The sequence below is a fragment of the Pseudarthrobacter sp. GQ63 genome (genome assembly GCF_059758765.1).
Genome location: NZ_JCAXEF010000011.1, coordinates 1 through 57671, shown reverse-complemented (window position 1 = coordinate 57671; position 57671 = coordinate 1). Strand labels below are relative to the sequence as shown.

General features: G+C 61.1%; 46 protein-coding genes, 1 tRNA gene and 1 pseudogene (1 of these 48 running past the window's edge). 37 read left to right on the top strand and 11 right to left on the bottom strand.

Translation table 11 applies throughout. The features are described 5' to 3' along the window. From gltB to pyk, 3 genes are all read left to right on the top strand, one after another. Positions 1-3356: the 3' portion of a glutamate synthase large subunit gene (gltB, locus tag AC6CHP_RS16345; protein WP_188729985.1), read on the top strand. The gene continues 1258 nt to the left of window position 1, outside the view; only the last 3356 of its 4614 coding nucleotides appear in the window; the start codon falls outside the window, past its left edge; it ends in the stop codon at positions 3354-3356. Continuing rightward, positions 3349-4806, top strand: a complete 1458-nt coding sequence (locus AC6CHP_RS16340) for a glutamate synthase subunit beta (protein WP_498231043.1) — start codon at positions 3349-3351, stop codon at positions 4804-4806. Before gltB ends, AC6CHP_RS16340 begins: the two co-directional genes overlap by 8 nt. 64 nt (positions 4807-4870) lie before the next feature. Beyond that, positions 4871-6361: a pyruvate kinase gene (pyk, locus tag AC6CHP_RS16335; RefSeq protein ID WP_188729981.1), complete on the top strand. Its 1491-nt coding sequence runs from the start codon at positions 4871-4873 to the stop codon at positions 6359-6361. Between the two features lie 108 nt (positions 6362-6469). On the opposite strand, the gene AC6CHP_RS16330 is transcribed toward pyk, so the two are convergent. Further along, entirely contained in the window at positions 6470-7075 is a 606-nt protein-coding gene (locus tag AC6CHP_RS16330) for an ANTAR domain-containing response regulator (protein ID WP_009358190.1), read from the bottom strand. 203 nt (positions 7076-7278) lie between these two features. On the opposite strand from AC6CHP_RS16330, the gene AC6CHP_RS16325 reads away from it, so the two are divergent. The 11 genes from AC6CHP_RS16325 to AC6CHP_RS16275 all read left to right on the top strand — a co-directional run bounded on the left by AC6CHP_RS16325 (position 7279) and on the right by AC6CHP_RS16275 (position 18350). Beyond that, positions 7279-7360: transfer RNA gene (locus AC6CHP_RS16325), tRNA-Leu, on the top strand. An 86-nt stretch (positions 7361-7446) separates the two neighbouring features. After that, the gene (locus tag AC6CHP_RS16320; RefSeq protein ID WP_498231040.1) at positions 7447-8577 is read left to right on the top strand and encodes a tyrosine-type recombinase/integrase; all 1131 of its coding nucleotides are present in this window, start codon (positions 7447-7449) and stop codon (positions 8575-8577) included. A 134-nt stretch (positions 8578-8711) separates the two neighbouring features. Then, entirely contained in the window at positions 8712-8984 is a 273-nt protein-coding gene (locus AC6CHP_RS16315; RefSeq protein WP_498231038.1) for a hypothetical protein, read from the top strand. Positions 8985-9163: 179 nt separating this feature from the next. Next, entirely contained in the window at positions 9164-9877 is a 714-nt protein-coding gene (locus tag AC6CHP_RS16310) for an HNH endonuclease family protein (RefSeq protein ID WP_498231036.1), read from the top strand. A 236-nt stretch (positions 9878-10113) separates the two neighbouring features. Beyond that, positions 10114-11778 carry a hypothetical protein gene (locus AC6CHP_RS16305; RefSeq protein ID WP_498231034.1) on the top strand — a complete coding sequence of 555 codons (1665 nt, stop codon included), beginning with the start codon at positions 10114-10116 and terminating at the stop codon, positions 11776-11778. 353 nt (positions 11779-12131) lie between these two features. Continuing rightward, on the top strand, positions 12132-13184 hold the full coding sequence (locus AC6CHP_RS16300; protein WP_498231032.1) for a hypothetical protein: 1053 nt from the start codon (positions 12132-12134) through the stop codon (positions 13182-13184). A gap of 674 nt (positions 13185-13858) precedes the next feature. After that, positions 13859-14620: a hypothetical protein gene (locus AC6CHP_RS16295; protein ID WP_498231030.1), complete on the top strand. Its 762-nt coding sequence runs from the start codon at positions 13859-13861 to the stop codon at positions 14618-14620. 612 nt (positions 14621-15232) lie between these two features. Further along, a complete protein-coding gene (locus AC6CHP_RS16290; RefSeq protein ID WP_498231028.1) occupies positions 15233-15721 on the top strand; it encodes a hypothetical protein in 489 nt (162 codons plus the stop codon). A gap of 62 nt (positions 15722-15783) precedes the next feature. Beyond that, positions 15784-16755: a hypothetical protein gene (locus tag AC6CHP_RS16285; RefSeq protein WP_498231026.1), complete on the top strand. Its 972-nt coding sequence runs from the start codon at positions 15784-15786 to the stop codon at positions 16753-16755. Positions 16756-16918: 163 nt separating this feature from the next. Beyond that, on the top strand, positions 16919-17188 hold the full coding sequence (locus AC6CHP_RS16280) for a hypothetical protein (RefSeq protein ID WP_498231024.1): 270 nt from the start codon (positions 16919-16921) through the stop codon (positions 17186-17188). After that, the gene (locus AC6CHP_RS16275; RefSeq protein ID WP_498231022.1) at positions 17160-18350 is read left to right on the top strand and encodes an alpha/beta hydrolase family protein; all 1191 of its coding nucleotides are present in this window, start codon (positions 17160-17162) and stop codon (positions 18348-18350) included. The genes AC6CHP_RS16280 and AC6CHP_RS16275 overlap by 29 nt, the downstream gene beginning before the upstream one ends. On the opposite strand, the gene AC6CHP_RS16270 is transcribed toward AC6CHP_RS16275, so the two are convergent. Beyond that, positions 18242-18565 carry a helix-turn-helix domain-containing protein gene (locus AC6CHP_RS16270; protein ID WP_498231108.1) on the bottom strand — a complete coding sequence of 108 codons (324 nt, stop codon included), beginning with the start codon at positions 18563-18565 and terminating at the stop codon, positions 18242-18244. The genes AC6CHP_RS16275 and AC6CHP_RS16270 overlap by 109 nt on opposite strands. Positions 18566-18770: 205 nt before the next feature. On the opposite strand from AC6CHP_RS16270, the gene AC6CHP_RS16265 reads away from it, so the two are divergent. Further along, positions 18771-19280 carry a hypothetical protein gene (locus AC6CHP_RS16265; protein ID WP_498231020.1) on the top strand — a complete coding sequence of 170 codons (510 nt, stop codon included), beginning with the start codon at positions 18771-18773 and terminating at the stop codon, positions 19278-19280. A gap of 31 nt (positions 19281-19311) precedes the next feature. On the opposite strand, the gene AC6CHP_RS16260 is transcribed toward AC6CHP_RS16265, so the two are convergent. Next, positions 19312-19635: an ArsR/SmtB family transcription factor gene (locus tag AC6CHP_RS16260; RefSeq protein ID WP_498231018.1), complete on the bottom strand. Its 324-nt coding sequence runs from the start codon at positions 19633-19635 to the stop codon at positions 19312-19314. A 186-nt stretch (positions 19636-19821) separates the two neighbouring features. Here AC6CHP_RS16260 and AC6CHP_RS16255 point away from each other — a divergent pair, with 186 nt between their 5' ends. The 3 genes from AC6CHP_RS16255 (at position 19822) to AC6CHP_RS16245 (ending at position 25258) form a co-directional block, all read left to right on the top strand. Beyond that, positions 19822-20721: a hypothetical protein gene (locus AC6CHP_RS16255; protein WP_498231016.1), complete on the top strand. Its 900-nt coding sequence runs from the start codon at positions 19822-19824 to the stop codon at positions 20719-20721. 743 nt (positions 20722-21464) lie between these two features. Next, complete coding sequence (locus AC6CHP_RS16250) at positions 21465-22586, top strand: C40 family peptidase (RefSeq protein WP_498231014.1); 1122 nt, start codon at positions 21465-21467, stop codon at positions 22584-22586. 923 nt (positions 22587-23509) lie between these two features. After that, positions 23510-25258 (top strand): hypothetical protein, encoded by a 1749-nt coding sequence (locus AC6CHP_RS16245; RefSeq protein ID WP_498231012.1) that lies wholly within the window; start codon positions 23510-23512, stop codon positions 25256-25258. Positions 25259-25461: 203 nt separating this feature from the next. On the opposite strand, the gene AC6CHP_RS16240 is transcribed toward AC6CHP_RS16245, so the two are convergent. The 4 genes from AC6CHP_RS16240 to AC6CHP_RS16225 form a co-directional block, all read right to left on the bottom strand. Beyond that, positions 25462-26439, bottom strand: a complete 978-nt coding sequence (locus tag AC6CHP_RS16240) for a DUF6615 family protein (protein ID WP_498231010.1) — start codon at positions 26437-26439, stop codon at positions 25462-25464. 136 nt (positions 26440-26575) lie between these two features. Further along, complete coding sequence (locus AC6CHP_RS16235; protein WP_498231008.1) at positions 26576-27673, bottom strand: HigA family addiction module antitoxin; 1098 nt, start codon at positions 27671-27673, stop codon at positions 26576-26578. A gap of 13 nt (positions 27674-27686) precedes the next feature. Continuing rightward, the gene (locus AC6CHP_RS16230) at positions 27687-27959 is read right to left on the bottom strand and encodes a type II toxin-antitoxin system RelE/ParE family toxin (RefSeq protein WP_498231006.1); all 273 of its coding nucleotides are present in this window, start codon (positions 27957-27959) and stop codon (positions 27687-27689) included. A 243-nt stretch (positions 27960-28202) separates the two neighbouring features. Beyond that, positions 28203-28967, bottom strand: coding sequence for a YfbU family protein (locus AC6CHP_RS16225; protein WP_498231004.1), 765 nt, complete (start codon positions 28965-28967; stop codon positions 28203-28205). Positions 28968-29498: 531 nt separating this feature from the next. Here AC6CHP_RS16225 and AC6CHP_RS16220 point away from each other — a divergent pair. From AC6CHP_RS16220 to AC6CHP_RS16185, 8 genes are all read left to right on the top strand, one after another. Continuing rightward, entirely contained in the window at positions 29499-29786 is a 288-nt protein-coding gene (locus tag AC6CHP_RS16220) for a hypothetical protein (protein WP_476869107.1), read from the top strand. A gap of 3 nt (positions 29787-29789) precedes the next feature. Beyond that, a complete protein-coding gene (locus AC6CHP_RS16215) occupies positions 29790-31163 on the top strand; it encodes a type IV secretion system protein (RefSeq protein ID WP_498231002.1) in 1374 nt (457 codons plus the stop codon). Next, on the top strand, positions 31156-32652 hold the full coding sequence (locus tag AC6CHP_RS16210; RefSeq protein ID WP_498231000.1) for an SCO6880 family protein: 1497 nt from the start codon (positions 31156-31158) through the stop codon (positions 32650-32652). The genes AC6CHP_RS16215 and AC6CHP_RS16210 overlap by 8 nt, the downstream gene beginning before the upstream one ends. A 227-nt stretch (positions 32653-32879) precedes the next feature. After that, positions 32880-34094: a putative type IV secretion/conjugal transfer ATPase gene (locus AC6CHP_RS16205; protein WP_498230998.1), complete on the top strand. Its 1215-nt coding sequence runs from the start codon at positions 32880-32882 to the stop codon at positions 34092-34094. Positions 34095-34285: 191 nt separating this feature from the next. Continuing rightward, on the top strand, positions 34286-35914 hold the full coding sequence (locus AC6CHP_RS16200; RefSeq protein WP_498230996.1) for a type IV secretory system conjugative DNA transfer family protein: 1629 nt from the start codon (positions 34286-34288) through the stop codon (positions 35912-35914). Then, a complete protein-coding gene (locus AC6CHP_RS16195; RefSeq protein ID WP_498230994.1) occupies positions 35901-36413 on the top strand; it encodes a hypothetical protein in 513 nt (170 codons plus the stop codon). Before AC6CHP_RS16200 ends, AC6CHP_RS16195 begins: the two co-directional genes overlap by 14 nt. A gap of 117 nt (positions 36414-36530) precedes the next feature. Then, positions 36531-37658 (top strand): ArdC-like ssDNA-binding domain-containing protein, encoded by a 1128-nt coding sequence (locus tag AC6CHP_RS16190; protein WP_498230992.1) that lies wholly within the window; start codon positions 36531-36533, stop codon positions 37656-37658. A gap of 57 nt (positions 37659-37715) precedes the next feature. Then, the gene (locus tag AC6CHP_RS16185; RefSeq protein ID WP_498230990.1) at positions 37716-38219 is read left to right on the top strand and encodes a single-stranded DNA-binding protein; all 504 of its coding nucleotides are present in this window, start codon (positions 37716-37718) and stop codon (positions 38217-38219) included. A gap of 99 nt (positions 38220-38318) precedes the next feature. On the opposite strand, the gene AC6CHP_RS16180 is transcribed toward AC6CHP_RS16185, so the two are convergent. The 4 genes from AC6CHP_RS16180 to mobF form a co-directional block, all read right to left on the bottom strand. Next, complete coding sequence (locus AC6CHP_RS16180) at positions 38319-38462, bottom strand: hypothetical protein (RefSeq protein ID WP_498230988.1); 144 nt, start codon at positions 38460-38462, stop codon at positions 38319-38321. A 95-nt stretch (positions 38463-38557) separates the two neighbouring features. Further along, entirely contained in the window at positions 38558-38842 is a 285-nt protein-coding gene (locus tag AC6CHP_RS16175; RefSeq protein ID WP_498230986.1) for a hypothetical protein, read from the bottom strand. Between the two features lie 65 nt (positions 38843-38907). Continuing rightward, positions 38908-39438 carry a hypothetical protein gene (locus AC6CHP_RS16170; RefSeq protein WP_498230984.1) on the bottom strand — a complete coding sequence of 177 codons (531 nt, stop codon included), beginning with the start codon at positions 39436-39438 and terminating at the stop codon, positions 38908-38910. A 21-nt stretch (positions 39439-39459) separates the two neighbouring features. After that, positions 39460-43023 (bottom strand): MobF family relaxase, encoded by a 3564-nt coding sequence (gene mobF, locus AC6CHP_RS16165; protein ID WP_498230982.1) that lies wholly within the window; start codon positions 43021-43023, stop codon positions 39460-39462. Positions 43024-43145: 122 nt separating this feature from the next. On the opposite strand from mobF, the gene AC6CHP_RS16160 reads away from it, so the two are divergent. The 11 genes and pseudogenes from AC6CHP_RS16160 to AC6CHP_RS16110 form a co-directional block, all read left to right on the top strand. Beyond that, positions 43146-43355 carry a hypothetical protein gene (locus AC6CHP_RS16160; protein ID WP_498230980.1) on the top strand — a complete coding sequence of 70 codons (210 nt, stop codon included), beginning with the start codon at positions 43146-43148 and terminating at the stop codon, positions 43353-43355. An 885-nt stretch (positions 43356-44240) separates the two neighbouring features. Then, complete coding sequence (locus tag AC6CHP_RS16155) at positions 44241-44846, top strand: TetR/AcrR family transcriptional regulator (protein WP_498230978.1); 606 nt, start codon at positions 44241-44243, stop codon at positions 44844-44846. A gap of 122 nt (positions 44847-44968) precedes the next feature. Further along, a complete protein-coding gene (locus tag AC6CHP_RS16150) occupies positions 44969-46621 on the top strand; it encodes a sulfatase family protein (protein WP_498230976.1) in 1653 nt (550 codons plus the stop codon). A gap of 87 nt (positions 46622-46708) precedes the next feature. Next, positions 46709-48265, top strand: coding sequence for an ABC transporter substrate-binding protein (locus AC6CHP_RS16145; protein ID WP_498230974.1), 1557 nt, complete (start codon positions 46709-46711; stop codon positions 48263-48265). A gap of 62 nt (positions 48266-48327) precedes the next feature. Then, a complete protein-coding gene (locus AC6CHP_RS16140) occupies positions 48328-49269 on the top strand; it encodes an ABC transporter permease (protein ID WP_498230972.1) in 942 nt (313 codons plus the stop codon). Beyond that, a complete protein-coding gene (locus AC6CHP_RS16135) occupies positions 49266-51098 on the top strand; it encodes a dipeptide/oligopeptide/nickel ABC transporter permease/ATP-binding protein (protein WP_498230970.1) in 1833 nt (610 codons plus the stop codon). Before AC6CHP_RS16140 ends, AC6CHP_RS16135 begins: the two co-directional genes overlap by 4 nt. Next, complete coding sequence (locus AC6CHP_RS16130; RefSeq protein ID WP_498230968.1) at positions 51095-51937, top strand: ATP-binding cassette domain-containing protein; 843 nt, start codon at positions 51095-51097, stop codon at positions 51935-51937. Before AC6CHP_RS16135 ends, AC6CHP_RS16130 begins: the two co-directional genes overlap by 4 nt. Beyond that, positions 51934-52944 (top strand): formylglycine-generating enzyme family protein, encoded by a 1011-nt coding sequence (locus tag AC6CHP_RS16125; RefSeq protein ID WP_498230966.1) that lies wholly within the window; start codon positions 51934-51936, stop codon positions 52942-52944. The genes AC6CHP_RS16130 and AC6CHP_RS16125 overlap by 4 nt, the downstream gene beginning before the upstream one ends. A gap of 77 nt (positions 52945-53021) precedes the next feature. After that, positions 53022-55490 (top strand): beta-glucosidase family protein, encoded by a 2469-nt coding sequence (locus AC6CHP_RS16120; RefSeq protein WP_498230964.1) that lies wholly within the window; start codon positions 53022-53024, stop codon positions 55488-55490. Between the two features lie 47 nt (positions 55491-55537). Further along, positions 55538-57313 carry a sulfatase gene (locus AC6CHP_RS16115; RefSeq protein WP_498230962.1) on the top strand — a complete coding sequence of 592 codons (1776 nt, stop codon included), beginning with the start codon at positions 55538-55540 and terminating at the stop codon, positions 57311-57313. Between the two features lie 156 nt (positions 57314-57469). Next, a pseudogene (locus AC6CHP_RS16110) lies at positions 57470-57671 on the top strand (integrase core domain-containing protein); the annotation flags it as partial.

Sequence of the window (57671 nt, the reverse complement as noted above, 5' to 3'; positions counted from 1 at the left end):
GCCGCGTGTCCCCGGGCAAGATGTTCCTGGTGGACACCGAGGCCGGCCGCGTCATCGACGATGAAGAGGTCAAGGCCGAGGTCGCCGCCGCCAACCCGTGGGCGGAGTGGGTCAAGGACAACCTGATCGACCTCAACGAGCTCCCCGAACGCGAGCACGTGGTCCACACGGCCGCGTCCGTGAACATCCGCCAGCGCACCTTCGGCTACACCACCGAGGAACTGAAGATCCTGCTCGGCCCGATGGCCCGCACCGGCGCCGAGCCGCTGGGCGCCATGGGCTCGGATACGCCCGTGGCGGTGCTGTCCAAGCGCCCCCGCCTGCTCTTCGACTACTTTGTGCAGTCCTTCGCTCAGGTGACCAACCCGCCGCTGGACGCCATCCGCGAGGAACTGGTCACCTCCCTGACCTGTGCCATTGGCCCCAACGGCAACCTCCTGGACACCAAGCAGGTCCGCCAGCCCCAGGTCCAGCTGCCGTTCCCGGTGATCAACAACGACCAACTCGCCAAGATCGCCAACATTGAAAACGCCGACGGCGACAAGGTGGCCATGAAGGTCCGCGGGCTTTACCGCCCCGAGGGCGGCGAGAACGCACTCCGCGCACGGCTCACCGAGATCTGCGAGCAGGTGTCCGGTGCCATCAACCGCGGCGTGCAGTACGTGGTGCTCTCCGACCGTGACTCCAACGCCCAGTGGGCGCCCATCCCGTCGCTGCTGCTGGTCAGCGCCGTGCACCACCACCTGCTGCGCAGCGCCAACCGCACCAAGACTGCCCTGGTGGTGGAAGCCGGCGACGTCCGCGAGACGCACCATGTGGCTGTCCTGATCGGCTACGGCGCCTCCGCCGTCAACCCGTACCTGGCCATGGAATCGGTGGAGCAGCTGATTGCCGCCGGCGACGTCACCGGGGTCACCCCGCAGGACGGCGTGTACAACCTGATCAAGGGCCTCGGCAAGGGCGTCCTGAAGATCATGTCCAAGATGGGCATCTCCACGGTGGCGTCCTACACCGGCGCCCAGACGTTCGAGGCGCTCGGCCTGGGCCAAGAACTGGTGGACGAATTCTTCGCCGGCACCCACTCGCAGCTTGGCGGCGTGGGGCTGGACGTCATCGCCGCGGAGGTTTCCGCGCGCCACCAGATGGCCTACCCCGAGGGCGGCATCGAGCAGCCCCACCGCCCGCTGCTGGGCGGCGGCGAGTACCAGTGGCGCCGTGACGGCGAGCCCCACCTGTTCAACCCGGAGACAGTGTTCCGGCTGCAGCACGCCACGCGTGAGCGCCGCTACGACATCTTCAAGGCGTACACCAGGGGAGTGGACGACCAGTCCGAGAACCTGATGACCCTGCGCGGCCTCCTCAAGTTCAAGAACGAGCGCCCGCCCGTTCCGCTCGAGGAAGTGGAGCCCGTCTCCAGCATCGTCAAGCGGTTCTCCACGGGTGCCATGAGTTACGGCTCCATCTCCCAGGAAGCCCACGAGACGCTGGCCATCGCCATGAACCAGCTGGGCGGCAAGTCCAACACCGGTGAAGGCGGCGAGGACGTTGACCGCCTGCTCGACCCCAAGCGCCGCTCGGCCGTCAAACAGATCGCGTCCGGCCGGTTCGGCGTGACCAGCCTGTACCTGACCAACGCGGACGACATCCAGATCAAGATGGCCCAGGGTGCCAAGCCCGGCGAGGGCGGCCAGCTCATGGCGCAGAAGGTCTACCCGTGGGTGGCCCGGACGCGGCACTCGACGCCCGGCGTCGGGCTCATTTCCCCGCCCCCGCACCACGACATCTACTCCATCGAGGACCTCGCGCAACTGATCTACGATGCCAAGCGCGCCAACCCCTCGGCACGGGTGCACGTCAAGCTCGTCTCCGAGGTGGGCATCGGCACGGTTGCCGCCGGTGTCACCAAGGCGAAGGCCGACGTCGTACTGGTCTCCGGCCATGACGGCGGAACGGGCGCCTCGCCGCTGAACTCGCTCAAGCACGCAGGTGTTCCGTGGGAGCTCGGCCTGGCCGAGACCCAGCAGACCCTGATGCTCAACGGCCTGCGCGACCGTGTGGTGGTGCAGGTTGACGGTCAGCTCAAGACCGGCCGCGACGTGGTGATCGCCGCGCTGCTCGGCGGCGAGGAATTCGGCTTCGCCACTGCCCCACTGGTGGTGGAAGGCTGCATCATGATGCGCGTCTGCCACCTGGACACCTGCCCGGTGGGCGTGGCAACGCAGAACCCGGAACTCCGCGCACGCTTCAGCGGCAAGCCCGAATTCGTGGTCAACTTCTTCGAGTTCCTTGCCGAGGAAGTCCGCGAAATCCTGGCGGAGCTTGGCTTCCGCAGCCTGGAGGAGGCAATCGGCCACGCCGAGGTCCTCGACGCCCGGGAGGCCGTCAACCACTGGAAGGCTGACGGCCTGGACCTGGACCCGATCCTGCACGGGCTGGAGTTCGACGACGACGCCCCGCTGCGGAACATGACCGGCCAGAACCACGAGCTGGACAAGCACTTCGACCAGCGCCTGATCACCATGTCCACCGAGGCGCTGACGGACCGCAGCCCGGTCAAGATTGCCGTGGACGTCATCAACACGGACCGTTCGGTGGGCACCATGCTGGGGCACGTCGTCACCAAGACGTTTGGCACCGATGTCCTGGCCACGGACACCATCGACATCACCCTGAGCGGCACCGCCGGCCAGTCCCTGGGCGCGTTCCTGCCCGCGGGCATCACCCTGCGGCTGTTCGGCGACTCCAATGACTACGTGGGCAAGGGCCTCTCCGGCGGCCGCATCATCGTCCGCCCGGACCGCACCAACGTGTTCAAGGCGGAGACCAACGTCATCGCCGGCAACGTGATCGGCTACGGGGCGACCAGCGGCGAGATGTTCCTGCGCGGCCAGGTGGGCGAACGCTTCCTGGTCCGCAACTCGGGCGCCACCGCCGTGGTCGAAGGCATCGGTGACCACGGCTGTGAGTACATGACGGGCGGCCAGACGCTGATCATCGGCCGCACCGGACGCAACTTCGGCGCCGGCATGTCCGGCGGTACCGCGTACGTCCTTGACCTGGACGCTGCCCGCGTCAACAAGGACGCCCTGCAGTCCGGCGAACTCCAGCTCCGCGAGCTGGACGCCGAGGACCGCGACATCGTGCACGGCCTGCTGGTCAAGCACGTTGAAGAAACTGATTCCCAGCTGGCGGCGCGCCTCCTCGAGAACTTCGATGACACCGCCGCCCGCATTACCAAGGTGCTGCCGCGCGACTATGCAGCCGTACTGCAGACCCGTCTCGACGCCATCGAAGAGGGCCTGGACCCCGACGGCGAAGAAGTGTGGTCCCGAATCCTGGAGGTAACCGGTGGCTGATCCACGCGGATTTTTGAAAGTACGCCAGCGTGAAACCCAGCCGCGCCGTCCCGTTCCCGTCCGCATCATGGACTGGAAGGAAGTGTATGAGGCGCAGGAGAAGGGCACCCTGAAGGCCCAGGCCGGCCGCTGCATGGACTGCGGCGTGCCGTTCTGCCACCAGGGCTGCCCGCTGGGCAACCTCATTCCCGAGTGGAACGACCTCACGTGGCGGGACAAGGGCGAGGAAGCCATCGAGCGGCTGCACGCCACGAACAACTTCCCGGAGTTCACCGGCCGGCTCTGCCCGGCACCGTGTGAAGCCTCCTGCGTCCTGGGGATCAACCAGCCTGCGGTGACCATCAAGCAGGTGGAAGTCTCCATCATTGACGAGGCCTGGGACAACGGTTGGGTGGAGCCCCTGCCTCCCGCACGCCTGACCGGCAAGACGGTTGCCGTCGTCGGCTCCGGCCCCGCAGGGCTGGCAGTGGCGCAGCAGCTGACCCGCGTGGGCCACACCGTTGCGGTGTACGAGCGCGACGACAAGATCGGCGGCCTGCTCCGCTACGGCATCCCCGACTTCAAGATGGAAAAGGATCAGGTGGACCGCCGCGTTGAGCAGATGAAGGCGGAAGGCACCCGCTTCCGTACCGGCGTCGCCGTGGGCACCGACGTCACCTGGGAGCAGCTGCGGCGGCGTTACGACGCTGTTGTTGTCTGCACCGGCGCCACCGTCCCGAGGAACCTGCCCATCCCGGGCCGCGACCTGGACGGCGTCCACTTCGCCATGGACTACCTGGTCCCGGCCAACCGTGCCGTGGCAGGGGAGGCAATCGAGAACCAGATCCACGCCCAGGGCAAGCACGTGGTGATCCTCGGCGGCGGCGACACCGGCGCGGACTGCCTCGGCACCGCACACCGGCACGGTGCCGCCTCGGTGACCACCCTGGCAATCGGCAAGCAGCCGCCGGCGGAGCGCGCCGGCCACCAGCCGTGGCCGACGTTCCCCACGCTGTTCGAGGTTGCCAGCGCCCACGAGGAAGGCGGTGAGCGCACGTACCTTGCCTCCACCGTGGAGTTCGTGGGCGAGGACGGCAAGCTGACGGGCGTCAAGGTTGCCGAGACGGAATTCGTTGACGGCAAGCGCCTGCCCAAGGCCGGCACGGAACGGATCATTCCCGCGGACCTGGTGTTCCTGTCACTCGGCTTCACCGGAGCGGAGCCCGCAGGCATCACCGAGCAGGTCAAGGCGGAGTTCGACGGCCGCGGCAACGTGTCCCGCGACGGCTACTACATGACCAACACTGAGGGCGTCTTCGTGGCCGGTGACGCCGGCCGCGGCCAGTCCCTCATTGTGTGGGCCATCGCCGAAGGGCGCGCCGCCGCCGCAGCCGTGGACAAGTACCTGATGGGCAGCACCATCCTGCCCGCTCCCGTGGCCCCGACGGACCGCGCCATCGCCGTCCTCTAGCGATGCACCGGAGGTTCACCTCCGCGACAACTTAACCAATGCAAGAGACCAATAGGGTAGGTATATGAGACGCGCAAAAATTGTGGCTACGTTCGGCCCGGCCATCGCCAGCTACGAAAACACACTCGCGGTACTGGAAGCCGGTGTTGACGTTGCCCGCATGAACATGAGCCACGGCGACTACTCCGTGCACGACAACACCTACGAGAACGTCCGCAAGGCAGCGGCGGACCTGGGTAAGGCCGTAGCCATCATGGCCGACCTGCAGGGTCCCAAAATCCGCCTGGGCCGCTTCGTTGACGGCCCGCACGAACTCGCCGTTGGCGACACGTTCACCATCACCACCGAGGACGTTCCCGGCACCAAGGACATCTGCTCCACCACGCTGAAGAGCCTCACCGATGACGTCAACGTAGGCGACGCCCTGCTGATCGACGACGGCAAGGTGGCCCTGCGTGCCACGGCTGTTGACGACGTCAAGGTGGTCGCCGAGGTCACCGTGGGCGGCATGGTTTCCAACAACAAGGGCATCAACCTTCCCGGCGTGGCCGTCAACGTGCCGGCGCTGAGCGAAAAGGATGAGGACGACCTCCGCTGGGCCATGCGCCGCGGCGTAGACCTGGTGGCCCTGTCCTTCGTCCGGGACGCGTCGGACATTGTCCGCGTGCACGAGATCATGGACGAGGAAGGCCGCCGCGTGCCGGTCATCGCCAAGATCGAGAAGCCCCAGGCCGTGGAGCAGCTGTCCGAGATCATCGACGCATTCGATGCCATCATGGTGGCCCGTGGCGACCTGGGCGTTGAACTTCCCCTGGAGGAAGTGCCGATCGTCCAGAAGCGCGCCATCGAGCTGGCCCGCCGCTGGGCCAAGCCGGTCATCGTGGCCACCCAGGTCCTGGAATCCATGATCGACAACCCGCGCCCCACCCGCGCGGAGGCCTCGGACTGCGCCAACGCCGTCCTCGACGGTGCAGACGCTGTGATGCTCTCCGGCGAGACCAGCGTGGGCAAGTACCCCATCGAGACCGTCAAGGTCATGGCCCGGATCATCGAGTCCACCGAGGTCCACGGCCTTGAGCGCGTCCCCCCGCTGGGTACCAAGCCCAAGACCCGTGGCGGCGCCATCACGCGTGCCGCCGTCGAAATTGCCGATCAGCTGGACGCAAAGTACATCTGTGCTTTCACCCAGTCCGGCGACTCCGCACGCCGCCTGTCCCGCCTGCGCCCCATCAAGCCCGTCTTCGCGTTCACCCCGGTGGAGCAGGTCTGGAACCAGCTGGCACTGACCTGGGGCATCCAGCCGGTCCTGGTCCAGATGGTGGACCACACCGACGAGATGACCGCGCAGGTTGACCGCAGCCTCATGGAGATGAACCTGGTGGACGACGGCGACCTGGTGGTTATCGCCGCCGGTTCCCCTCCCGGAAAGGCCGGCTCCACCAACTCGCTGAAGGTGCACAAGGTGGGCGACCTCGCCGACTCCACCCGCGTTGGCGAAGCAACCAGCAACAAGGAAAAGCTCGGCCCTTGGCCGGAAAAGAAGAAGAAGGCCTAAGGCTTTCGGACTGACGAAAAGGACCCCTGCCAACCGGCGGGGGTCCTTCTCGTTTGTGGTCTTATTGGTTGGGCCTGCCGGAATTTTGGCAGACCCAACCGGGCGGAACTAGTTGACTTGGTTGATGATGGTCTCGGCGACTTCGCGCATGCTCAGGCGGCGGTCCATGGAGGTCTTCTGGATCCAGCGGAAGGCTTCCGGCTCCGTGAGGCCCATCTTGGTGGTGAGCAGGCTCTTGGCGCGTTCCACGAGCTTGCGGGTGGCGAACTGCTCCTGGAGGTCGGAGACCTCGCTTTCGAGGGCCTTGATTTCCTCGTGGCGGGAGAGGGCGATCTCCAGCGCGGGGATGAGGTCTGCGGGGGTGAACGGCTTCACCACGTACGCCATGGCGCCGGCGTCGCGGGCACGTTCCACGAGTTCCTTCTGGCTGAACGCGGTCAGCAGCACCACCGGGGCGATGCGGGCCTTGACGATCTTCTCTGCCGCGGAGATGCCGTCCATCACGGGCATCTTGACGTCCATCAGGACGAGGTCCGGCTTCAGTTCCTCGGCGAGCTGGACGGCCTTCTCGCCGTTGTCCGCCTCTCCCACAACGTCATAGCCTTCGCCGCGCAGGATTTCGATGATGTCGAGGCGGATGAGGGTTTCATCCTCGGCCACAATGACGCGGCGCGCCGGCTGGGACGTGGGCTTTGACTCCGTCTGTTCAGTCACGGGATCTCCTTGGAAAGGTACGGCGGGGACATCACTATCTTAGGTGCGCCCGGTCCTGTACATGATCTGCATGGTCGGTTGCGGCGTCGGCGGCGCGATTCTGGAATTCAGCCTATCTGGCTGTAGAGTAATTCCGCGTACGTGAAGCGATCGCGTTGCTCACAATCAGCTGTGGGCGTACCGGTTTGCTTTGCGTATTCCGCGCCCGAGTGGCGGAATTGGCAGACGCGCCGCACTCAAAATGCGGTATCGAAAGGTGTGTGGGTTCGAGTCCCACCTCGGGCACAGTGTTTCCGCAGGTCAGATGCCTGTTGGGCGGTTGAGTGTGTACAAAAACACCAAAAGTGTGTACACGAGCGTAACGTTTTTCTATGGCCAGCATCGCTACACGCACCAAAAAGGACGGGTCCAAGTCCTACATGGTGCGTTGGCGGGATCCGAAAACCCGAGCATCGCAAGGCCTCACCGTTGGCACCCTTGTTGAAGCTGAGACGCTGAAGCGGCTGCTAGACGCCAATGGTCAGTCCTTCGAAATCGCACAGCATGCCATCCTGTCGAACGAGAAGCGCACACCGACAGTGGCTGAGGTCATTCAGGAACACATCGACCTGCTGATCCGCCCATCCAGTGGAACCACCAAGACCTACCAGACCATGCTGGACCTGCATATCCGGAACATCATCGGCCATGTTCCGGTGGACAAGCTGGACTACCGGCTGATCGCGCACTGGGTGAAGTCCATGATGGCCAAGGGCAAGGCGCCGAAGACCATCCACAACGTTCACGGCCTGATCTCGGCCGCCATGAATACTGCAGAGATGCTCGGATACATACCGCGGAACCCTTGCCGTGGCGTGCAGCTTCCCGGTATTGAAAAGGCCGAGGACGAGGCCATGTTCCTCACCCATGCGGAGTTCAGCCTCATCATGGAAGGGATGGGGGAGCGCTACAAGGCGTTCACCAACTTCCTGGTCATGACCGGCACCCGTTTCGGTGAGGCAACCGCCCTTACCGTGGCCGACGTCGACCTGCTCTCAAGACCGCCCACCGCCCGGATCAACAAGGCCTGGAAACGGGACGGCCAGAACCAGTTCTACATTGGGGCGACGAAGACAGGTGCCGGCAAGCGGACCATAGGTTTGAACCCTGCGCTTGTGGAATTGCTGATCCCGTTGGTAGCGAGCCGACCCGGCAAGGAGCTTGTGTTCACGACGCCCAAGGGCGAACGCATCATCCACAAGCTGTACTGGCACCACTACTGGGTGCCTGCCGTTCGCACCGCTCAAGCGATAGGGCTCACGAAAAATCCACGAATTCACGACCTCCGCCACACGCACGCATCCTGGCTGATCCAGGACGGCGTGCCCTTGTTCACCATCTCGCGCCGACTCGGGCATGCCTCCACGCGGACTACAGAGCAGGTGTACGGGCACTTGATGCCGGAGGCGCTTCAGGCTGGTGCTGACGCGACTGAGCGGTCGATAACGGCCTTCCTCCGCTGACTGCGTCTACAGTGCGTCGGCCTGGATGTCCAGGCAAAAATGCGAGGGATTGCTCCATCAGGCCTTCGGTCATGTCGGTAAATCCGCTGGAGTGCATGAATCTGAGAAACCTGCACCATTCCTGGGGAGTTGCCGTGGACATCGAATTCTTTGAGCCCGCAGAAGCCGCGGCGCTGATGCGCTGCACAGAGTCCTGGTTGCGTGATGGCGCAACTAGTGGACGTTTCCCTCACGCTTGCTGGGGAAAGGGCAAGATCATCTTCACCTCGGAACACATTCTGGAAATCGCCAAGTTGAGTGAGATCCTCCCCGGCAGCACTGGTTCCTCGCTCTCCGGCACAGGGCCCGTGACGAAGGAAAGGCTCATCGGTACTCGGACCAAGGTCAGACTGGCTACGGCGCGTTGAGTAAGCCTGACGTTTCCCGTGAGGGCGATGGTTCGAACAGTTGAGGCAACCAGTGCACCCGTAGCGGGCCTCTCAGAGTACTAATGGCGCGGACGTGTGGAAGGCACCACGGACCCGGTTACCTGCGGCAGGTGGTGGTCAAAGCTAGCGTGGAACAACGCCCTGTAACGAGAAGGACCATGAAGACCACCTGTTCTCCCGCCAAAGCCCTGGCCGCTGCCATCGCAATAATGCTGGGTGGGTCATTAGTAGGTTGTGACGCCGCAGCCAACGCTTACGAAATCATCGAGGCTGCTCCAGGCGCCGCCGCCGATGCGCCGGCCGCTGTCGGTGACGCCGCCAACGCCCTCGTCCAATTGGAGAACATTCCGGTGAAGGGGCGCGCCCCGAAGACTGGTTATACCCGGGAGGAGTTTGGACCGGCTTGGGCTGACGTTGACCGCAACGGCTGTGACACCCGCAACGACATCCTGGCCCGCGACCTGGCGAACGCAACATTCAAGCCCGGCACCAAAGACTGTGTCGTCGCCGCAGGAACGTTGGTAGATAAGTACACCGCCACCACAATCACCTTTACGCGCGGCCAGGACACCAGCTCCCATGTCCAGATTGACCATATCGTTCCCCTCAGCGATGCCTGGCAAAAGGGCGCACAACAACTCAACGCTGACCAGCGCAAGGAACTCGCCAACGACCCGCTGAATCTCATGGCCGCCGACGGCCCCACCAACAGTGCCAAAGGCGATAGAGACGCGGCCACGTGGCTGCCGCCGAACAAAGCTTTCCGATGCGAGTACGTCGCCCGCCAAACCGCCGTCAAGGCCAAATACCGTCTCTGGGTCACACAAGCCGAGCATGACGCCATCGCCGGGATTCTCGAAGGCTGCACGTAGACCCTTTTAGCGCTCGGTAGTTCAGCTACAACAGGTGCTGTTAGAGCGGTCGGGGGCGCAGCCAGCTTGCCTGACTGAAGATGCTGATGACAGAAGAATTGTGGGGGCGGAGTGGGTAGACGAGACGCTTGTCGTGCCAATAAAGGAGTTTGTGGCGGCAAGTTTACGAATAGGTTGAGGAAGGAGTTACGTCACCCCTCGGTCGTCTCGCCTAAGATCGGTTCGTGCATAGAGTTGTGACTGAATCCAAGGCGTGGCTCACCAAGCTAGGCGCCCTGAGCAAAAAGCTGGCCGTGGCGACTGGAGCAGCTTTTCCATTAAGAGGTGGGCTACGCTTTTTTAGGCACGTAATAGTTGTGGTACTTGTATGGTGGTCAACCTCCTTTGCCTTGCTACCTTCGTTGAGCGAATCCGGTTACTCAGGGCTCGCCCCGATGAGCCAGGCGGTTGCGGCATGCCTTTCTATAATTTTTGTCACCGGCCTGATTTTTTCGTTCCCTATATATAGGTATGGGCTGGAAGCGGAGTCTCGTGGCGTAACGGTTTCAATTACGCTGATCGTCGCGTCAATAGCGGTTATTGGAACGAGTCTTATATCTCTCAGCGCTGCGAGTTCCGCTCCCTGGGAATCTGTTCCTGCGAGCGTAAGGCCCAATTTTTTCGAGGTCTTAGTGATCTCGACGTTGTGTTGCGCCGCTGTCATTAAGACTTGTTCTGTTCTACGAAGGCGGCGAAAGCAGTCCGATCGGGCTGCCCTTATCATTCCTCTTGTGATGACGGCCGCGAGTGTTGCACTCGCCTCTCATTTCTTCGGAACCGCCGTATCAGCAGAAGTATCGCCCGTTTCTCGCCAACGGGACGAAATATTCCTTTACTCAGGCCAAGGGCTGCGGAACATCTCGGTAAGCTTCAACGTCGGCTACGGTAACAGGCAGGAAACCCCGACCGATGGGTTACTGGTAAACGGGGTTGATGTTGTAAGTCCAGAGGGTCCGGCTGCTTTATCCGTTACCGGGACCGGAGTGCCAGGGTCCAAGGTGCAGTTCGCAGCTGTCGTTGTCGGTAAATTGGCCCAGACCGCACCCTCAGTTGCACAGGGAGAACCGGAGAAATTTACTGCCAGCGGAGGCTCCGCCACGACTCGCACAGGCAACACAGTGAACGGCCAGTGCGAGGAGACAGGGCCCAGGGGAGGTGTTTTCATTGGTGAAGAAGGTTATGTCAGGGTTCTGCGTTGGGAGGTAACAGTCGACGCCAACGGCCAGCTCGGTTCAACCACCCTATTATTCGGCGAGAATTTCCAGTGGCATACACCGGCCGGTTCTAAGAACTTGGTCGAACTGCCGAGTGTAACCATCGCCAACACCTTGCCCTCGACGTGCTCGATCGGCCAGGACAGCTTGGAGGGCAGTTGGTTTGCTGCCTCGGGTAATACAACTATGGACCTAAAGGTCTCTGGTTTTATTCCGGCCGACGCAGTCATCGATAAGAGGCCCGCCTTCGATGAAGCGAGGCCAACACTGCGCTGGGTAAAGTCCAATGGGAATCTTACTCTCGAGAGCGGAGTGCCCGCGATATCTATGAATGACAGCCCTAGCTCACTGGAAGCTACATATTTGATAGCATCGAGCGCCACCGAGAATAGATCGAGTCGATCAATCTTCTTTGCCGGCGTTTTAGCGGGCGGTGCTATCGCGGGAATATTCGAATTTACTAAAGCCCTTTTTGGAGTCGACGCTGTGAACCGTGCTTCGGGTGATTTGGGTGCAAGCGCTCAACCAGCTACAACCAAAAACTCTGGCCACTGGCGTGTGCCACTTATCAGACGGATCGCCCGGGTTCGAAGGGCGCTTCAACGGCGTGGTTATTTGAAGAAGACTCGACGATTCGGGAGAGAATGAGGCGCCCGAAAATTTTGGTGCACTCTTTACGGCTAGCCTTGTGCGGTGGATCGGCATGACGGGGCAGGATAACTATATGAGCGAGGTTAACCATGAACGGGCAATCGACGAAATTGACCGGTTCCTCCATGTGACTGATCACGTGTGCTATGACAATAACGGGCATGGAGTCTATGTGACTGGACCACGGATATACGTGAATCGCAGACTGAAGCGTCTCAGCGCGCGCATGTTGTGGAGAAAATCCTCGACCGAGTTCTGTCTGGATGGCTTCCGGATCGACCAGGCAGCGATGCCTGACTACGTGGACTCGGAGCTGCCCGCGTGCCCACCAAAGAATCTCAGGAGGGCCGATGTCAGACGTTATTGAGCGGGCTTCCGCTTTTGAACGCATTAGAGCCCTAGCTAATGAGGCTCGCTCCGAAGGCAATCATCTGAAGAGTGTTGCCGCGACTCAACCAGCCGGGGCCAAGTATGCCTCTCAGCCGGACGTGGAGCTGCTGGGCATGACTTTTGGGCTTTGGGCGCGAGTGCTCGAACACACCCTTGTCCAGGAGGCGTATGCAAGAGCCCGCGGCGATTCGGACGATAGCCCCTCTTGGGTTGGGGACAGGCATTTAGCAGCTCTCGAAGAAATAATTCCTGCGCTGACGCCTCCCTTTATCGCGGCGGACATCAGCTTGCTGGGCGAAAAGCTTCGACGTTCTCTTCGAACAATCTTCCAGCGGTCAGATCTATTGGAACCAGCGATGCTTGGGCAGGATGGGGAACAATGGCTTGAGTTCAAACACGCCATCCTAGCGGAGCTTGATGAACTAAATGAGCAGGTCTTGTTTAGGGCGATGAGAAGAGCGACCCAGGCCGCCGAAGAGTTGGAAAGGGACGCGGAGTCCGCAGCCCGGTTGGTCGGGAAGGCCGGAGATGACCTGATGTCTTCCTTCTATGCGGACATGGCCCGTCGGGAGAAGGAGAGCGCGGACAAGTTCCGAGTGTTGACCGTTGCCTTCGCCATGGCAGCGGGAACTGCGGCCCTCATGTTTGTTTTGCTGCCGGCCGGGGTTTTTTCCGTATTGGAGGGGTCCTCAAATGAGGTCGTTCACGCCGTCCAAAAGGCCATATTCGTAGCTGGCGTATTTGGTATCGCCGGTTATTTTGCCCGTCAAGCTCACCAACACCGATCGATGGCCAACTGGGCGGATTCTCTCTCCGTCCAGCTGCAGACGTTTGATGCGTACGTTGCATCCATTGACAACGCAGAGGTCAAAGACGAGCTTCGGAAGAACTTTGCGGCGCGCGCCTTTGGCGACCATCCGGCCATGAAGGGAGAACCGACAGTCACGCCGTCGGCTGCAGCGATGGACACTGCGGTGGGATGGGCCGCCAAACTCACCGCAGGTGGCAAATGAAGCAGCTAGTATCCGCCAGTAGGTCAGCGAGCAAAGGGGGAGTCGGACCCAATGAATAGGGCAATCGCGCAGAGCCTCATGGAAGGCCGGGCTGCACTCAATATTGCGGCGCCGCTAGTCTGGCGACGGAAGTATGGTGCTGCCTACTTCGAGCTGCCTATTGGCAACTCGATTGGGCAGTCGCTGAAGTTGGTCGGTCAAATAGTGGCTTCGAAGCCGCACTCGGTTCGCTACCTCATTCACGACGGTTCGGGTAAGGCCAGCAATGCTGTCCGGCTATGTGTCCGGGGTATACATGTCAACAAGAAGACGGATCGGCGAGAATGGCGGCCGGGTAGCCACTTCCATAGCTGGCGGCCTGAGTGCGGAGACCAGCACGCAGACGACCCGCATGACGCACATTGGCCGCCCGCCGAATGGAGCGAAGACTCTCTTGAGCCGCTGGATGACGACGAGCTGCAGGACCTTTTCGGGCGCTTTTGTCGTATGTTGGACATACGCTTACCAGCTGGTGAGCTATGGGTGGAACGGCCTCCCAGGCCTGACGCGTTTGTGCAGTTGCCAGATGGTGAGGAGATACCGTGACAGACCTTTGCCGAGGCTTATCGTCGGCTCTCGACAGTCTTCAGCGTTCCTATGCATGCCATCCCACAGCAGATCCGCGCACAGTCACAGTGACCAGCTCCAGGCATTACACAGACGGAGATGCAGTCGAGGTCTTTGTTCGGATCTCTGCCGATGGCCTCCGCGTCGCGGTGAGTGACGGTGGTATGTCCCTCGCCCGCCGCGACTTGTACGCGGCATCCGACTTGAAGGGGACGTCGAGGACGCTTTGGGATGACATTTTGGAAGATCATGGTGTCAAGGAGTTCGATGGAAGGGTTTACTCCACTGGTCCGATCGAATCTGCCGACTTTCTGATAGCGCAGATTGCTGACGTAGGACTCGTTCTGGACGCAGTTCGGTTGTTGGCTGGCGGAGAGCGGAAGACCTTTGCTAGGAAGCTTCAGTCCTGGCTTCAGGAGGAAGATGGCATTGTGGTTAGGCCAGAAGCTTCAGTCAAAGACGAATTTGGCAATGAGCAGCGCGTCACAGCCATCGTGGAGTCCGAGCAGGGCGAAATTCTTGTTCAAGGCTCTGGCGGAAAGAGCGTCACGGAACTGCGAAAAAACGCCGAACATGCGCTGTGGATCTTTAGCTTCGTCAAAGCATCTGAATGGCCCATGGCGAAGAGGCTTATTGTCCTAGAGCGGTCTACCCTCGGAACCGATGCACAAAGGAACGCCACGCAGGGGATGCTGAATCGCCTGACGACCGTATCCAATGTGGCTGCATTCGACTCGAAGTACACAGTGAGCCAGTTCCTCCACAGAGGGCCCAGCCAGCACGCTGACATGGTCACAAACGGATACTCCCAAATGAGCTTCCCCTTCTGATTTATTGTGGCCGCTCGGAACCGTCGGCACTTCGTTCCATCGCGGGGGGAAATGCTACGAAAATCCGGGCCGCTCAGTCCGCTGACATCAGGAATTCCTGTTAAGTTGACGCGCTTGCCCGGCCGTACTGCCAATTGTTAATCGAGAGCCGACGGAGAGTCCTGCCGACTTGTGGGCGGCTTCCAAGGGAGCGGAATTGGCTGAACGCCCGCTTAAGAAGGCCCTCACTCCTCTCTAAGACATCCTCGAGCGGCGGGGCCTGCTCGGCGACGGGTTGTTCGCCGACCAGTCCGCGGGATCCATTCCTGGGTCGAAGACCTTACCCGCCAGACCGTGGTCCATTCCCGGTAGGTCGCGGTTCTATTAGTGGACACCAGACCGGTGGACGCAATCTTCTTCCATCATGACCTGTCATAGTTCAACTACAACTAATGCCGCCGCGAAAATCTGCACGACTTTTTGGCACCGTCGACCATGCTGGTCCAAGTTCTTGCCCCCGCTCTGGACATGTCCAGAGCACAGGCGTTCAATTGAAGCTGTGGCGCCTGACGCGCCGCGGTGGTTGCCGTCTTAGGCAGGTACGTTTGCTGTCCGCTGCAAGGAGGGGGCGGTATGGACCAGCAAAAATCAGAAGAACAAGGGCCAGCTCAGATTGCGGCCGAGGCGTTCGTATCACTGCGGCTCCCGAGCCGCCTGACGCTGGAGAGGCTCATCACAATCGTGGCCGCCCGACGTCGGCGTCGAATCGAGATCGAAGCCACGACGATCCTCAACGGCACGTCCGTCTGCGGTCTCTGGTTGTCGACGGATACTCGGGAAATCATCCTGCACGCCGTCACGGACTCAGCGCTCCATAGGCAGCAGTTCATCCTTCACGAGCTTGGACATATGATCCTGCGCCACGATGAGTTGGGGATCTCCTCTGACTATGCAGCCAGCCTCTTCCCGAATCTTGACGGAGAGATGGTGTCACGAGCTTTGGCACGGAGCAGCTTCGTCGACGACCTGGAGGCTGCAGCTGAGACTCTCGCAGATCTTCTGGCCGGCGCTATCCGCGACAGCACCCTGGAGCCAAGGTCATTTGAACAGGTCTTCGGGTGATCCAGGCAGTCACGGCTGCGGTCATCTGGGGGCTCGTTCTATGCTTGCTGCCCGGTGCGCGTATGAGGAAAGACCACAGCATCCTGGTTGCCGCCGTTGCGATTGCAACCGCGCTCACCTTGAATGTCGATCCAATCTATCTCGAGGGTGATCGAGCCCTCGGCGGCCACAATCTCCTGGATCTTCTCGCGAATATTCTGATGGTCGTAGGAATTTACTTTCTTTCGCAGGCAATCCTCCGGGCCGCAGAGCTTAACGATGCACCTGTGCGCAGAGACCGTCGCGGCCTCCTAATTTTGGGTCTAGTCTCCGCGGGGCTGGTCCTCGCATTCCTCCGCATCGAAGCACCCGCATCCTCAACGAGATTCATGTTGGACTACGGGGACCAGCCTGCTGCCGCCCTCTATTCCGCCATCCAGTTTGTCTACATCGGGGTGGTCGTCGGAGTCGCCGGATATGTGTGCTTTAGATTCCGACGGCGGATGGCCGCTTCCTACTTTCGTGTCGCCTTCACCCTCATTGGCATTGGCTGCTTCCTGGCTCTCGTCATGGTGTTCTCAGTCTTGGGAATGGACCTAGCCCATCTTGTCGGAGACCAGTCGACCATGCAGCAGTTGGCGGTTATCTACGACACCAGTTTTATCGGGGCGATGTTGTTCCTTTGTGCTGGACTGGCCCTGCCACCAGTAGCGCGCCGGATCGTTCAACGAACGCAACAGAGGACTCGGGCTGGCTTACTAGAAGACCTCACATCCACTTGGGAAAAAGCGACAGCTACCCGCAAGGATGGACGTCTGGCGACGCCAGCTGGAGTCATCGAGCGGGGAGACCCAGAGACGCGGAGGCTTCATCGGATGCTCGTCGAGATCGAGGATGCTCTCCTGATGGATCCCGCTGCTGCTAAGTTGCTGGACGAAGCTGATTTGCAAACATTGACTCGAACAGAGAATTACCTCGCTTCCCATAGGGACATGCAGGGTGGTCGTCTGGGCATGGCGCGATGGGGGAGGGGGAAGAACCCAAATGGCAGATGATGCCGTAGAACCCTCGGAGTCGCCGCAGGTCAGGCTCGCTCGCAAGATCACTCTCTTGCTGGACTTGTATGAGTCCCGAGGAACAGGACCCTTGTCCTACAGGGAAGTCAGCGAAGCAATGTCTCAACAGGGCACGCCGTTGTCGCGGTCAAGGTGGGCCTACATGCGAAGCGGTGATAGCTCGCTGGCTATGGACCAGGATCTGCTGCAGAACCTCGCGACATTCTTCGGCGTGGATCGCCGGTACCTTCTGGATGACTCAACGGTGATACCCGAACTTGTGGAAGCCCAGCTCAACCTCCTTAGATCCATGCGGGAGGCTCGCGTCAAGAACTTCGCAGCTCGGCAGTTGCAGGAGTTATCTCCCGAGACGCTGGCCCGGCTTAGGGAGGTCATCGACAAGCATGTCAGCAGCGAAGATGAAGACTCCTAGAATGCTGGGCCCTCTCACCATTGCAGCCGTATGCGCATCCTCAGCGACGTTCCTCGGCGCCGCCTACTTTGCGCGCCGGGTGGTGGTGCCGAGCACTTCACGGCGGGAGGATCTTCCCATCAGGCAAGTCTTCTCCGGCGAGGATGGATCCCTGAGGATTGAACTGCCAGCGACCCTATTGACGAGAGCGCCAGGCCGATACAGCTTGTGGTTCGGCAACGGGAAGGGCCACGCCTGCATAGGGGCTGTAATAGCCGAGGACGCCAGCGGGGGAACAGTGACTCGGCTCGTCGAGCGAGTCGACTCCGGTGACCTGCACGCTGCTGCCGCCGGCATCTGGAGTGGGTACGCGTACTCCAAACCAGAGCAACTGGGCCTGCCTTTTGAAGACGTGGAGATTCAGGTCGACGGCGGCACGGCGCCTGCATGGAAATTCACGCCGACCGCCGCCGGTCCGGTGTCGTCGACATGGGCCATCCACGCGCATGGAATGGGTGGAAAACGGGCCGGCGCCCTTCGCGGTGTTCCTGTTGCAAGCAGGCTCGGCTGTACGTCACTGGTCGTGTCATTCCGGAACGACGGCGAAGCGCCGCCGTCGAACGATTCCAGGTACTCCTTGGGCCAGAACGAGTGGTTGGATGTCGAAGCGGCCATTAAGTACGCCGTGGACCACGGTGCTGAGCGGCTCGTATTGTTTGGATGGTCTCTCGGGGGTTCAATGGCCCTGCGTGCAGCAAGTCTTTCAGCTCACTCTGAGCGGATCATCGGCCTGGTGCTCGTGGCTCCCGTCCTGGATTGGGCTGAGACTTTGACGTCTAACGGGAGTGCCAGTGGATTGCCCAAAGCTATCGCCAGGGCTGGGCTGAGCTTGTTGGGTTCGAATGCGGGTTGCTGGGTCACGGGCCTCACCCAGTCCATTGACTTCGCCACAATGGACTGGGTAACCCGCGCTGGTGACCTCAACACGCCGACCCTCATATTGCATGGAATCAACGACAAATCGACACCGGTGGCAGTCTCTGAACGATTCGCCGAGCTACGACCCGACCTCGTTCAGTTGGTTTCCTTTGATGTTCCGGGGCACTCTCTTGAGTGGAATGCCGATACCGAGAAGTGGGAGTCGTCCGTTATGCGCTTCCTGAGGTCGCTGCCCGCGGACTGAAACGTGGCCGCAAGATCCGCAAGTTGCCCTTCGACCTCATCCGGCCGAGCCTGATACGTTCCCGACCCAAGGATGACTACGCCAGCCTCGCATAGAAGGTTGAGGTGTTTGCGAACAGAGGAAGCAGACAGGGTGAGGGCTGCAGCGACCTCACGGCAGGTTGCCGGGCCATGGATGATCAAATAGCGAATGAGGCGGCTTCGCGTCCGGTTCATCAAGATGTTCGCCATGGAGACCACAATCAGGTGACGAGGGAATCGCTTGTGCCCGCTGTAGACGGGTCTACAGCAGAACGATACGCTCATCTACATAAGGATGGAAGGACGAAGCCCGGCTCATTGCATGTGGACTTGACCAAGGCAATACTGGGCAACAATTAGTGACTCTGACGATAGGCATGTCTGGTCTTGGAGGTGAATCGTGTCTGGAGACGAAGAAGGTCTCAAAGGCGCGGACCTGTCTCCCCAGGCCGAACTTGCACGCCGCCTAAACCTGCTGCTCGACGTCGTGGTCGCAGAGCGAGGACAACCCGTCACGTTCCGCGAAGTCCAGCAGAAGCTGGCGGAGAAGGGCATTAAGCTTTCCAGGGCCCGCTGGTTCTACATGAAAGACGGCACAGGCAGGTTGGTGAGCGACCCCGCGCTACTAGGCGCCCTGTGCGACATCTTCAATGTGGATCCAAATTATCTGATGGGCAGCGATGCCTCAGATCTCCCCGAGCGCATTGATTCCCAGCTTGAGTTTGTGAAATCTCTCCGTGCTGCGAGAGTGAAGACGTTCGCGGCGCGGACCCTTGGTGACGTGTCACCCGAGACGCTCCGGGCGATCACAGAGTACTTGAACAGGGACATCAGCCGTCGGCCAGAAGGGGAGAGGGCCGAGGCCAGTCCGCAGTTGGACGCGGATGAGGCGCCGAAGCGCGCAGACTAAACGGCGGGCTCATCTTCTCAACCCACTGCGGCTACTTTTCCAGCAAGTACTTAAGATGCGCGTCGAGCAGTTCCTTGATCCGGACAGGGTTCGCGGAATACCGCGGTGACCGTCCGTGCCTACGTCCAGGCTCGACGTCGACCATCACCACGCCTGCCTCTTCAAGCGCCGCCAAGTGCTTTGCCACGCTAGGATCGCCCGCGCTGACAGCAGCGACGATATCCCCGCGCGTCGCAGGCCCACTTGCCGTTAGGAAGCGAAGGATTTCATTTCGTGCCCGGTTGCCGAAGGTTGCGACGGCAGCCTCGACGTCGGCCGACCAGGCGGCATCGTGAGGCTGCGTAATTCTCGGCATAAGGTCATTCTTCCCGAAGGCAGCGCAAAAAGTAAGAACAGCACTCTTGACGATACTTTAGCTATCGTCGACAATAATTCCTGTAGCTTCTTCTGATCGTTGTTGGATCTCCGCATCCACTAACTGGGGTGGCCGTTTGCGCGACTCTGCGAACTACTCGATCTGAACAGTCAAAGCGGTGAAGCCATGGAAATTGAAGCCAAGGCGTATCAATCTACAGAAGGACCAGAGACGGTCGCTGGCGTTGATGTCTCATTGCGAAGCGCACCTCCGCCGGGAGAACCCGTCATCCAGATCGACCAGATCATGGTCGCGGTTGATGGGGTACACCGTTACGTCACTTCTCGGCTCGCGCGTATCGGGCGATCCTGCGATGTGGACGATGTCATGCAGGACATCCGGGTCGCCGTTTGGGACGGGGTTGCGCGTGGACGCTACCGGGAGCTGCCCGGCATCCCGTTTGAAGCGTGGGTGCAAGGTGTCTGCAATAAAATCTGCGCTGCCCATATCCGGCGCGAGCTTAGCCATCAAACGTTGCCTTTGCTTGTTGACTTCACGACGACGGAAAGCTCACCGGAGCTTCTTGCTGTCGTCCATGCCGGCGCGGCAGGAAACGACGTCGAGACCTATGTTGATCAGGCCTGGGCACACGCCATGCTGGGCCTGGTTCAGCGCAGCGTCAGTGAGGAAACCTGGAGGCTTGCCGTATCCAGCCTCACGGGGCCGAGGCACTACGGACCTCCGTCCCCCAAGGATCGGCGTCGGTGGCATGCCGTAACCGTCGTTCGGCAGACGGCCAAAACAATCAACACGGCATTGAACTGCCATCCCGAACCCGGATTAGGTGTCGACGACCTCTGCCGGTGCGCTGCCAACTGCCTTCCCACAAACGTCCTGCGGAGCGTCGCGGAAACTATTGTCCGTCCGGGCCTGCGAGGACTGGATAGGTCCGTTCAGATGGCTGCTCTAGCCTGTGAGCTCGGCGTCACCGAGAGGTACATCGCGGTGAATATCGGATTTGCCCGGCAGCTGTACCAGACGGCATGGCGCGTGCTTCAGCACGAAGTGAACAGGCCGGTTCTGTAGGTCATGGTGGAGGGGCACCGGAGTTGGCCCATGAATTGGTTCGGTAGATTGGGCCGCGGGGAGTGGTTGGCCGCAGGACTGGCTGCCCTGCTCGTGATTAGTGCAGTCTTCCTACTTTGGCCTGCCGATAGCCCCAGAGGACAAGCCCCTCCGACGACGTCCCCAACCGCGCCTGCAACGCCGAATCCATCAGGCGCTTCCGCTTCTCCCGGCAGTACGTCCGGTGTCCCTGACGAGACGGACGTTACGGCGGAGGCAACACCGGATGGTTTGCCACGCACCCTCGACTACCGGGCGCTCGCTGTCGCGGCAGCAAAGGGAATCTATAGCTGGGACAGCCGTTCGTCGTCGTACTCGGATGTATATGCCAAGGTGCGGTCCTGGTGGGAGTTGCTGCCCGATGGATCAGATCCCTTGTCTGTGCTCGTTCGAGAGTTTGAGGGGACAGGCGTGACAGCGGGGACGTTCACCGCCCTGGCAGACCAGTCCGCTCGCCGAAGCGGAACCGCGGAGTCCCTGCGCTGCGATCTCGAGTTGGCCAAAGTCCAGGAGTATCCGCCCCCGTGGGAGGGCCTTCACGTATGCACTGTGACGGTACAAGTTGTGGACGAGTCTAGTAACGGCAGAAGTGCCTATGCGGCACCCGTCACGGTGATGGTCAACTGTCCTCCTGCCACCACCGCTCCATCTGGGCACTGCGCCATGGTTGCCTTCTACGCAACCGCAGAGAGAATCGTCTACTAGTGGCTGGACTGGTGGTCGTCGCAGGTCTCATGCGGCGCCGTGCATTGTTGAAGGTGGTATCGGCGGTTGCTTCCCTCGCTCTGTTTGTGGGCGCCTTGGCATTTGCCGGAGGCGTGGCGGCGCTGACTGGTACGGCGCGCCAATCCGCAGTTGCCTGTACACCACTGGGAACCGAGGCGGCCACTGCGCCTAGCGTGGCTGGTACTGGCTTGGAAGTTCGGAACGCTGGGGACTTGCTTTACGAGCTGACGCCTCGGCAGGAGAGCGTCGCACGAACATACATCGCGGTCGGCAAGCAGCTTGGAATACCGCGCTCCGGTCAGATCATTGCCATCATGATGGCGCTGCAAGAGTCAAGCCTGCGCATGCTCGCGAACCCCAGCGTGCCAGCTTCCCTACATTTCCCCAATGACGGCGTTGGACGTGACCACGACTCGATCGGTTCAGCGCAGCAGCGTCCGGCGGCAGGCTGGGGGACCGTTGAGCAACTGATGAATGCCTCCTATAACGCGCGTGCCTTCTTCGGCGGGCCGTCGGGACCGAATCAGGGCAGTCCTCGAGGGCTGCTGGACATTCCCGGTTGGCAGACAATGGACAAAGGTCTGGCGGCCCAAGCCGTCCAGGTGTCTGCTTTTCCTGAACTGTATGCACGTTGGGAGCCGGCGGCCACTGCAATCGTGGTTGCGCTTGAGAGTGGCATTGCTCCTGCCTCCTGCCCGGATCCCTCGCCAGCGTCCCGGCCCGGGGCATCTGCGCACAACTTGAGTCAGTTTCGGCAGGACATCCTGAAGTTCACGCAGGAAGGTTTGGGCGGCGGATATGTATGGGGTGGTACTGCATTCAAGGCCTGGGATTGTTCAGGCTTCGTGCAATGGATCTATCGACAAGCCGGAGTCGAGTTACCGAGAGTAGAACAGTGGCGGGTTGGTGTCCGAACAGAGGATCCCCAACCAGGGGATCTTGTGGTTCAAAATCCACAGGGACCCGACAACTGGGGGCACGTGGGCATCTACGCGGGCGACGGTATGATGTGGAGTGCTCTGAACCCCGCGGTGGGAACACTGCTGCATCCCGTGAACTGGAACCCGGGCGCGGCCTATTTCGACCTGTTGCCGCGCTGACGGCGCATGTTCGGTTGGATGGCGTACGCAGGGCCCAGGCCAGAGGAAATTTCGGCATACAAGCCGATACCGGAGGACCCACCTCCCCTCTAGTGAGTGGCAAGAAAGTTCGAAATTTGGGTCGAAAAGAGGGCGGTTTCGTGCATTTCCGCAGCTCAAAGTCGTTCTTGGCCACGCGCGTCCGCTTAATTGTTAGGGACCCACCAATGTTCATTTTCGCGGTGCTCGATGCGCACTGTGGGACCACAATCGAGCGCGAATTTCTGCGGCCAAAATTCAGGCTGCTCATAGCGCCTACCCCGATGCAGACGAAAATGTCTTGAATCCAGTTGGATCATGCCCGTGTACGCTGTCCTGCTCTGCTCCTCATTGCACAAAAAATCAGCGAAGAAGCCGGCCTTGATGCTCGCGACTCCGACCAGATCCTGAACTTCGGGCCCGGAGGATTCCTCTCCGCACTCGATCCCGCGCCTGTAGCTCCACGCGTCGCATGTGGAGCGATCATCGAGTCGGTCTCCTGGCACGACTATCGTGCCTCTAGGAGCGAGTGCTACGTCCGTTAGAGCTGGGGCCACCTGCACCGCAGCCAGGTCTTCAGCATCGAGACCTCCCAAACTTCACATGTGGCACTACTATTGCACCCCCGAGGAGCCGTCAAACCAAGGGAGCCGTCAATGGCACCCACCGGCTTCTGTGAAATAGAAGGCCCGCCCTTCACCAGCCTCTGAGCACCTTCCCTGGCCCCGTCAGGGATGAAGGACATCACCGCCGGGAACCAGGCCCCGCAGCGCCACCCACAGGCAACGCTGAGCACCAAAGCCGGCGCCGCGGGACCGCCGGCGATATGTCCGATCCCATCGGACAAGTTCAGGAACCACACTTCAAATCCTCTAGATGTCCGCGTTGATTCGTAGTCTTGGATCATGCCCACCTATGACTGGCCCCTAATTCAGCAGCGAAGCGGCGATTCCATCGAGTCCCTTATTGCAACACTCCTGCGCCGCGAATACAGCGACGCGCGGCAGATAAATCCTTCACAGGGCGACGGTGGGATCGACATCCTTCGCTCACTGCCCGACGGACTCGAGATTTGGCAGATCAAAGGTTTCACGACGTCGGTCTCCAATAGTCAATTCCGCCAGATCAAAAACTCTTGGAAACGGTTCCTTGAGGAACACGTCACGCCCGGTGACAAGCAAATTGTCCGCTATCATCTCGTCACGCCCTGGACACCTACCGAAGAGCGTGTCGCAGAGTTCGATGAGCTCACTGGAGACGCGGGTTTCCCATGCCAGTGGGCCGGTGATGCCTTCATTGCTGGCTTTGCGGACGGCTTTCCTGAGACCATGCAGCGGTTTACTTACGGCGAAGCGGTGTTGGAGCAGTTCATTAGTCAAAAGGCCATGCTCGCCTCCTCGCCGGTCGAAAGAGGCGAATCGCTAAAGATGCTTGACGCCATTGAGACCCGGCAGGATGCCCTTGATGCCCTCCGTGACACAATCCACGACAACTACCGGATCGAGCACGGAACCCGAACTGCAGCCAACAGCCAGGAAATTCCACTGCCACTCGATGGTGACCCGGCGGTTTTTCACCGGATGACCTATCTAGGAGACTCTCGCTGGAAATACGAATCCGTCGTGCCTCGCACGCCAGACGCAGCTGAGATTGACCCCATCAGCATGGTCTTCGAGTTCTTGACGACTCCCGGGACACCCGAACACGATGCAGTGCGGGCTTGGGAAGAGTGGGGTATTCCGTTCCAGGACGTGCGTGTTAAGACAACAACAACGGGTGGACCGTTCGCTCACGAAGAACCGGTGGAGTCGGTCTTCTCCATCGTCGAAAGAAGCCGTGTCGACAGTCCCTTGCTCTATCTGCGGTGTACTGAGAGCAACGGCAAGCGCAGGTTCAGGATGCCACTGGCAGTCACATCGCAAACTGTCGGTTCACAAACAGGCTGGTTGCGTCTGGTTTTCGATACACCAGAACGATCACTCAACTTCGAGCTGCGTTTCAAACAGGGGGAGAGCGCTGAGGCGGAGGTACACATGGGAAACGTCGACGGGCGTAACCCGGAGTCGGTCTGTGATGAGCTCGTGGAGCTGCTGGGCATTTGCGAGAGCGATGTCATCTCAGTGGAGACTGACGCGGGGAATGCACTTCTCGGCGCGCATGGTGCTGGCCTCCCCTCCGCACTGGAGGCGCTCTATCTTCCCGTCGCCCGTCACCTGACCCTGCTTCAATCACATACGGCGCCTGCACTTGTAATGCCTTCGATCGCAGAGATTACCGACGGTCAGTTCCGACACCTCTCGCTCCTCGCAACTATCTATGGGGGTGTTTCTCATTGCTGGAACTGGACAGAACTCAGGTTCCAAGTTCCTAGGGACGAAGCCGGAGCGGCATCAATTAGGACCGTAGTCATTGACGCTATCGCCGGCCGCGGCAACATAGTGCAGGTGGAGACGCCCCTGTTCGCTCTCGGGAAGCGGACCTACACCGTCGATTATCCCCTCGTCAGTAGCATGCACTCAGTTCAGCTCGAACAAGGCGTCGATCCTACAACGCTACAATCCGGGGACACCTTCCGGCTCGTGCCCGGAACCGATAACTCTGTCACAACGGCGAAGGTTGTCGATTGGACTCCCGGGAGCATCCAGTTCGGCTAGTTCCCAGTGAACCGTTGCGCTGCGCCAGAAGGCCCCCCGTACGTCGGCCTCCTATCTGGTCTCCAGGTCGAGCCAGTTCGTCCACATGTCCAGGGGAATTGAGGGGTGCACGATCATGGGTGTGCCCGGACGCAACTAGGCCGCGCATGATCGAAGTTGGAGTGCTAATCATCGGTCCCGAAGCGGACTGGCTTTGCGGCAGGTTACTTTTCATTCTCCCGTTGTTGCGGCACATGCACGACCACAATGCCAGCCACGTTCTCAGGCATTTCCGCGGCCAGGTGCTCGACATCGAAGTGACCGGACATGACCTCAATTACGTAACTTGGTGGTGCGTGCCTTAGAGGGGCAAGCGTGTGATCGAAATAGTTGATATCCCAGTGCCCGGTATCGGCAGGGAAGTCGTTGAAGACGGGTCCGAGCCGGTCATGATTGCCCGAGCGCGGAGGGTTTGCCGCGATCGCTGGAGCGGCTCCGAACGCGCCAGCCCGTGCTCGCAGCACGCGGTCGATCATTTGGCGGGCAACTGCTCGAGTCCCCTCTTGCTCCTCGTCCAGAAACTCCGCGAGTTCAGGCGCAAGTTGCGGCCTGAGTGCCGGGATCAGCATTGACTCGGATTGCGGTGAATTCCAAAGATCCTCGATGGCTACTGATCGCTCGTACGTCGAAGCGGCATCGTTTACAATTAGCTGCTCAGCGAGAAGTGCCGGCATCAAGGACACTGAACGCTTGACGCACTCGTAACAGCCCTCGTTCAGATGGCTCTCAGAACAGGGCTCCCACCCTCGATAGTCTCCCGATCCCAGATAGAGCGCATAGACCGGCAATAGGTCAAGGGACTTTGCAGCGGATCTGAGGATCTCGCGCTGTCGGCGCGTAGCGTGTTTCGATTGGTAATCGAAACCGAAACTCCACTCGAGTCCTGTCACGGTCACCCGTTTTGCCTGAACAAGCATTCCGTACGCGCCCGTGGCATCGACCCACCACCAGACCCAGTCGGCACCACTGAGTGCTTCGGCGCGCTGAGTGAACGGAACGACGGTGACGCCGCGCGCGGCCCGGGATACCACGATTTCAGTTATCGTCGTCTCATTCCACCGTAGGGACGCCTGCTCGCATGCGGCCATATGTCCCTCAGCATCGCTTCGGCTATCTCTGAACGCTTCTTCAACCGTCGCCACAGTCCCACCTTCTTTCTTGTAGCGGGGGTATACGGCTTGCCATGCAATTCGCCTAACCGTTGGATTACGCAATTCGGCGTTCAGGGACGATCTCGCGCATTAAGCTGGTTAAAGCTGAGCACGCCGAACGACTGTCCTATGCCGTGAACGTGCCCGCGAGGTCCACGCATAGCCGGTTGCCGTGCTGGTAGCTGAGCATCCTCCGCCGGTGCATTTGGTGGACTGCGACTCCCGGGGAGATACCGATCCGCCTCGCGGCCTCCGCGATTTCACGCTCGTAAGACAGGCCCGAAAGCTCCGCGAGCCCCGCATCGCCGAATAGCGTCTCCAGAGCAAACTTGTTAGCGCCCTTCTCCGCGGCACTGTTGCGCTTCTTCTCGGTGCTGTATTCGAGGTGCATCTCGCCGCGAGGATCGTTGAGGACGTGGCCGAGCTCATGGAAGAGCGTCCATATAACGAAGCCGTCCTTGCCCCAGCGACCCGTCTGCTGGATCACTGGTACGCGCTTGTCGATCCAACGCGTCATGCCGAGGAGCGGGAACTTTTTAGGCGGTTCGACCACCATGAAGACCACACCGACATCGGCCAGCATGCTCGCCATGTCCCGAAGCATCGTCGAGTCAGGAGTCGCGGCTCGCGCACGCAGCTCGGGAAGGGCGGCTTGGAGGTTCTCCGGACGATAGTCGTAGCTCCGGCCCCGTTCGAAAGTCTCATCGAGTTCCGCGGCGCGCAGCCAGGTCGTCAGCAACGTGCGATCGATGGACGCCCCTGAATCCTTCAATGCGGCCAGAGCGTACTCCCCGGTTGAGGCTACCTCGTGCAGATGTGTATATGATTCCCAGGTTCCGCACTGATGGAAAGCCAGGAAGTCGGAGACTAGCTTGCCAGGGGAGCGCTTTGTCGCTTGCGTTGCGCCGACGCTGCGGAGGTACGTCACGGCACTCTGATTGATCTCGTCGACATGTACTGCGAGATTCTCCTCATCAACGATCCGCGCCAAGTCTGCCCGGTACGCGGCCTCGAGCCGGAGCCACGAACCGGCTGGGATGCCGCTGACTCGCTCGAGGCGCGTTGCAGTGTCAGCGGTGATTGGCGCGCGACCGTTGACGATTTCGTTGACTTGCTTGCGGCTGCACCCCAGAAGCTCGGCGACGCGCTGCTGGGACAAGCCGTGTTCGTCGATCCATTCCTCGAGGTACTCGCCTGGAGCAACAGCGTAGTTGGTCCCGGTCATGGCTTCTCCTCTCTTAGCGGTCGTAGTGGTTGGAGATCTCAATCACGGTGACGGTTACAGCGTCCCGCGGCTCCGTGGAGTCATCCGGTCGGACCAGCAGCCGGTAGTTGGCGCTGAGCTTTCCCGACCACAGGCCGTCGAGGTTGGCGCTGAGTGAATGCCAGCCTCCCAGCGGGTCGTGTGTGGAAAGCTCTCCGACTGTCTCCGCGGTCTTGAGTGCGTTGATCCTCAGGCGGAGCCGGTCGGATATGTCAGCGCGCTTCTTCCGCATTTCCCGTTCGTTCATACACAGCTTTTCGAGCTTCTTGTCTTCGAACCTTACTTCCAAGCGGGTGTCACCGATCTCGTTACAGTCTAGCGTAAAATACTAGTAATAGTATGCCTCGACGAGGCACCTGGGCAGGCGTTTCCCGAGGCAGGGGAGAGAGCCGATGTTCATCAACTGCCGCCAAGCCCGGTTTACGTGAAGCCGCTCGCCCTGCGGGAGGTGCTCGTCCTGCGGTAAATTCTCTCGGGATTGCGGCGCAGGTTAGTCGTGTTTCCGGTTCGAGGGGTGGACGCTCGCCTCGGCGATCTGCCGCAGCTCCTCGAGGGAGAGGTGGTAGTCCATTCGGCTGAGACCGCGTCCGCGGCTGTCCATGATCCGGCGGTACTCGGCCAGCATCCGCAGGTAGACGTCGAGCACCCGATGGTGCGAGTTGCCGTTGTCGTGCCGCTCAAGCTGAGGCTTCAGTTCCGTCCAGCGATCGTCCCGCATCAGGAAGTCTACGTAGCTGGCCATGTGGCCCTCGAGGGCATCGTTATGGTCGAACCCCATGAATTCGAGCCTGAACTTCAGTTTCTCCTCGACGACCGACCCCTCTGCGTCGAGGCGTTCGAGACTGTAGGTGATGATGCGGAACATGTCGAGGATATCTGCGACCCGACCGCAGTCGCGCTTCGAGAGCTCCGTTTGGAAGCCCGCCGTCTCGAACCAGTACTCGCCCGTGTAACCAGCCTCCAGGATCTGTGCCCGCATGAGTTGGTACTCTAGGTTGCCATCTACGTCATTGGCATCCTCCGGCAGAACGCGGCCCAGGATCCGGTGCAGCAGAGAGAGGATCTGACGATCTATGATCCGCAGGCTCTCCTGCGCCGGCTCGTCGCCATGCTTGACCTCCCGCTCGAACACGGGGACTACGGCCTCCATGACCAGGTTGCGAACGTACTCGCTCAGGGATACGCCCTCGTCGTCTGCCATCTCCTTGAGCTGGTCGCGGATTCGGTCCTCAACTCGTATGTTCAGAACTGCCATGACGTCCTCCAATAAGTGTGTATGACACTTACTGTAGTCGCGTCATACACAAATGGCAACAAAAGTGCGCTTTGATATCCAGCGATGCCAGCGATCTCTCGCTTTTGGCCGGACACGAGGCCGAACGTCGAGTTCGGTGTGGCTTTATAGGGTTCAGCTGCTTTGCGTGGTCTGCTCAGAAACGAGTTTATGAAACCAGCCTGGCGGCGAGCTCGGCAAACTAATGCGACCCACCTGCCGTTTCAAAGCTCGCCCGTCGATCTCCTATCGGAGTTCTCCCGGAGGCACCTGATCGCGGGTCCACTCACGATTAGATTATTGGGCTTGATAGTCCCCAGTTCCATCCTTGAATAGCACGTAGACACCGTTAGTCGGCGAAAACGCAGTTCCACGCAGCCCACCCGGTGGATTAAGATTCACTGGAGTCATTACGAATCTGGTGCTCTTGAAGTCATGTCGCTTCGTCCCGCAACGTCCATGAACCCGTGAGCTCATCTGCTCACTCCATGGAATACAACGGACGGAGCACCAATGTTTTTCGCAGCGGTGGACCCGGGGATCATCCCGAACGCGAGCTTTCCCTTCCTTGAATCGCTTAAACAGATCGGTGGCGGCATACTCGTCGGCGCTTTCATCATCATCGCCATCGTGGCCATCATCGGTGCCGCTATGCTGCTTGCCGGCAAACTTAGCCAGTCGTCACGCCTTGCCTCCGGCGGCGGGGTGATACTCCTCTGGACCGGCCCCGTGGCAGCCATTCTTGGCGGCATCAACGGCTACATCCTCTGGTCGCAGACCGCCTTTCCGCTTGGGTTCTGAGTCATGCCCGTTGAGTGCGACCTCAATGGCTGGTGGCCGCCCGGCTGCGGTTTGGTCTCACAAGCGAACGACAACGCCTTGGGTGCAGTCACCTCTCTCTTCGCCAACATCCTCCAAAATATGGCGTCCTGGCTCTGGGCCTTCATCACTGGCGCATTCTCAGTGTCGGATGTCGATGACTCCCAGTGGCTCTCCATCGAGGGGCTAACGAGCTGGTGGGTGGTAGTCATGATGACGCCGCTCGTCGTCGTGATGATCCTCCAGGTCCTGTCGGGCCTGGTCAGTCAGCAGCCGAGACGCATCGGCCGCGCGATGCTTGGTGGCGCTGCCGCCATTCCACTCGTCGGGGCTGCCGTGTATCTCGTCCGGCAACTGACGCGGGCAAGTGACTTAGCCTCAGCCGCTCTGCTCGAATCGATTGGTTCTGACCCATACCTCGTGTTCATGAGGCTTTTCGGATTTGAACGGGCACCAGAAGGAAGTGGTCGTGAATGGAACTTGGTCTCGCTGGCACCTGGGACGACAGGGGGCCCAGCCGGTGCCGTCGTCGTTACAGTGATGGCAGTTATTGTCGTGTGGATCCTTGCTTTCATCCTGATGTGCTCGATGATCTTCCGCTCCTTTGCACTCGTCGTCTTGGCGGCCGTCGCGCCGGTGGCTCTGATGATTCTGCCCTGGGACAAGACAAAGTCCTGGGCACGACGCTGGTGCGAGGTGGTCATAGCCCTGGTGTTGGCAAAACCCTTAGCCGCAACGGTCTTGGCCGTTGCAGTGAAGCTCTTTGCGGAGTCCAAGTCCTTTGCCGGTTTGGCGGCCGGAACGGTGGGCATGGCGCTGGCCTGCGGCGCACCCTTGATGGCCCTGCGTTTGGTTAGCTTCGCGGGCGGGGAACTCGCGGCAGCGGCACAAACGGCCGGTGGCGGCCACGTCCTGTCGCGGAGCAGCAGTGTGGCGGCTCGCCAGATCAGTCGGCAGACAGGTGGTCGCCTGACGCTTGCGGGACTAGTAAATCGGTCCGCCATGACCCGGCCGATCAGCTCAAGCCGCAGCCTCTTCCCGACACAAGTGCTGGCACCGGCTGTACGGTCCGGGATGCCGTCGCCCCGGGGTGACCGCGGCCAGTTGGCCTTGAGAACCGCGCCCTCCAACGGAGGCCCGAACACCCTGCACCCACCGGGGTCGCAGCAGGGCTTGGCGCGCATAGACCCTCACGAAAACAGCGGTACCGCCCGGGCATCTGCGCGGCAGGCCCCACTCGGAGAGGCCGAACCGCGAGCGCATCCCAACGCAAGCCCACCGGCCCCTTCGAGGGTGCGGCCTCCGAAACCCCATCCACCAAGAATCGACCCTCCGAACGGAGGTACCCCACATGTCTGACGATGCGCGTGCCCTCGAGGCCGTCAAATTCCCCAGATACGAGCGCCGCGGGTTCTTCCTTGGCCTCAAGTGGTACCAGTTGTTGATAGTCGCAGGGGGCGGCGCGGTTGCCATAGTGGCTTCTGCCAGCAGTGGGCCGGTTGGCCTTTTTTCCTCCGGACCCCTCTGGCTTGGGCTTATGCTGCTCGGGCTCCTCCAGTATTCCCGCATTCCTTACCCCGTATGGGCGAAACAGCTCGCTGTGTTCTTTTACCGGGCAGCGGCAGGACAAACACGGTTCCTTGCAAAGCCCGCAGTTCCGCAATTAGTTGGTCGACTCGCTCTCCCGGGCGGCCTTGGCAACCTGGAGATCCGAACAACGGCCAGTGGTGAGTGCTTCATTATCGACCGCCACGGTCGGGAGGCAATCGCAGTCTTGCGCTGCAGCACTAGGTCTTTTGCACTCTTAGACGCAGACGACAAAGCCTGGGCGGTCCAGGCCTGGTCACGTGTGCAAGCCGGCATGGCCCAGCGGCGAGGCGTGGCCAGGATTGCCGTCCAGGATTACACAGTGCCCTATCCTTCGTCGGCGCTCTGGGAGTTCTACAAAGACAACGCCATGCCGGCACAAGCCGACGAGAAGGCTGCGTGGGGACAACGCGCGTACGAGGACTTGCTCGGTGCAGCCGGGGCAACCATGAGCCATGAGCTGCTGGTGGCGGTTGTCCTGGACACAAGCAAGGCTCGGCGGCGGATCAAGGAGTCGGGCGGGGGACTGGTAGGCCTGGAACGCGTCCTGCGGCTGGAAGTCGAGGCGATGAAAACGTCGCTCGCTACCCACAGCGTGAAGGTGGATGAGTGGATTGGGGAACCCGGACTGCTGAGCATCATCGGTGCCGCCTTCGATCCCGCTGCCTTGCCTACCGCCAAAGCGTCGGCGGCGGCAGCCCCGCCGTCGGACGAGCCGGCAAGTAAGGCGACGGAAACCGTCCACCGTCATGGACCAATGGCCGTCGAGGAACACTGGACCTACCTGCGGACGGACACCGGGTTCCACCAGACCTTCTGGATCGCGGAATGGCCGCGCCAGAAAGTCTTCCCTGGCTTCCTGCATCCGCTGATCTATCTGGGCGAATTCCGCCACACGTTCACGGAAGTCATACGGGCAGTGCCTACCGCTGAAGCCCTCCGTGATATCCGCTCCGCTCAAGAGGCCCATGAAACTCGCCGCCGCATCAACGCCCGTTTCGATAGGCCGCTCACCCGTGAGCAAAAGGCCGAGGAAGAAGAAGTGATCCAGAGGGAGGAAGAGATCGTCGCCGGCCATGGTGACGTCCGCCCGGCTGCCTACATCACCGTCACCGCGACTTCGCTGGAGGACTTGGCACGGCATCGCCAGGAACTTGAGTCCGCTGCCGCCGGAGCATTTGTTGAGCTCCGGCTTCTCTACGGACAGCAATGGGCCGCGTTTGTCGCCGGTGGCCTGCCACTTGGAAGGGGACTGCGTTGAAGCAAGCGTCAAAAAGCTTCGAGTACCTGCCGTCGGGGAAGAATCGGACGGAACGGAAAGCACGACGGCGGCCCGCACCACCCGCTGCTGGGTGGGCGAGTGCCGCAGGAGGCGACAAGCAGCGCGACCTGCAGGGGTTTCGCTTAGCGGGTGACTGGGGGAGCAACGAGCCGAACTCCCTGCGGGGTCCGCATCGGTTGCGGCCCGCGCCCCACCGGGCATCGACCATGACGTTTGCCGCCGCCTACCCGTTCCTCACGGAGTCAGGTCTGGGGCACGAGGGAACCTACATCGGCACGGACGTTTTCGGATCCGGGGCCTTCTCCTACGATCCTTGGATCCTGTACGACAAGGGGATCATTAGTGGGCCTTCCATTGTTGTGATTGGGACAGTCGGCACCGGCAAGTCCATGTGCGGCAAGTCGCTCGTAACGCGGTCAATCACACTAGGACGAAAGGCAGCTGTCGCGTCTGATCCCAAGGGCGAGTGGGTTGCAGTAGCGGAGGCTGTTGGTGGCAAGGTCATTTCCATCGGCCCGGGCCGCCCTGCACGGGTGAATCCCCTCGACGCCGGTCCCCGCTCCAATGCCCTTACCGAGGCTCAATGGCAAGCGGTGGTGAGGCAGCGGCGTCGTTATCTCCTTGGGGCCTTGGTCTCGCTCATGCGGCAGGGCACGCCCCTTCGGCCTGTGGAGCACACGGCCTTGGACATCGCCCTCATGGAAACCATGGCCGAGAACTTAAACCCGACCCTGCCCATGGTGCTGGACCACCTCCTCAAGCCGTCGAAGGAGATGACCGCCCTGGTCGGCGCAGATGGAGCAACCGCCGTGAGCCATTCACTGAGACGTACCGTGTCAGGTGACCTCGAAGGGATGTTCGATGCGCCATCCACGGTGGCCTTCGACGCTGATGCACCCATGATGGTGATGGATACCTCGGCACTGATCGGAGCGTCTGAGCAAGCCCTTTCGTTGGCCGCGGCCTGCGGTGCCACGTGGTTGGAAGCCGCCATCACCAACCCCGAAGGCGGGAAGCGGCTTGTCGTGTACGACGAGGGGTGGCGGATGCTCGCAGATCCGTACATGTTGGCAAAGATGAGCGAGCAGTGGCGACTCGCCAGAACCTACGGGATCGCAAACCTGCTCATCATGCACAAGGTCGCCGACCTCAACGAGATCGGGGACAGTACCAGCGGACACCGGCAGAAAGCCTTGGGTCTGCTGACTGAGGCTGACACCAGGGTCATCTACCGGCAGAAGCACGATGCCATGCGCCTGACCAAGGAAGCGCTCGGCCTGACCGAAGCGGAGTGCGAGCATGTTGAGAACCTTCCGAAGGGCGTCGGGCTTTGGAAAGTGGGCAACCGCTCCTTCATCGTTGCCAATCGAGTGACCACCGACGAGCTTGCTGTTTTCGGGACAGACGACAGGATGCTGTGAGGAGGCCGGGCAGCGCACGGGCTGCAAGCGACAACCCTTTGGTTACCGCTGGGCTTGTCGCCGCTGCAGCCTACATAAGTCTTTGCGCAGTCGTGCAGGCAGCAGCGCACGTGGCCGGCTCTTGGCAGTGCGGCACCATGCCGCCGCCGCCCTTCAACCCTGCCGCCGCCGTCGGACTTCTCGCCAACAGAATGGAATGGATCATTGTTCGCCGGGCTGATTGTGTGTTTGGCACAGACAGCGTCTGGTGGGTTCTCGCCCCGGCTCTACTGCTGGTGGCTGCGCTCGCCGTCGGTGCGGTGGGCCTTTGGCGGCGATGGAAGCAATCGGGGGGTTGGCTGCGCCAAGACATCCTGAACCGCGACGGCGTTGCCCGCCGTGCGGAGATTCTTCACGACTTTGGGGCGAGGGCCGTGCGGAAACGAGGGAAGTTCACGCGTCCAGGACTCGCAAACCCTTCGGTGCAGGACCTGTCGTGGACGCTGGGCCGCTCACGGGGCGTCACCGTTCATGTCTCCACGGAGGAGTCGATGGTGATTCAGGGTGCGCCACGATCCGGCAAGGGCTTGTACGTCGTCATCAACGCGATTCTTGATGCGCCGGGGGCAGTCGTCACAACATCCACGCGTGCGGACAACCTGGTGGTGACGATGAAGGCGCGGGCTTCCGGTGGGCGACCCGTGACCGTCTTTGACCCACAGGGTATGTCGGGGATCCCTTCGTCGCTTCGATGGTCGCCTGTACGCGGGTGCGAAGACCCTGACATTGCTACCCGGCGGGCGTTAGTTATCACGGCGGACACCGAGATGAAGGGCGAGAACGCTGCCTGGCAAAAGCGCTCGCTGATAGTTCTTCAGTGCCTGCTTCATGCTGCGGCGCTGTCTGGCGAGGGAGTGACGGCTTTCCGACGCTGGTCTTCCAGTCCGGTACTGGCGCGCGAAGCTCTCGAGGTGCTGGGCCGGTCGGGAGCTGCTCTGGGCTGGCAGGCCGACCTGATGGGCATCCTGGAGGACGACCCGCGGAATACGTCGAATTCGTGGATTGGGGTTTCGGCGGCGGTGGCACCGCTGTCTTCGCCCAAGGTGCTCGCCGCACTGAATCCGCAGGATGAGTCGGAGGAGTTCGATCCCAAGGCCTTCATACGGGATCGGGGGACTCTTTATCTCATTGGCACACGAGCCGGGGCAGCTGCTGCAGGACCTTACCTGTCCGCCCTGATCGACGACATCGACAACGCAGCGAGGGAAATGGCCTTCGTGTCACCGGGAGGGCGGCTGGAGCCACCGCTTTCCTTGATCCTGGACGAGATTGCCAACCTCGCCCCTTGGCCCGGGCTGCCTGTGGCGCTGTCCGACGGGGGCGGCATCGGGATCTCGACACTCGTCGTTTTGCAGTCGTTGTCCCAGGCCCGCTCGGGGTGGTCGATCGATGAGGCATCGACCATTTGGGACTCCGCGATCATCAAGGTCATTTTTGGCGGCGGGTCTGACGAACGCGACCTGCGCTCGCTTGCCGGGTTGCTGGGGGAGAGGAGCCTCACCCTCACCACGCGGTCCTGGTCTTCCGCTGGCCGGCAGGACGGGGAGCAGATACGGGAAAGTCCTGTGATTGCTCTGGACGAGATTCGACGCCTGCCCGCTGGCACCGCGCTGATGCTTGGGCGGCGGACTCGACCGATCCTGCTCGATCTGCTCGAGTGGCACAAGCGTAAGGACGCAGGGGAGCTGCGCCGCTTGAAGGCGGAGATGGAGCGCATCTTGGCCGACGGGCACAGGGAGCGTCAGCAAAAGACAAAAGGGGCGCCGGATGCGCAGCCATGACGAGACCGAGGAGTTCGATGTTCCGTCTGCTGGCTCCTTCGGGGACGACGAGATCACCGCACAGTTGTTTCGATCCGCTTTTGGTGCTTCAGCGGCTTCCAGGAGCGTGACCCGCCGTTGGCGGGAAATGACTCCGGAGCAGTCCCAGGAAGTTTGGGGTGCCCTTTTCTCATGGGTGCGATGGCTTGTCGCGACTTATCAGCTGACGACGTCGGTCATTCCTGACTGCTGGTGGCGCCACCCCGAGATTGTGGCTGAGTTGTATGCGCTTCACCGCGCCGAGCTTGCCTCCTACACCCAAGATGACCCGGGCTTTGGCCCGCTTGCCTTTCACGAAAGGCTCCCGCACGCCGTCGAACGCTTGCGGATGCACACCAGGACTGCCGGGTGTGTAGGGCTGCAGGCACACAAGGAGCCTGCGCCTCGAATCCTGTGTGGTGACGACCCCGACTTTGTTGAGTGGCGGAAGGCTGCTCATCAACTGGTTGCTGACTTCTGAGTCATGTCGCTCACGAGGTGGGTAACCATGAACGAGTGTCTGCGCAGCGATGCTGCGGTCCAAGAAGCATGAAGGGTGGCTGTCGTGGCCGCTACACCTGAAGTTCCATCTAGCACTTTGCCTGACCAGAGCTCTCCGGAAGCCGGCGTCGGCGCTCGCCGCATGGCGCCGGAGGAGCGAATCGCCTCACTGATGGATGGCCTGCACTCGATCCTGGAGGAGGCGGTCGAGTCACCTTCACATTGGCAGGTTCTGCTCGATGCCTCAGCCAATTTGTGGCGGTACTCAGGTGGCAACGTCGCCTTGCTCATGATGCAGATGGCGCAGCGGGGTACGGATGAGCCGACGCTCGTCGCCGGGTACAAGGAATGGGAACGACACGGCCGCACTGTCCTTCGTGGCGAGCAGGCCCTGTGGGTCATTGCACCTCGGACTGCCCGTGTGCAGCAGATGCTGCTGCCCGACGGTACGCGCCAGCGCATTCCTCTCGGCGACAAACTTCCCAAGGGCGCCATCGACGAGGGGAAGAAGACCCTCATCACGGGTTGGCGCGGACAGGCAGTCTTCGACGTTTCGCAGACCCAGGGGGCTCCGCTGCTGGTTCCCAGGCCGAGTGATACCAAGACCTTCGACGCGCCGCACCTATGGGAGTCGCTGGCTCTTGTTGCCCGCACGCATGGCTTCTCGATCGAGGTCGCCGATGCGCAGTTCGGGCTGACGAGCGGCTTCACCGACTTCGCTCAGCGCCAGGTCCAAGTCGGTGGGTGGCTAAACCCTGAGGAACGCACTGCCGTGCTTGCGCATGAGCTTGGGCATGTTCTGCTGCATGGTCCGGACGACCACGTAGGCAAGCTTTACGGGAGCAGCGTAGACCACCGCGGGCTGGCTGAAGTCGAAGCCGAGTCAGTTGCCTACACGGTGTTGAAGGCGCATGGGATAGACCGGGGTCCCCAGTCAGCAAGCTACCTATCCGGCTGGGCTGACGCAGTGATTGAGGCGGAGCATTCAGCCGCGAGTAACGACTCCTCCCGCAGCCAACCTCCTTCCCGCGTGGAGATAGCGAAGTCAGTCCTGGGGCGGGTTACGGCAGCCGCAAAGCAAATCCTTGAAGTAACTGATCCTCCGGGTACCGGTGGAAAGGTTCCGGTGGCTGAGGTCTCTCCCAGGGTCCATGGACAGGAGACCTATGCGGGCTTGGAGCAGCCGGGCGAGCCGTCCCGTGGCTTGGAGATCTCGGGCCCCTAGGGCATCCACCAACTGTTGGACGGGAGAGCCCCGTCTACGAATGAAAGGGCAGAAGATATGAGCACCAAGATTCCGGTCAACATTGTTGGCAATCTCGTTGCGGACCCCGAGCTCACGTACGGGGAGTCGGGTGTAGCACACGCCAAACTGCGGGTTGCTGTGAACCAGCGGATTCAGGGAGCAGACGGCTCCTGGCAGGACGGAGAGCCCGTTTTCCACAACGTCTCCGCGTTCCGGGCGCTCGCAGAGAATGCTTCGAACTCCTTGAAGAAGGGCGACCCGGTTACGGTGTCGGGGGAACTCGAGTTCCGTGCCTTCGAAAAGGACGGGGAGAAGCGTGAAGCGCGCCGCATTGTGGCTGAAACCATCGGCCCTGACCTCCGCTTCGGCACGGCTGCTTACCATCGCTCTCCACGTGCCGCGGCTGGTCCAGAAGCTGGAGTGGGTGCTGGCCTCCAGGCAGCTCCCGAAGCAGCGCAACCCGCCTACAGCATCGCTATGAAGGGACCGGTGGCCGCGCCCCCTTTAGGCGGGCCGGCGCGGGCTGACATAAGCATGTAGCTGACTGCTGCTGGCAGTGTGATGGTCTGATCCTCATTGGACCAGGCCATCACGTTGTCGACGCTCCACATGTACGCTCAGACGCTTTCGGCCGCCGCTTTAAGACAGTCGGCGGAACTGTCCGGGCTTCACCTGCACCAGGATCGGCAGCGCGAGCTGGATCGGCGCGGCGCCGACCGGCTTGTCGAGAAGATCGTTGATCGACGTCTGTCCTCTCAGCTCCCCTGAGGGATCTCTTTCCATGCCCACGACCCTAGGCACGACCGCGAGCCTTGCGTTTCTTCGACACGCGCGACGCTACCCGATGATTACCTGAGCGGCGCCGGGATGGCTGCCAACTACAGCGCACTACTGCCCTTCCACTCATCAGGCTTTACACGCCTGATGCTCGAGGAATGCGCCCAACCCATGTGGTATTTGCCGGAAGTATCCAGCCACTCGATGAGGCCGTACTTGTGGGTCCACCCGACGGCTTTGCCGTAAATTCCGCTGACGTACACAAGCGGACGCCCATACTTCGGGAAATCTCGGATGGGTGCGGGGTCATCTATTGGCCGGCTTGCTTCGGCGTCCATGCGCATCATCATTCGCTCGACATCTTCACGGGAGCCGGACTTGATCATGAAGCTATTTTAGAACATACATTCGAATGTTTGTATCGCCAGAGTGGCGTAACAGTAGATGCCGCTTAGGGGCTCCGGCCTTCGGCGGGTGCCCAAGCTAAGCAGTCAGCGGCTCGAATGACATACGTCTCAGGCCAGGGTGCGCTCGGCATTACTTGAGTGGGGTCGGGGGCGATGAGCAGGACGGATCCTGGCCATAGTGGTTCGGGTAGTGCTTCTATCCAGGCGCGCTGAACGTGGTTGAAGCGGTTCCACATGATGGTGACCCACGCGCCGGTGGGTTGTAGCGCGTCCACGCTGAGGAGTGTAACCTCTGTCGTGGTCCCGCTGGCCAGCTTAGCGTTGTCGAAGGATCGCCATCTGTTTGCTGCCTTAGCCAGCCAGGTCCGCCGTCGAGCGGATCTTTTCCCCCATAACAGCGCCAGCACTACAACAGTTGCCAGCAACAGGCTGCCAACGATGACCTTCATGACGAGAGGAAGTTCCGTGGCGGCCAAGGCTATGAGTGAGAGGGCAAAGACTATGAAGACAACCGCGCTGGCTATCACTAGTCCGGTTGTCGCTACCTTGGGTCTTACCGCCGGATTGACGACCATTCGCATTACCTCCTTACCAGATTAGAGCTGCCAGCCGGCACTTGTAAGGACGACTTGCTGAGAAAGGGCTGAATCCACAGGTGAGTCATCTAGTTGAGCGGTGCCACGGCGATGAGCATTGTTGATCGCTGCGTTGATTCGTTCACGCTGGCCGCGGTGTTCCCATTCGTAATTCGTGGGAGACGGGCCCAGGGGGAGGGGAGAGTCCGGCAGCGCCCACCTGTCGCGAAAGACGGCAACGTCACGGACGAGCTGCCAAGTTTCGCCGCGGGTGCTATCTCCGACGGCTTCGAGCAAAGCACGTTTCCACTCAGGATCGGCTGTCAGCGCTGCCATGCTCACGGTCTCCGTCCTTTGGGAGATACGTACCCTGACCTGCTGAATCATCGACGCTAAGTCAGGGCGCGGAATGGTGAGCTTTTCAACCAGAGGTTCCTCAACCGCCGTCGTCCTTCCTTTCATGAACCGGCGTAAGCGCACGCTGAGGACAGCGCAGGGATCATTGGCAATGCTACTTTCCTGGCAGAACTGGCTGAGTATGCGCTCGGTACCCTGCCGGCTGACGGCTGTGGCTTTCCGCCATGCCGCGACAGCTGCGCCCCACGACTTAGATTGTTCGAATTCCTGTGAGGCACCAGGGGCATGTTCGTCCAACTGCTGCCTAAGATCCAGTCCTGCCGCGATCTGCGCGAGGTAGTCATACTCCGCGTAAAGCCGCTCAAGGCTGTCCGCCTTCCTAAGCTCCGCGTCACGAATCTCGTGGGCAGTCCGTTCGGCGCCCTCAGCCGCCAGCACCTCGCCAAGGATGCCCTGCCATGAGAGCTGCAGTGATGGATCGACAGCTAAATGGTCGGCGTCGTCACCTTCGCTGACGTAGGCAAAGTTGCCGGAACGGCCCCGGGTCATGCTCACATACAGCAGCTCGCGCGTGAGCCTGCCCTGAGTAATCACGGTGTGGCCGGTGTCCACGGTAAGGCCCTGGGAACGGTGTGCCGTGGTTGCATAGCCCAGCTCGACGGATGTCTCCAGATATGCCCGGGGGAGTAGGACGCTCGCGCCTGTGTCCCGCCGCCGCGCGAGCAGGGAGCCGTCACGCCGACTGATGCCTTCGACGTCGAACAGCGTTCCGTTCCTCACGAAATTACCGTCACTGTCCACTAGCTTTCGGTTATTTCCGCGGGCGATGACCGTGTCACCGGAACCCGCCCGTAGGCCATCGCTGAGCAGCACCGTCTGCTCCGGATCCACCACTCCCTGTGCCACTCGGTCCGCCTGCGCCCGTTCATTGAGCATCCCGACCGTTTCATTGTCGGCGGCAATGAGGATGGACGACTTGCCTGCCCGAGTATCTGCCTGCCAGGCGACGTAGGCCTGGTCAGCCATATTCAGGTAGGTGCCGTGCCGGATCCGCCCATGTTGGGCATAGTCGTTGATGGCTGAGTACTCACCGTTCCGGAGCTTGAGCGACGACGCACGCTCCCACTCCTCATGGAATCTCCAGATCGTGCTCAACCGTGTTGCCTTACCCTGCCGGTCCAGCCAGCCAAGTACGCCTCCGGCGTCGATGGCGTCCAGCTGTCCCGGGTCGCCGACCAGGAGGATCTTCGCGCCAGCATTCTGGGCCTGCTGTACGAGAGCCGCGAGCTGGAAAGTCGAGACCATCGACGCTTCATCAACGATGATGAGCTGATTCGCGTGGAAGCACCAGCGTTGCTGGGTGGCAGCGAGCTGCGCCGCCTCCTGGGCTAACGCGATGCTCCAGCGCTCGCCGAAACGAGCCTTGGTCAGTTGCGACTGCACATTGAAGAAGCGCCCGGCCCTTGAACTAGCCCCCTGACCGGCCGATTCGTGCAGCCACTTGGTGACGTTCTCCGTTGCCATAGCGAGTTCACGGCCGAGCACTTCGGCGCTGGCAGCTGCCGGGGCGAGTCCTACAACGCTGCCGGCGCCGTGCTCTGCTTCCCATACTGCCTTTACTGCACTCAGCGTGGTCGTCTTTCCCGTGCCCGCTGGCCCCGTGATGGCGTCGAGCCGGTTGCCGCTCAGTACTACGTCGGCAACGGCGGCACGCTGATCCGAGTGAAGCACTCGGCTCTCTGGTTGTTGGACTTGGTCAAGGAGATCCATGATGACGTCTGCGCGGACTGCCGGGCCGCCGTCGTCGTTCCTGGCCGCCATGACCGCGTCCTCGCAGGCGAGCGTGGACGTATCGGTGTAGAGGCGCGATCCGTGAAAGTCGAAGACGCTTCGTGGTCCATGCCGGACGTCTGCCTCGGCGTGGGCAGGGACGGTGTACCGGTAATCATTCAGAGGCACGGACTGCTGCTCGGCCGCGGTGGCGACGGCGTCCATGAGCGTGCTCCTGTCCGCCGCCGTGCGGCAACGCACCTGGGCGCAGACGCGTTCGGATTCCGCAAGGAGATTCCAGCGGTTCCAGGTTGAGCGTTTGTGGGCGACCCGCTCGCGGGTCAGGGTTGCGACGGCGGATATCCAGTCAGAGGTCAAATCATTGAAGGCAAATGGGGCAATTTTGGAGCGGTTGATCGTTGCCGCGATAACGTCGTCCGGTGGGAATCCTTTGGCGGTGGCGCGTTCCTTCCATTCTGTAGATAGCTCGTGCAGGGGCGTGGGGAGCTCGGGCTTGGGGACGCGTGTGGCCAGGGTCGCTTGCTGCCGCAGCTTGATGACCGTTGCTGTGCTTGGCGGATGGCCGTGTTCCGTTGTCCACTCCGCGACGAGGCGGTCTGTTTCCACATTGATCAGACGGGACCGGTTGGAGAACTCGCGGATGAGGTCCTCGTCGATCCCGGTGAGCTGCTGGCTGGGATTGCCCGTATTGATGACGGGGACGCGGATGTCCGTGTCGCTGCCAAGGTGGCAGTGGAGGGCGTCGAATAAGAGCCCGTTGTAGTGTTCGCTGGCGGCGACGACAGCCTTGTACAGGGTGCGGGAGTCGAGGGTCACCCAAGCGCCGTCGGTGATGCGCTGAATGCGGTTGGCGATGACAAGGTGTGTGTGAAGTTGAGGGTCGCCGATGCGCGACTCCCAATGGTCGAAGGCGGCGGCGATAGCGCCCATCGTGCCAATGTGGGCGACGCCGTTTCGGCCGGCACGTGTATGGATGACCTGCGCTTCCAACCAGGCAAGGGTTGCCTCCACCGCCTCGTGGTGGGTGCGGAGGATTAGGTCTTGCGTGCTGCGAGGGCTGAGCGCCCAGAGGACGGACACCGACTTCGGCACGCTAAAGGTCAAGTCGAAACCTACGACGGCGTGCCTCACCGTTGGCGAGCCGGTTTTGTTCTCGACGGCGGTGGGTTGACTGTGGGGGCGGCCCAGCGGAGCGCTGGTGTCCGGATGTACGGCCAAGTCGAAGACTGCTTTGGCGTCTGTTTCGGTGACGGCGCCGCCGGCACTTCTGTTGATACTTGGTAGTCCGCTGCCGATCCATCGGCCTTCGGGCGTCCCGACTTTCATGTAGTAGGTGGTGGCGTCCTGGGGAGCGGCGGTCAGATCATCCATCATCGTGGTCTTGAACAGATAGCGCAGACCTGATTGTGCCGAGAGGCGTGCGATGGACATCGTCATGGCCGTGCCGCTCTTGCCTGGCGCTTGGATGGATGCCATCCGCGGCGGTTGAGGATGTCCAGCGTTGCGGGGTCGAGGGAGACGCCTTTTGCGTTCGCAAGCGAAACCAGCCATGCTGCGAGATGCGCGAGATCCTGCACGTTGGTCCGTTGCGCACGCTTCAGCCGAGCTACTTCGAGCTGGAGGACATTGTTGCCTTGACGCTGCTCGGAGTTCTCGGCCTCAAGCCGATCAATCTCACAGGACTGGGAGCGGAGTTTGGACTGGAGAATCTCGACCCGGCGCTGGCAGATCCTTGTCCTAGTTGCCAGCTGGCGCTGCGCAGCCTTTAGCTCGTCCTTGGGAATTACAGCTCCGTCGTCAGCCTCTACCGCCACTGCGGGACGGCGCGCAGTTCGACGTATACGGTCCCGCTTCCTGTTGCCGCAACGGATTGAACAGAAGCGCTGACTTTTGCGGGAAGGCTCGAAGCCCATCGTGCACTCTTCGCAATTCTTGATCACGGAAGTTCATATGATCGGGGCCCGGTTTCGACATGACCGACGTGAGCTGTTCTCACGCTGATGACCTTGGATGCCAGAGGTGTGAGGAGCTGATGCGGTGATAAAACGTGGCAGAAGACCAGGAAGCACATGGAGCTGTGCTCTCTAGCTTGGGTCGTGGGCAAGGTTGCGTGGAGCCCCTTGGCTCCAACCGGTTGTGGTCGAAGGAGAGGGAACAGCTGTTGCGTGAGAATTGGCGCCACCAAAGCATGCTCAGTGCAAGTACTCGAAATCCGGTCGACGCTAATCCTGGCCGGACAGCTCCAAGCGGATCTTGTGCGCGATGCGCCGGGGCGGCGGCAGACCCGGCGTGGACAAGGTCATTTAGCTGGCCGCCTGACAGCCCACGGTGTCCGATCTGGGTCTATAAGTTTCTCGAGTCGTCGTCAGCAAACTACAGATCGCGCTGTACTCTGACAGGTTACGCCCGGCTGTCTGACGTCAGGTTGAGGTGTACCCTCCTGCAACGAGCCGCTACGAGGCTCAAAACGCTCGCGGTGACGAGAAGCCCGCCTGGTTAACAGGCCCAAAGCACCATCGGCTGTTTATAGTCCCATTTGGTGACTTCCGCGCTCCGGACCAGGCGATCTGGTTGCTTCAGACACACTGCACGGAAGTTCTGGAGGCGCGATAACCGCAGGCCGGTTTCGTTCCCCAGCATGTCATCATGGACCAATGAACAACTCTTCCCGCGCAGCACGCTCTGAGCAGCGGCGGCATGAAATAGTCCAAGCGGCGATCGAGGTTTTCGGTAACCAGGGGTACCGCCAAGGTTCCCTGCGTACTGTGGCGGCCGCGATCGGGCTAACGGTTCAAGGCGTACTCCACTACTTTCCAACAAAGGAAGATTTGTTGCTTGCGGCCTTGGAGTCCACGACCGTGTCACGGCAGCAGGCGGCGGAAACTATCTTGGAAAAGGCGGGAACGGTTGCCTATCTTCGCTACTTCCTTGAGCAAAACCTGCTCCACCCTGGGTTCATGCGGCTTTTTGTTACATTGGCGGCCGAAGCTTCTGACGAAGCACACCCTGCTCGGGAGTACTTTCTCGACCGTTACGCCACCTCCCACGCGGTGATCAGCAAGTCCCTCGCGGAAGACATCGCCCGCGGGCGCTCGACTGCACATGATCCCCATGCGGTCGCCGAAGAACTCATCGCGTTAGCTGACGGCTTGCAATTGCAGTATCTTCTTCGCCCCGGAATGGACCTCCTCCAGTCCTATGACAATGCGACTTCCCACCTTGTGCGTGAAGGGAATCGGGCGATTCCCGAGGTCGTTTAATTTTTTTTCCCAAACACCTACCGAGTGATCGGTAATCGTGCAATCATAGGTGGACCGACCGTGATGGAGCTCACCCGTTGAAGAGTGGGCCATATGAATGAGGGTTCGTGAAACCACCTAACGTGCTGTGGATCAGCACCCATGACATCAACCCTGACTTGGGTGCCTATACCGGTGTTTGGCCTGGTGCAGAATACGCATCAACGCCAAATCTCGATCGCCTTGCTGCCCAAGGGGCTCGGTACGACAACGCATTCGCCGCGGCTTCCATCTGCGCGCCTGCGAGGTCGGCCATTATGACGGGCTGTTTTCCGTCCGCCATCGGGACCATGCACATGCGCACCAAGGCTGTCCCGCCGGCAGAAATTCGTTTGCTGCCCGAGTACTTCCGCGAGGCCGGGTACTACTGCACAAGCAGCTCGTTCACGGACTTTCAGGTTGATACTCCGCGTACGGCATTCGATGACTGCAGCGACACTGGACATTGGCGCAATCGACCAAGTGCGGATACACCCTTCTTTTCAGCGTTCCACGGCATGATCACGCATGAGTCGCAGATTTACCTGGAAGACGACGAGTTTGCGGCGGCCACATCGCATGTAACACGTGCTGCAAGACATGATCCTGACCTTGCGCCTTTGCCGCCGTACTATCCCGAAAGTGCCGTGTTCCGAAAGGCCTGGGCGCGCTATGCCGACCTGATTACCGAGATGGATCACTGGGTAGGGGGCATTCTTGACCAGCTGGAGGAGGACGGGCTCGCTGACTCAACCGTTGTTGTCTTCTGGAGTGATCATGGCCGGGGAATGCCGCGCGGCAAGCGGTGGATCAACGAATCCGGCCTGCGGGAACCACTTATTATCAGGTGGCCCGGGGTGATTGAACCGGGGACAGTGCGCAAGGAGATCGTCCACACGATGGACCTTGCGCCGACGATGCTGGCGTTGAGTGGGTTGAGCGTCCCGAAGCACATGCATGGCGTGCCTCTCATCGACTCGACGGGGAATTTCGCCGATGATCCTAATGAGTTTGTATTCGCTGGCCGGGATCGGATGGACGAACTGGAGGACATGTCCCGGACGGTCCGGGATGATCGCTTCCGCTACATCCGCCATTTCCATCCTGACCGTTCGCCGATGCAGCACTGCCAGTATCCTGACCAGCTTGCGACGTGGGCGGAACTTCGCCGACTGGCTTTTGACGAGGCAAACCAGCTCGGCAGGGGGGAGGATCGGACGTTGCTCAGCCCTCTGCAGCGGGGCCTGCTGACGCCGACCAAGCCCGAAGAAGAGCTTTACGATTTGCTGGCCGATCCGCATGAGACCCGCAATTTGGCAAACGACCCCGACTACACCGGTGTGGTGCTGAGGATGCGTGAAGCACTATCCCGCTGGCAGGAGCGCTACGGTGACCTGGGTCTGCTCCCGGAGGATGAGCTGATACGGCGTTGGAGACCGCATGGGCACCCACAGGTGACGCTGGCCCCTTCCGTCTATGTACAGGAGGACAGGCTTGTAGCTGAGTGCAGCACCGAAGGCTCCTCCATCGGGTGGACGACGGATGAACCGAGCATACCGCCATCCCCTCGTTCTGACTTGGAGCGTGTCATCGGCTCTCCGGAAAACGACGGCAGACATTGGAACCTCTACTCAAAGCCTGTCCCTCTCCCCACCGCGGGCACAGTGTGGTTCAAGGCCTGGCGGCTCGGGTTCGAGCCAAGCGAAGAAATCGCTGCCCGGGTTGCCGCCCCCGCCTCAGCAGGGATACGAAGCTGACCGGCATTGCAGATCTGTAATGGTTCCCGCTCAATCCTGACGGTCCTTCCAAACACCAATACAAGTAGAAAATTCATCCAAAGGAGCATGAAATTGTCCACGACAATCATTAGCCGCAGGCGATTCGGAGCGGTGTCAGCCGCCGCCGCGCTGACCATCGCCTTGACTGCCTGTGGCGGGCCATCGCCGGAAACATCTACGGGTGCCAACGCCTCTGGCGGTGGAGTGCTCACCGTCGGCGCGCAGCTGGACAATAACTCGTTCGACACAGCTGCCCTTGAGATCGGGAACCGCACGCAGTTCTGGCAACCCGTATATGACACCTTGATCCAGCTGGACCCCGAGGCCAAGCCGACACCAGGCCTCGCTGAAAGCTGGTCCTACAACGACGACAACACAGTGCTGACTCTCAAGCTCCGGGAGGGCGTCACGTTCTCCGATGGTGAATCCTTGACGGCCGAGGCAGTCAAAGCCAATATCGAACACCTTAAGAACGGCACCGGCCAAAACAGCTTCATGGCCAAACCGGTCGCCGAAGTCGCCGTTCTGTCTCCGACCGAAGTCGAGCTTCGCCTGAACGAACCGACACCCTCGATGTTGAGCTACCTGGGAACGGTGGCGGGGGCAATGGCATCGCCGAAGGCCATCGCTAACGGTGACCTGGCGAATAACCCGGTCGGAGCGGGTCCGTACATCTATGACGCTGCGACCACCGTCAAGGGAACCTCCTACACCTATAACAAGAACCCGAACTACTGGAACAAAGAGCAATACCAGTACGACAAGGTTGTTGTGATGACGATGAATGACATCACCCCACGGCTGAATGCCCTGAAGACCGGCCAGATTAACGGCGCGTTCATTACGCCCAACGTCGCTGCGGAAGCAGAAGCATCAGGTTTGAAGGTGCACAAGCTGCCGGTCAACTGGGCCGGGCTGCTGATTGGTGACCGTGACGGCAAACTGGTTCCGGCGCTGGCGGACGAAAGGGTCCGGCAGGCCCTGAACTACGCAATCGACCGTGAAGGCCTTTTGAAGAACATCCAGTTGGGCTACGGCGAGGTAACGAACCAGGTCTTTAACAAGAATAGCGACGCCTACGATCCTTCCTTGGAGGGAACCTACAAGTACGACCCCGAGAAAGCCAAGAAGCTGCTGGCCGAGGCGGGCTATGCAGATGGTTTCAGCATGACGATGCCCAGCAGTGCGGCCGCTCCTGCCATCTACCCCATCCTTCAGCAGCAGTTGGCTGACGTGGGCATTACGGTGAACTACGAGTCGGTGCCCCCGGATCAGACCATCGCCGCGTTCCTCTCAGGGAAGTACCCCGTCTTCTACATACCTCTTGGTTCGGCCACAGCCTGGCAGGACCTTCAGACCTGGGTAATGCCCACGGCGCCGTGGAACATGTTCAAGAACCAGGATGCTGAACTCGATAAATTGATTGAGACTGCCCAAGCCGCCACAGGCGATGAGCAGAAAACCGCGTTCCGGGCTGTTGGGAAGTGGCTGGTGGACAGGGCATGGTTCGCGCCGTTCTACACCCCGGACAACCTTTTCGCGACCACCAGTGACACAACGACCACTATGCAGGCGCAGAACAGCGTTCCCTTCCTCCACTCGTTTGCACCAGCCGGCAAATGACCCGATTTACGGTTCCTGGGCGCCCCCGGCGGCGCCCAGGAACCTCATCCTGAAGGACAACAGTGACTTTCTTCATCGTCAAACGCTTCCTTTTCGGTATATCGCTGATTCTGGTCGTTTCAACCCTGACCTTTTTCCTGATCTACGGAGACGGAAACACGATAGCCCGCAATATTCTTGGTGAAAACGCCACCCAGGAGCAGGTGGCAGCCAAAGCGGCCAGCCTCGGCCTTGACCGGCCATTGATTGAACAGTTCTTCACCTGGATGGGTCACGCGATCACCGGCAATTTAGGTGCTTCCTACTTCAACGGTCAGAGTGTCGTTTCGGCTCTTGCCAGCAGGGTTCCGGTGACGCTGGCCGTCGTGGTCGGCTCGGTTCTGCTTACCGCCCTGGTCAGCATCTGCCTGGGCATGCTTGCTGCCGTCAAGCGGGGATGGATCGACCGGGTCGTCCAGGTCATTTCTGTTGCCGGACTGTCCCTGCCGAACTTCTGGGTGGCTCTCTTGCTCGTGATCTGGCTCGCCATCGGTGCACGGATTTTCCCCCCGACCGGATATATTGCACCGTCCATCTCAGTGGTTGCCTGGCTCTCCACCATTACCCTGCCCATCATTGCCCTTTCACTGGGCGGGGTCGCCGCAGCCACTCAACAGGTCCGGGGTGCTGTCATTGACATCCTTGAAGCTGATTACGTGCGCACGTTGAAATCCCGTGGCCTGAAAGACGGCTCTATTCTCTTCCGGCATGCTCTCAAGAACGCCGCCCCGGCAGCGCTCACGGTCCTGTCCCTGCAGTTCATCGGCCTGCTGGGCGGGGCGATCGTCATCGAAAAGGTCTTCGCCCTCCCGGGCCTTGGATCACTCGCTGTGGGCGCCACGGTCCAAGGTGACGTGCCCATCGTGCTTGGCGTGGTTATCGTGACCGTGATCCTCGTCGTACTCGTCAACCTTGTCATCGACCTAGCCAACGGCTGGGTGAACCCGAAAGTACGCCTGCAATGACGCAACCAGATCCCGCAATTATCGATCAGCCGGTCGCCACAGCCCCGGTCCGGCAGAGCCTCTTTAAGACCCTTGTCCGCAACCCGATGGCCCTGGCCGGGCTCATCATCATCAGCATGGTCAGTCTCATCGCTATCTTCGCTGACTTTGTTGCGCCGATGAGCCCCATCACACCGGTCCTGGACGCGATTAATGCACCTCCCGGCAGCCCCGGCCACCTGCTCGGAGCGGACAGTTCGGGGCGGGACATTCTCTCCAGACTGATCTTCGGTGCCCGCCTGACACTGATCGGCGCCTCGATCGCCATCATTGTCGCGCTGGCGGCCGGCCTCCCGGCGGGTCTGATTGCCGGGTACTTTGGGGGCTGGTTCGACGCCGCAGCCAGCTGGGTGGCCAACGTCTTGCTCTCGCTGCCGAATATGATTGTGCTGCTCGCCGTCATCGCGGCATTTGGCCCTTCGGTTTACCTCACGATGGCGGCATTCGGCATTATGCTCGCGCCAGGGATTTTCCGGCTGGTCCGTGCGCAAGTCATCGCAGTCAAGAATGAGCTCTATGTCGACGCCGCGCGCGTCTCCGGGCTGTCAAATACTCGAATCATCGGCCGCCATGTCCTCTCTGTCGTCCGGGCCCCTATCATCATCCAGGGCTCCGTCCTCGCCGGTGTGGCCATCATCGTGCAGTCAGGTCTCGAGTTCCTCGGCCTCGGAGACACGTCCACCGTGACCTGGGGCGGAATGCTGGGCGAGGCATTCACCGTTCTCTACCTCTCTCCAACCGCAATCATCTGGCCCGGCGCCATCATTGCTGTCACCGTCGCCTCTCTCGTCCTGGTCGGAAACGGCCTGCGAGATGCCGTGCAGGGCGTGACAAATGAACCCCGGGCTATCCGGACCGCGGGACGTCAGCGGGATCGGGCCAGGCGGGCTGGAAGTGACGCCGATCGTCCCGCCGGCGACCATGCCCTGGAAATCCGGAACCTGAAGGTCGGCTACCCCCAGCTGGACGGAAGCGAAAAAGTAGTCGTGCAGTCGGTTTCGCTTACGATCGACCGCGGACAGATACTCGGACTCGTCGGAGAATCCGGTTCGGGCAAGTCGCAAACAGCTTTCAGTGTTCTCGGACTCTTGCCTCGCGGCGGAATCGTGCTTGACGGTTCCATCTTCGTCGACGGCAAGGACGTATTGGCGATGAAAAAGAAAGAACGTCGTTCCATGCTGGGAACAGCAATTGCCTATATCCCGCAGGAACCGATGTCCAACTTGGATCCTGCATTCACGATCGGACATCAAATGGTCGAACCGCTCCGCGCCGCCGGCATGAAACGCGCCGATGCTACAGAAAAGGTCCTCGGGCTGCTGGCGCGGGTGGGTATCCCCGACCCGAAACGGACGTTCAATTCCTACCCCCACCAGATTTCAGGAGGCATGGCCCAACGCGTCCTGATCGCGGGAGCCATCTCCAACGATCCTCAACTGCTGATCGCCGATGAGCCGACCACAGCCCTCGACGTGACAGTGCAGGCAGAAGTCCTCAGCCTGCTCCGAAGCCTGCAAAAGGAAAGGAACATGGCCGTGATGCTGGTAACACACAACTTCGGCGTAGTTGCGGACCTTTGCGACACTGTCGCCGTTATGCAGCACGGGAAGATTGTCGAGCTGGCGCCGGTGGAAGAACTGTTCGAACAACCCAAAGACCCCTACACACAGATGCTGCTGGCCTCGACGCTGGAGGATACCGAACCCCGCCCGCCCCTGGGCACAGGGAGTCCGGCCAACCAGTCAAAGCAGACTCCGGCCATGACGAGCGAACGAAAGGTCATGCCATGAGCCTTCTGGTTATCAAAGACGTAGTAGTGACCTACCCCGGCAAGGGCTTCCGGTCCAAACCATTCACCGCCCTCCACGGCGTCTCCCTGGACATCAAGAGCGGCGAAACCGTCGGTCTCGTGGGTGAATCCGGGTCAGGTAAGACGACACTGGGTCGTGCAGTGCTGGGTCTGGCTCCCGTGACGGCAGGACAAATTTTATATGAGGGGCAGGAGATACAGAATCTCCAAGGACCTGCCCGGCGCAGGCTCGCTTCGGAAATCCAGGTCGTCTTCCAGGACCCCTACTCCTCACTGAATCCGGCACTGACTGTCTCGGACATCCTCTCCGAGCCGCTGGGAGTGCAGGGCGTGTCGCCGGCAGATGCCCGACTGCGCGTACGCCAACTCCTGGACCAGGTCGGCCTTCCCTCAGACGCCAGCCAGCGCTTTGCCAGGGAATTTTCCGGCGGCCAGCGCCAGCGCATCGCCATCGCCCGGGCCCTGGCCCTGCGTCCGAAACTCATCGTCTGTGACGAGCCCGTCTCCGCTCTTGACCTCTCAACACAGGCCCGGGTCCTCGACCTCTTCATCGACATCCAGAAGCAAACCAACGTGGCCTATCTCTTTGTGTCCCACGACCTCTCCGTCGTGCGGCACATCAGCCACCGGGTCGCCGTGATGTACAAAGGCGAACTGGTGGAGACCGGTGACTGTGACCAGGTCACCCGCGAGCCGAGGCATCCCTACACGCAGCGTCTCCTTATGGCGGCCCCTGTGGCTGACCCGGCGCGCCAGAGACAGCGCCGGGAAGCGCGGGAAGCCGCGGAAGCGGCTCAGGCCATGCCGGCAGCATCATGAGCGAGCTTCGACTGGCAGCGGGCCCGGCCGAGGCCCACGAAGACGCCAGTAACGTGCCCCGGCCGTCCGGGTGCTGCTCGCCGCCGCGCCAAACTGTTCCCGGGCCTGTGGCACTCTCGCCAGAGGCTCTGGAGCGGACAGACGGTCATGTCCGGGAAGATGCCCTGATACCAGGCGGGACGTTCCTCATGGGGGACCCCTTTGACGAGGGGTACCCGGCGGACGGCGAAACGCCCGTCCATCGGGTGAACATCAAGCCGTTCAGGCTTGACCGGACGGCGGTGACCAACCTGCTCTTTGCTGAATTTGTGGAGGCTACCGGCTACAGGACTGAGGCGGAAAGCTATGGCTCCTCGGCCGTGTTTCATCTCGCTGTGGAGGCCCCCGCCAGTGACATCTTGGGCAGGGCCACCGGAACCCCGTGGTGGCTGAACGTGAAAGGGGCCGATTGGGCGCATCCGGCAGGAGCAGGGTCGAACTGGCAGGATGTTCCAGACCACCCTGCCGTCCACGTTTCACACAACGATGCCCTCCAGTACTGCCGGTGGGCCGGGCGAAGGTTGCCGACGGAGGCGGAATGGGAATACGCGGCACGCGGTGGCCTGGAACAACAGCGCTACCCGTGGGGGAACGACCTGCTAAGTGCTGAGGACGGGCATCTCTGCAATATCTGGCAAGGGTCCTTCCCGATCGAAAACACCGTCGAGGACGGATACCTTTCCACTGCACCCGTAAAATCCTTTCCGGCCAACGGCTACGGCTTGTATGAGGTCAGCGGAAACGTCTGGGAATGGTGCGCTGACTGGTTCCTTCCCAAGTACTACCGAAAGTCCCCCGCCGACAACCCGTCAGGACCAACAATTGGATCAGGTCGGGTCATGCGTGGCGGTTCTTATCTCTGCCACGACTCATACTGCAACCGGTACCGGGTAGCTGCCCGCAGTTCGAACACCCCCGAATCCTCATCAGGGAACTGCGGCTTCCGGACTGCAGGCTCCTGCCCTTAAACCTGCCCGGTCGCTGCACCTCCTTAGCAGGCGGCCGAATCATCTTTAGAACACAAGCGACTTTGAACGGAAGATCCATGCACACCATCGCCGTAGATGAAGACCTTCAGGCCCTAGTAGCTGAGTTGAGCCTTGAAGAGAAGGTCCAGCTGCTGACCGGCCGCGATTTCTGGACCACGTGGCCATTGGAGAAGATTGGCCTGCGCCGCATCGTGTTCTCCGATGGACCGACCGGTGTCAGGGGTGAAGTGTGGGATGAGCGTGAACCGTCAATGAACTTTCCGTCTGCGACCGCTATCAGCTCATCCTGGGACCCGGCGATCGCTGACCGTCTTGGTGCCGCGTCCGCCGTTGAGGCCCGCCGCAAAGGGGTGGATGTTGTGCTGGGCCCGACAATCAACCTGCACCGGTCCCCGTTGGGTGGACGGCATTTCGAAGCGTTCAGCGAGGACCCGGTCCTGACGGCGGAACTCGCGGCGGCCTACGTCTCCGGTGTGCAGCGCAACGGGGTTGGTGCCACGCCGAAACACTACATTGTCAACGATTCTGAGACTGACCGGTTTACGGTGGACGTGAAAGTAGGGGAGCGGCCCCTGCGTGAGTTGTATCTGCTCGCGTTCGAAAAAGCGATTGTTGATGCGAAGGCGTGGCTGGTGATGAGCGCGTACAACTCGATTAACGGCGCCACCGCCACTGAAAACGACCTGCTGGAAAGCCCTTTGAACAGCGAATGGAGCTTCGACGGGGTGGTGATCAGTGACTGGACCGCCGTGCGCAGCATTGAGAGCGCAAATGCTTCCCAGGACCTGGCCATGCCAGGACCGGATGGGCCGTGGGGTGACGCGCTGGTGGTGGCCGTGAAGGCAGGAAAGGTCCCCGAAGCGGCAATCGACCGGAAGGTATTTCGGATTCTGCAGCTCGCGGCAAGAGTCGGTGCCCTTGAGGGCTTCGAACCCGTAGCGGCCGAACCGGTGAACCGGGAAGACCCCATCGCGTTCGCACATGAAGCCTCTGCCGCCGGCACTGTCATGGTCAAGAATGAGGGCGTGCTGCCGCTGGACCTGGCCACGGTAAAGAAAGTTGCGGTAATCGGGCACAACGCCCGCTATGCGCGCACCCAGGGCGGCGGGTCTGCCACCGTCCTTCCCGAGAAGATCATTACCCCGCTTGAGGGGATCCGGGAGGCGTTCGGCGCCGACAACGTCAGCTACAGCGTCGGCGCCGTTGTCCAGGAAGGCATCGCCGAGCTGCCGCTGGAACAGATTACCAATCCCGTCACCGGCACCCCAGGGCTGCGCGTCCGCTTCCTGGACACGAACGGGCAGGAGCTCTACGCAGAAGACCGGCGCTCCACCGCACTGGTCTGGTTCGGCGGCGACGCGCCGATCGCGGCGTCCTCGATCATCCAGTTCCACACCATCTACACCCCGGATGAAACGGGCCCCGTCCGTCTTGGCTTCTCTACTGTGGGCCACGGCCGGATCTTCGTCAACGGTGTTCTTGCTCGGGAAGTCAAGATCGAAGCCGTCGGCACCGATCTTGGTGCCGCTTTCCTGGCGCCGCCGTCGGCCTCCGTCGAAGTCCAGGCCACAGCCGGTGTTCCGCTGGAAGTCCGGATTGAACTGGATACGGCTGAGAGGAAAGGGGCATTGTCCAACGCCCTCGCCGTCACCATTGGAGTCGAGCCCAACGACGTTGATCCCGACGAGCTGATCGACCAAGCCGTTGAAGCTGCCCGCGCAGCCGACATCGCCGTCGTCGTGGTCGGCACCAACTCCCGCGTCGAATCCGAAGGCTTCGACCGGACTTCCTTGGGTCTGCCGGGCCTGCAGGACCGCCTGGTCCACGCAGTCGCCGCCGCGAACCCCCGCACGGTGGTCATCATCAACTCCGGCTCACCCGTCCTGCTGCCGTGGCGTAACGAGGTCGCCGCGACCCTGATCGGCTACTTCGGCGGCCAGGAATTCGGCCACGCCCTCGCCGATATCCTCACCGGTGCCACCGAACCCGGCGGCCGGCTCCCCACTACCTGGCCCGCCACCCAGGAAGACGTGCCAGTTATCAACGTCACCCCCGGAGCCGACGGAACCCTGACCTACGACGAAGGGATCCACGTTGGCTACCGCGCATGGCTCAAGAACGGAACCACACCCGCGTACGAATTCGGGTACGGGCTTGGTTACACGACCTGGACATTGGAAGCGGTAAGTGCGCCCGCGACAGTGGTTCCCGGCACCGACGTGGCCGTCACGGTAACCCTGACCAACAGTGGCGCCCGGCCCGGCAAACACGTGGTCCAGATCTATGCCGAAAAGTCGGATTCAGCTGTTGACCGGCCTGTCCGCTGGCTCGTCGGCTCCGCACCCGTTTGGGCCGGACCCGGGGAAACCATCACAGTTGTCGTTAGCGTTCCCACCCGGCTTCTTGCGTACTGGGACGATAACGCCTGGACTTACGAACCGGGCACCTACACGCTGAGGGTTGGGTCGTCAGTGACAGATCTTCCCCTTGCCACAGGGCTTAGCCTGCAGCAGCCGCACCCGTAGCGGAATTCCGGATTCATTAACCAGTTCTTTGAGATAGAAGGTGTTCGTTGCGTGCCATTGTTGTGATGTTTGACAGTCTGAACCGTGATTTTCTTCGCCCGTATAACCCGGGCACTCCTGTGGACGCACCGAACTTTGAGCGGTTGGCCCGCAGAGGCATCACCATGGACACCTCGTACGCGGGCAGCATGCCATGCATGCCCGCCCGTCGTGAGCTCCACACGGGCAGGTACAACTTCCTGCACCGCGGCTGGGGACCTATGGAGCCCTTTGATGACTCGGTACCCGAGATGCTGCGTTCAGCAGGTGTGCACACGCACCTCGCCACGGACCACATGCACTACTGGGAAGACGGGGGAGCGACCTACCACACGCGGTATTCAACCTATGAGCTGGTGCGCGGACAGCAAGGGGACCCCTGGAAGGGGGAGGTCGCAGACCCGCCCCGCGAGAACGACCTCCGGGTCCACCGGCTCGGGACCTGGCGGCAGGACCAAATCAACCGCAAGTACATGACGGAACTTGCAGACCACCCCCAAGTGCGAACCTTCGACGCGGCCGAGGAATTCATCCGCACCAACCACTCTCAGGACCAATGGATGGTCCAAATTGAAACCTTCGACCCACACGAACCGTTCTTCAGCAATCCCGAACTGAACGCCAAATACGACGATCCCTCCTACGCCGGCCCCGACTATGAGTGGCCGGAGTACATGGAATACCTCGAGGACGAGGCCACCACTGAACATGTCCGCGCCCGATATTCCGCCCTCGTCGAACTTTGCGACAGATCCCTCGGAAGGGTTCTGGACCTGATGGACGAATTTTCACTGTGGGAGGACACGCTCCTGATCGTCTGCACCGACCACGGATTCTTCCTCGGTGAGCACGGCTGGTGGGGCAAAAGCGTCCAGCCATGGTATGAGGAAGTCATCCACACCCCGCTCTTCGTGTGGGATCCCGCCACCGGAAGAGGCGGAACACGCCACTCAGCTCTCGTTCAGACAATGGATATCGCCCCGACACTGCTGGAACATTTCGGACTCGAACCAATGCCGCACATGCAGGGCGTTTCCATCCCTTCAGTCCTGCGGGGGGACAGCCCGGCGCATGATTATGCTCTGTTCGGCGCCTTTGGCGGCCAAGTGAATATCACCGACGGCAGATACGTATATATGCGCACAACCACCAGCCCGGACAACTCGCCGCTGCACGAGCACACCCTGATGCCTACCCATATGAGAGGTTTCTTCACCGCGGACGAATTGTCACAGGCCAAGCTCGTTGACCCGCTGCCATTCACCAAAGGCATCCCTGTTCTACGCACCCCTGCCGCGACAATGGGTAACCCGTACGCGTTGGGAACGCTGCTCTTTGACCTCCACAATGACCCCCAACAGGAAAACCCGCTCATCGATGATGACCTTGAACTGCGCATGTGCACCGCACTTGTCGACATGCTCAAACGCAGTGACGCCCCGGACAGCCAGTTCCACCGGCTCGGACTGCCGCCGCACGGGCCGGTCACGACAGAACATCTGACCTGCGCCATCCAGAAGCCTCACCGCAAGCTCGTCCCGGCGGACCAGTTCCCGGCCGGCACCCCCAGCGTCCACACCCCGCTGTCGGACCTGCTGGCCGACCCGCAGGCACGAGCCGTGCTTGAACGACATGTCAACAAACAACTGCTGAGCGGACTCTTCCCTCACGTAGCAGGCCCAGTTTCGCTCCACCGCGCGACAGCCGCGACGTACGGCCGCATCTCCTGGACGACACTTCAACTAATCTCGGAGGAGCTCGCGGCGATCAGCGTCTCTGCCTGAAATGTTCACCGAACCCGGAACGGTAGTGCCCGGAAATCGCACCCGAATGAGGAACGCGAAAGCAACCGATGGGCTGGAGGCCCGTCGGTGATACCTGGTCAGTCGCATCCTAAAATCTGTCCCGCGCAGGACGCACAGGACGGCTGGACGACTGCTTCCCGGCGGCAGCGACCCCAACCCACACATGAGCGGACGTTCCTCTTCAACCGCACGATGCTGGAGGAATGGGCGTACATCCGCTCCTAACGGTCCGAGACCGAGCGTGTCGCAGCGTTCCCCGAGTGGCTGCATGCCTACAATCACCACCGAGCCCACACTGCCCTCAATGGTCAGACACCGGCCAGCCGCGTCACCAACC

Coding starts and splice junctions, on each gene's coding strand:
- pyk (WP_188729981.1), top strand. CDS start 4,871: ATGAGACGCGCAAAAATTGTGGCTACGTTCGGCCCGGCCATCGCCAGC.
- AC6CHP_RS16320 (WP_498231040.1), top strand. CDS start 7,447: ATGGCCAGCATCGCTACACGCACCAAAAAGGACGGGTCCAAGTCCTAC.
- AC6CHP_RS16310 (WP_498231036.1), top strand. CDS start 9,164: ATGAAGACCACCTGTTCTCCCGCCAAAGCCCTGGCCGCTGCCATCGCA.
- AC6CHP_RS16300 (WP_498231032.1), top strand. CDS start 12,132: ATGTCAGACGTTATTGAGCGGGCTTCCGCTTTTGAACGCATTAGAGCC.
- AC6CHP_RS16290 (WP_498231028.1), top strand. CDS start 15,233: ATGGACCAGCAAAAATCAGAAGAACAAGGGCCAGCTCAGATTGCGGCC.
- AC6CHP_RS16285 (WP_498231026.1), top strand. CDS start 15,784: ATGAGGAAAGACCACAGCATCCTGGTTGCCGCCGTTGCGATTGCAACC.
- AC6CHP_RS16280 (WP_498231024.1), top strand. CDS start 16,919: ATGCGAAGCGGTGATAGCTCGCTGGCTATGGACCAGGATCTGCTGCAG.
- AC6CHP_RS16275 (WP_498231022.1), top strand. CDS start 17,160: ATGTCAGCAGCGAAGATGAAGACTCCTAGAATGCTGGGCCCTCTCACC.
- AC6CHP_RS16270 (WP_498231108.1), bottom strand. CDS start 18,565: ATGAACCGGACGCGAAGCCGCCTCATTCGCTATTTGATCATCCATGGC.
- AC6CHP_RS16260 (WP_498231018.1), bottom strand. CDS start 19,635: ATGCCGAGAATTACGCAGCCTCACGATGCCGCCTGGTCGGCCGACGTC.
- AC6CHP_RS16255 (WP_498231016.1), top strand. CDS start 19,822: ATGGAAATTGAAGCCAAGGCGTATCAATCTACAGAAGGACCAGAGACG.
- AC6CHP_RS16245 (WP_498231012.1), top strand. CDS start 23,510: ATGCCCACCTATGACTGGCCCCTAATTCAGCAGCGAAGCGGCGATTCC.
- AC6CHP_RS16235 (WP_498231008.1), bottom strand. CDS start 27,673: ATGACCGGGACCAACTACGCTGTTGCTCCAGGCGAGTACCTCGAGGAA.
- AC6CHP_RS16230 (WP_498231006.1), bottom strand. CDS start 27,959: ATGAACGAACGGGAAATGCGGAAGAAGCGCGCTGACATATCCGACCGG.
- AC6CHP_RS16225 (WP_498231004.1), bottom strand. CDS start 28,967: ATGGCAGTTCTGAACATACGAGTTGAGGACCGAATCCGCGACCAGCTC.
- AC6CHP_RS16220 (WP_476869107.1), top strand. CDS start 29,499: ATGTTTTTCGCAGCGGTGGACCCGGGGATCATCCCGAACGCGAGCTTT.
- AC6CHP_RS16215 (WP_498231002.1), top strand. CDS start 29,790: ATGCCCGTTGAGTGCGACCTCAATGGCTGGTGGCCGCCCGGCTGCGGT.
- AC6CHP_RS16210 (WP_498231000.1), top strand. CDS start 31,156: ATGTCTGACGATGCGCGTGCCCTCGAGGCCGTCAAATTCCCCAGATAC.
- AC6CHP_RS16205 (WP_498230998.1), top strand. CDS start 32,880: ATGACGTTTGCCGCCGCCTACCCGTTCCTCACGGAGTCAGGTCTGGGG.
- AC6CHP_RS16200 (WP_498230996.1), top strand. CDS start 34,286: ATGGAATGGATCATTGTTCGCCGGGCTGATTGTGTGTTTGGCACAGAC.
- AC6CHP_RS16195 (WP_498230994.1), top strand. CDS start 35,901: ATGCGCAGCCATGACGAGACCGAGGAGTTCGATGTTCCGTCTGCTGGC.
- AC6CHP_RS16185 (WP_498230990.1), top strand. CDS start 37,716: ATGAGCACCAAGATTCCGGTCAACATTGTTGGCAATCTCGTTGCGGAC.
- AC6CHP_RS16180 (WP_498230988.1), bottom strand. CDS start 38,462: ATGGAAAGAGATCCCTCAGGGGAGCTGAGAGGACAGACGTCGATCAAC.
- AC6CHP_RS16175 (WP_498230986.1), bottom strand. CDS start 38,842: ATGATCAAGTCCGGCTCCCGTGAAGATGTCGAGCGAATGATGATGCGC.
- AC6CHP_RS16170 (WP_498230984.1), bottom strand. CDS start 39,438: ATGGTCGTCAATCCGGCGGTAAGACCCAAGGTAGCGACAACCGGACTA.
- mobF (WP_498230982.1), bottom strand. CDS start 43,023: ATGACGATGTCCATCGCACGCCTCTCGGCACAATCAGGTCTGCGCTAT.
- AC6CHP_RS16160 (WP_498230980.1), top strand. CDS start 43,146: ATGCGCGAGATCCTGCACGTTGGTCCGTTGCGCACGCTTCAGCCGAGC.
- AC6CHP_RS16155 (WP_498230978.1), top strand. CDS start 44,241: ATGAACAACTCTTCCCGCGCAGCACGCTCTGAGCAGCGGCGGCATGAA.
- AC6CHP_RS16145 (WP_498230974.1), top strand. CDS start 46,709: ATGAAATTGTCCACGACAATCATTAGCCGCAGGCGATTCGGAGCGGTG.
- AC6CHP_RS16135 (WP_498230970.1), top strand. CDS start 49,266: ATGACGCAACCAGATCCCGCAATTATCGATCAGCCGGTCGCCACAGCC.
- AC6CHP_RS16130 (WP_498230968.1), top strand. CDS start 51,095: ATGAGCCTTCTGGTTATCAAAGACGTAGTAGTGACCTACCCCGGCAAG.
- AC6CHP_RS16125 (WP_498230966.1), top strand. CDS start 51,934: ATGAGCGAGCTTCGACTGGCAGCGGGCCCGGCCGAGGCCCACGAAGAC.
- AC6CHP_RS16120 (WP_498230964.1), top strand. CDS start 53,022: ATGCACACCATCGCCGTAGATGAAGACCTTCAGGCCCTAGTAGCTGAG.